Here is a 57,671-nt window from a genome sequence, read left to right on the forward strand (position 1 = left end):
GGTGGTCGTTTCGTCCCTTGATACGCGCCGACAAAGCGGCCGTGCCGGCTTGTGAGGCCAGATGCCGGGCGCGTCAAGCACGTCCTTGACGATGCAAAGCGCCTGAATTTTGGCTAAGGACAGAAAGAATCGACAGGTGCAGCGTCGGTGTCGATCAACTGCAAAGAGGATAGTCCATGCCCAGCCCTGCACTGCCCAGTCCGTCCTTGGCGGCCATCACGGCGCTTCCGCAAGCCGATCTGAAGTCCATCTTCACCACTGATCCCGACCGCCTTGCCAAGCTGGTCCGCAGTCAAGGGGCGATCCGGTTCGATTGGTCCAAGACGCATCTGACCGATGACCTGATGGCCGGTTTCCTGGCACTGGCCGACGAGCAGGGCTTTGCCCGGCGGCGCGACGCGCTGTTTGCGGGCGAGGCCGTCAACAACACCGAAGGCCGAGCCGCCGAACATCCCGCCGAACGGGGTGAGGGCAATGCCGACAGCGTCGCCCATGCCAAGATGCTGCATATGCGGATGCGCGGGCTGGTCGATGCGATCGAGGCAGGCGCGCTGGGCGAGGTGCGCCACATCCTGCACATCGGCATTGGCGGGTCGGCGCTTGGCCCGGACCTGATCGTCGATGCGCTGGACGGTGACGGGGTGCGCTATGACGTGGCGATCGTGTCCAATGTCGATGGCACGGCGCTGGAGCGGGCAATCGAGGGGTTCGACCCCAACGCGACGCTGATCGCCATTGCGTCCAAGACCTTCACCACCAGCGAAACCATGCTGAACGCGGCGAGCGCGATCAACTGGATGATCGAGGGCGGGGTGGACGATCCCTATGGCCGGGTCATCGCGCTGACGGCCGCGCCGGAGCGGGCGATGGAATGGGGTGTGGATGAAACCCGCATCCTGCCGTTCGCCGAATCGGTGGGCGGGCGCTATTCGCTCTGGTCCTCGATCGGCTTTCCCGCCGCGCTGGCGCTGGGCTGGGATGCGTTCGAGAGTTTGCTGGAGGGGGCGGCTGAAATGGACCGGCATTTCCGCCTGTCCGATCCTGCCGACAACATCCCGCTGATCGCGGCGTTCGTGGACCAATATTATGCGCGGGTTCAGGGGTGCCAGACCCGAGCCGTATTCGCCTATGACGAGCGGCTGGCGCTGCTGCCCTCCTACCTTCAGCAGTTGGAGATGGAGAGCAATGGCAAGGCGGTGAAGCTGGACGGATCGCCCGTCGATGGCCCGACCGCGCCGATCACCTGGGGCGGGGTCGGCACCGACGCGCAACATGCGGTGTTCCAGTTGCTGCATCAGGGGACGATCATCACGCCGGTCGAATTCATCGCGTCGATCGAGTCCGGTCACGGGCTGGACCCGGCGCATCACCGGGCGCTGCTGGTCAATTGCTTTGCGCAGGGGGCGGCATTGATGCGGGGCAAGGATAATGATGCCGATCCCGCGCGCGCCTATCCGGGCAATCGTCCGTCCACGACGATCCTGCTGGACGATGTGACGCCCCATGCGCTGGGCGCGCTGATCGCGTTCTACGAGCATCGGACCTTTGCCAATGCAGTGCTGATGGGGATCAATCCGTTCGACCAGTTCGGGGTGGAATTGGGCAAGGAAATCGCCAAGTCGATCGAGACGGAGGGGGCGACCGGGTTCGACCCGTCGACCATGGCGCTGATCGAACTGGCGCTGGGGGAATAGGGATCCAGCCTTTGTGGCGGGCTGTCGTCAGTCCGCCACGAAGGTCACGACCAGCGCGTCGCGCCAGGCGGGGCGGGCGGGATCCTGCGGGTGGATTTCGGTGACGCCGTGCAGGATGCGGTGGTCATCGATCAGCATCGCGTCGCCCGGATGGGTTAGCGTAAATTCGCCGAGCGGGGTGCCGTCGGGCGCGCCGATGCGAGTGACGCCTTCGCGGACATTGACTCGTTCGACCAGCAGCACGAACACGCGGTCCACGCCGTCGCGGTGCAGCCCTTCGGGTGTGGGGCGGCCTGCTGTGCCGGGCTTTGCCTCTATGCGGAACTGGTGCATTTCGACATGCCATCTGGTGGCGGACGCGGTGTCGAACTGGGCCGCGCAAAAGGCGAAGATCGCCTGGCAGGCGGGGTTGGCGATGGTCGCTTCGTCCACCGGGTCGAACCAGCGCTGCACGTCGCCATTCAGGGCATTATAGTCGCGGCTTTGATAATGGGGCTGATGCGGCTTGCGCATGATCTGCCCATGGTCGCAGGCGAAAGCGGCGTGGCGGCGGCGGCGGTAGCGTCCGCCATCGGCCATGTAGAGGTCCGGGCCAAGATCGTTCCAGCTGGCGGCGAAGCGCGTCCAGTCGTCCTGTTCCACGGCCAGAAGGGCGAACGTTTCCGCCCCCGCCAACCGGGCATAGCCGTCCTGTACCAGATGATGGTCCATGCGGGAAAGGCAGGTCGTGTCGCTCATCTTCATCCTTGTAATCAAAGGGTGAGACGAGCGACAGGGCCAGTTTCCGTAAGGCGGCTGGAACGGTGTCAGGCGATACCGACCATCAGGCGATCGTCGGGATCATGCCGCCTTCGACCCGAACCGCTGCGCCATTGGTGGCGGCGGCGAGCGGGCTGGCGAGATAGGCGACCATCGCGCCGACCTCGTCCGCTTCGATCAATCGCTTGATGAGCGAGAGCGGGCGGAGTTTGGTGAAGAATTCCGCTTCGCGGTCCTCTTCGGATGCGTCCTTGTCATCGACCACGGAGCGGATGAAATCCACGATCCCTTCGGAGCGGGTCGGGCCGGGCAGCACGCTGTTCACGGTGACGCCGGTGCCGCGCGTATGTTCGGCAAGACCCCGCGAGATGGAGAGCTGGGCCGATTTGGTCATGCCGTAATGGATCATTTCGGCAGGCGGCAACAGGCCGCTTTCGCTGGCAATGAAGAGGATGCGGCCCCAGTTTTGCGCCAGCATCTGCGGGAAATAATGGCGGGCAAGGCGCGCGCCGCTGACGACGTTGACTTCGAAGATATGGTGCCAGTCGGCGTCGCTTATGTCCGTGAAATCCTTTGCTTCGTAGATGCCGAGATTGTTGACGAGGATGTCGGTGCGGGGGACGGCGGCGATCAGGGTGGCGGCTCCTTCCGCCGTGGCGGGGTCGGCCAGCACGGCGTTGACGGAGCCGCCAATCTCTGCGGCGGCGGCGTCCAGCTTTGCCTGGCTGCGGCCAGTGATGGTGACGGCGACGCCTTCCTGCGACAGGCGGCGCGCGATGGCCAGGCCAATGCCGGCGGTCGATCCGGTGACGATGGCGCTTTTATCGTTGAGTTTCAGGTCCATGGGGGGTGCCTTTCGAAAAGTGAAGTAGACAGCAAGATGGACATAGAGTGGCGATTTATGCGATTGATGATTAGTAGGCACGTCATCATTTCAGAAGTGATTTTGAATCATGGATAACAGGTTCGGCGATATCGAGACGTTTTTGATGGTCGCGGGCGAAGGCAGTTTTGCCGCCGCTGCCAAGGCTTTGCGCCTGACCCCGTCCGCCGTCAGCCGATCCATCGCGCGGCTGGAACAGCGGCTGGGCGTGGCGCTGGTGCGGCGGACGACGCGCGCTCTGGCGCTGACGGGAGAAGGCGTGGCCTATCGCGACCGGATGGCGGTGCTGATCGGCGACATGATGGCAGTCGAGGCGGGGCTGGGGCAGGAGGGGCAGGGACCGCGCGGGGTGTTGCGCATCAATGCGTCACCCTCCTTTGGCTATGAATGTCTGATCCCGCTGCTGCCGCGATTTCGGGCGGCCTATCCGGCGGTGACGGTGGATTTGACGCTGACCGATGCGATCGTCGATCTGGTCGAGGAACGGGCGGACATCGCCATTCGCATCGGCCCGCTGCGCGACACCAGTTTGCGGGCCAAGAAGCTGGGGCATAGCGCGATGGTGGTGGTTGCCAGCCCCGATTATCTGGCGCGGCGGGGGGAGCCGGAGACGCCCGACGATCTGGAGGAGCATGACTGCCTGCGCTTCAGTTTCCGCCGGTCGGTGGATAGCTGGCCGTTTCGGGTCGGCGGGCAGGTGGTGCAGCGAGCGGTGCCGGGCAGCTTCTTTGGCAATTGCGGCGAAGTGGTGCGGCAGATGGCGATCGCGGGTGGCGGCATAGCGCGTCATGGGCGGTTCCATGTCGCGCGTGACCTGCGCGAAGGGCGGCTGGTGGAGGTGCTGGGCGCGTATAATCCGGGCGATGGCGAGGATATTCACGCGCTCTATGCGGCAGAGGACCGGGCGGCGGCGCGGGTGCGGGCGATGCTGGATTTTCTGGAAGGGGCGCTGGTGGTGGCGGGGTGAGGCATTTGCAAACCCGATGCGATAGGATTAAATCCCATTGACGAAAGGATGCGTCATGCGATCGACTCAACAATTCAGTGTGACCTTGCCGAACGAGATGGCGGACGAGGTCCGGGCAAAGGTTGCGTCGGGCGTCTATGCCAGTGAGAGTGAGGTCATTCGCGATGGTCTGCGGGCGCTCAAGGCACGGGACCGCGCCATAGAAGGTTGGTTGAACGGGATCGCCTTGCCTGCTTATGATGCGTATCGGGTCGATCCTTCTCGCGGAATTGCGATCGACGACATTCGAAATGAATTGGCCGATCGCCACGGGCAAATCGCCGATCGCGACTGAATGTGCCGCACAAGATTATCTTTACACCTGAAAGCCGTCATCAGATTACCGCCATTCAGGACTATATAAGCCAGGTTGCGACCCCGGATATCGCGCGGCGATTTACTGACGGCATCCTCGCTCATCTCGAAACGCTGGCCGATTATCCGCTTATCGGCACGGCCAGAGACGATGTGCGGCCAGGATTGCGCACGTTGGCCCATCGGCGTCGCGTGATTATGGCTTTCATGGTCGAAGAGACAGCCGTTGTTATCATCGGTTTCTATTATGGCGGACAGAATTTCGAAACCTTGCTCCGCGAAGATCCCAGCTAGGAACGACTGCCCTCACCCAATCCAGTAAGGCACGATCTGGCGATTGTCCGGGTCCACATGGATGGGGCGGTCGGCGGGCGGGAAGGCGCGCTGGTCGCAGCTTTGGCGGGAGCAGAGGCGGCAGGTGATGCCGATGGGGGTGGCGGCGCCCTCCACTTCCAGTTGCAGGCCGTCGGCATAGACGAAGTTGGCGGCATGGGCGGTTTCGCAGCCCAGGACGACGGCGAAGCGGCGCGGGGTGCGGCTGTAGCTGCCTGACGGTTTCACCAGCCCCTTGGCCATCGACACATAGCGCACGCCGTCCGGCGTTTCGCCCAGTTGCACGTTGATGCGGTCGGGGATGGCGACGGCTTCATGGACGTTCCAAAGGGGGCAGGCACCGCCGAAGCGGGCGAATTGCAGGCGGGTGGCGCTGTGCCGTTTGGTGATGTTGCCCGCCATGTCGACGCGGCAGAAGAAGAAGGGGATGCCGCGCAGGCCGGGGCGTTGCAGGGTGGACAGGCGATGACACGCCTGTTCGAAGCTGACGCCGAAGGTGCGGGCGAGCCGGTCGATATCGTGGCGCATGGTGCGGGCGGCTTCGCGGAACGGGGCGTAGGGCATCAGCAGCGCGCCCGCCGCATAATTGCCAAGGCCGATGGCGAGCAGCCGGTCCGCGCCGGTGACGGGCAGGCCCGCCTTGCTGACCACATCGGCGATCACCGCCTGTCCTTCCAGCATCATGAGTTGATGCGCGAGCATGAATTTGCGGCTTTCGGTGGGCAGCGCGGCGTTGACGAACAGCTTGCGCGTGACGCTGCTATAGGATCGCAGCGCGCTGTCGGGGGTGTCGGCGATGGCGGTTTCTATGCCGTGGCGGCGGGCGAGCGCTTCGACCAGCATCCCTTCGTCCAGCATCTGCCCGGCGGTGAAGCTGGCGGCCATATCTTCGGCCAGGCAATCGAGCGCATGGACATAGTTGCCCGCTTCGTGGAACCAGTCGCGTGCGGCCTCCCACGGCAGACGCGCCTGCACTTCGTGGTCGTTGGCGATCGCTTCCTCGATCATGTTGATGCGTTCGTTGGCGCGCATATGGGCGTTGTAGAGATCGACATAGCGGGCGGCAAATTCGGGGAATTGCAGGTGCAGTTTCTCGATCCGTTCCGGTTCCAGCGCGACGCCGGGCAGTTCGGGATGGCCCAATGCAAAGGCGAAAGCGCCCAGCATCTGTTCATCCTCCCGATCGTCGAAACTGGCCCAGTCGGTGGGGAAGCTGTTGGCGAGCGCGGCCTTCACCTTGGCGGTCAGAGGGCGGTCGTCATTTTCCAGTTGCGAGAGGTAGGAGACGGATATGCCCAGCGCCAGCGCCATCGTCGCCTGATCCATGCGATGGTCCAGGCGCAACTGGCGCAGGCGGGGTCCAGCGAAGATACGATTGCCGCGTGCCATGATCCATCCTTGAAGTGCGCGACGGTCTTAATTTGCAAAGTCGCGTTTTGCAATTTAGCAAATTTGCATTTGCGCAAAAGACAAAAGGCTGAAAAGGCAGCATCCACGAAAGTCCGCACTGCCCGGAGAGATGCCTGTATGTCGAAGCTCGCCATCATCGAACAGCTGGAAGCCAAGCGCGAAGGTGCGCGCATGGGTGGCGGCCAGCGCCGCATCGACGCGATGCATGGCAAGGGCAAGCTGACCGCGCGGGAGCGGGTCGAGGTGCTGCTGGACGAGGGCAGTTTTGAAGAACTCGACATGTATGTCGAACATAATTGCACCGATTTCGGCATGGACGAAGCGCATATCCCCGGCGACGGCGTGGTGACGGGTTCCGGCACCATCAATGGCCGTTTGGTGTTCCTGTTCAGTCAGGATTTCACCGTTTATGGCGGCGCAGTGTCGGAACGGCACGCGATGAAAATCTGCAAGATCATGGATATGGCGCTGAAAGTCGGCGCGCCGGTCATTGGCCTGAACGACAGCGGCGGCGCGCGGATTCAGGAGGGCGTGGCTTCGCTCGCGGGCTATGCGGAGATTTTCCAGCGCAATGTGCTTGCGAGCGGCGTGGTGCCGCAGATCAGCGTCATCATGGGGCCATGCGCGGGCGGGGCGGTCTATTCGCCCGCGATGACCGACTTCATCTTCATGGTGAAGGACAGCAGCTTCATGTTCGTGACCGGGCCGGACGTGGTCAAGACGGTGACCAACGAAGTCGTGACGCAGGAGGAACTGGGCGGCGCGGTGACGCACACGACCAAGTCGGGCGTGGCGGACGTGGCGTTCGAAAATGATATCGAGGCGCTGCTGGCGGTGCGCGATTTCGTGGACTTCCTGCCCGCGTCGAACAAGGAGCCGGTGCCGGAGCGGCCGAGCGCCGACCCGTGGGACCGGATCGAGCCGAGCCTGGACACGCTGATCCCCGCCAACGCGAACCAGCCCTATGACATGCACGAGCTGATCAGGAAGATCGTGGATGAAGGCGATTTCTTCGAAGTGCAGCCGGCGCACGCGGGCAACATCATCTGCGGCTTTGGCCGGGTCGAAGGGCGCACAGTGGGTATCGTCGCCAATCAGCCATTCGTGCTGGCGGGCGTGCTGGACATCAACTCGTCCAAGAAGGCCGGGCGTTTCGTGCGCTTCTGCGATGCGTTCGAAATACCGATCGTGACGCTGGTGGATGTGCCGGGCTTCCTGCCGGGGACGGCGCAGGAACATAATGGCATCATCAAGCATGGCGCGAAGCTGCTGTTCGCCTATGCCGAAGCGACGGTGCCGAAGATCACCATCATCACGCGCAAAGCCTATGGCGGGGCCTATGACGTGATGGCGTCCAAGCATCTGCGCGGCGATTTGAACTATGCCTGGCCGACCGCCGAAATCGCGGTGATGGGGGCCAAGGGCGCGGTCGAGATCATCTTCCGTGGCAAGACGGCGGACGAGATTGCCGAACGCACGGCAGAATATGAAGCGCGCTTCGCCAACCCGTTCGTGGCGGCATCAAAGGGGTTCATCGACGAGGTGATCCAGCCACATTCGACGCGGCGGCGGATTGCGCTGGGCCTGCGGAAACTGCGCAACAAGGCGCTGGAAAATCCGTGGAAGAAGCATGACAATATTCCGCTTTGACTAAGGTCCGTCATCCCCGCGAAGGCGGGGATCCATCTCCGGGCCTCGCGCCTTGGGATGGGGTGGGAGATGGATTCCCGCCTTCGCGGGAATGACGAAGTTTAGGAACGCATGATGAAACTCGGTCGTCTCAATCATATCGGTGTTGCCACGCCGTCGCTCGAAAAGAGCATCGCTTATTATCGCGATGTGATGGGTGCGACGACAATTCACGAACCGTTCGACCTGCCTGCGCAGGGGGTGAAGGTGTGCTTTGTCGATACGCCGGGGGAGAATGGCACAAATGGCACGCAGATCGAGTTGATCGAGCCGTTCGATGCGGCGTCGCCGATCACCGCGTTCATCGCCAAGAACCCGGCCGGGGGGCAGCATCATATGTGCTATGAAGTGGCCGACATTCTGGAAGCCAAAGCGTGGTTCGAGGCGAAGGGTGCGCGGGTGCTGGGCGAGCCGCGCATCGGGGCGCATGGCACGCCGATCTTCTTCGTGCATCCCAAGGATATGAACGGGGTGCTGACCGAGATTATGGAGACGCCCAAGGAGGCGCACTGATACCACCCCTCCCGCAAGCGGGAGGGGCAGCAAGACTGGGGGCTGCGCAGCAGACCCCTAGTCGCAGCGGGGTGGGCATGGGATAGCCCACTCCAACTTCGGCTAGCCAACAAGTTGGCAAGCCTGCGTATCCTCTCCCGCTTGCGGGAGAGGAATAAGGGTAGAGCAAAGATGACCGACAAGCCGACTCTGGATCAATGGGCCGCTGCTGCGACGAAGGAAGTGAAGGGCGCGGACCTGACGTGGCAGACCCCGGAAGGGATCGCTGTCAAGCCGCTCTACACCGCCGACGATGTGACCCCGGATAAGGTTGGCGATCCGGGCCTGCCGGGCTTTGCGCCGTTCACGCGCGGGGTGCGCGCGTCCATGTATGCGGGGCGTCCCTGGACCATTCGCCAATATGCGGGCTTTTCGACGGCGGAGGAATCCAACGCTTTCTATCGGCGCAATCTGGCAGCCGGGCAGAAAGGCTTGTCGGTCGCGTTCGATCTGGCCACCCATCGCGGTTATGACAGCGACCATCCGCGTGTGACCGGCGATGTCGGCAAGGCGGGCGTGGCGATTGACACGATCGACGACATGAAGATTTTGTTCGACGGTATTCCGCTCGACAAGATGAGCGTGTCGATGACGATGAACGGCGCGGTCATTCCGATCCTTGCCTTCTTCATCGTCGCGGGGGAAGAACAGGGCGTCGACCGCAAATTGCTCGACGGGACCATCCAGAACGACATCCTCAAGGAGTTCATGGTCCGCAACACCTATATCTACCCGCCCGAACCATCGATGCGGATCATCAGCGACATTTTCGGTTACACGTCGCGCGAGATGCCCAAGTTCAACAGCATCTCCATTTCCGGCTATCATATGCAGGAAGCGGGCGCGACGCAGGTGCAGGAATTGGCCTTCACCATCGCCGACGGCATGGAATATGTGAAATATGGCGTGGCGTCGGGGCTGGACATCGACAAGTTCGCAGGCCGCCTGAGCTTCTTTTTCGCCATCGGCATGAATTTCTTCATGGAGATCGCCAAGCTGCGGGCCGCGCGGGTGTTGTGGCACCGGGCGATGACGCAGTTGGGCGCGCAGGACGAGCGGTCCAAGATGCTGCGCACCCATTGCCAGACGTCGGGCGTGTCGCTGACCGAGCAAGACCCGTATAATAACGTCATGCGCACCACGATCGAGGCGATGGCCGCGATGCTGGGCGGCACGCAATCGCTGCACACCAATGCGCTGGACGAAGCAATTGCCCTGCCCACCGATTTTTCCGCCCGGATCGCGCGCAACACGCAGATTGTCATTCAGGAAGAAACCGGGATGACCAAAGTGGTCGATCCGCTGGGTGGGTCTTATTATGTCGAGGCGCTGACCCAGCAGCTGGTCGATGAAGCCTGGGCCATCATCGAAAAGGTGCAGGCCGATGGCGGCATGGCCAAGGCCGTGGCGGCAGGATGGCCCAAGGCGATGATCGAGACGGCGGCGGCGGCGCGGCAGGCGCGGGTCGATCGCGGTGACGACGTGATCGTGGGCGTGAACAAATATAAGCTGGCGACCGAGGATTTCCTGGAGACGCTGGACATCGACAATGCAGCGGTGCGCGAAGGGCAGATTGCGCGGATCAACCGGGTGAAGGCACAGCGCGACGATGCGGTATGTCAGGCCGCGTTGCAGGCGTTGCGCGATGGCGCGGCGCAGCCGTCGAGCATCGAGAACAACCTGCTTGCGCTGGCGGTCGAGTGCGCCCGCGCGCGCGCTACGCTGGGCGAGATTTCCGCCGCGATGGAGGAAAGTTTCAATCGTTACGGCACGCAGCCGACGCCGGTGAAGGGCGTCTATGGCGCGCCCTATGCCGGTGACAGCCGCTGGCAACAGGTTCTTGACGGCGTGCAGGCCGTCGAGCGGCGCCTCGGTCGCAAGCCCAAACTGCTCGTCGCCAAGATGGGGCAGGATGGGCATGACCGGGGCGCCAACGTGATTGCGTCCGCGTTCGGGGACATGGGGTTCGACGTCCTGTCGGGTCCGCTGTTCCAGACGCCGGACGAAACGGTGGTGCTGGCGTTGCAGAACGACGTCGATGTGGTCGGCGCTTCGTCGCTGGCGGCGGGCCACAAGACGCTGATCCCCGACCTGATCGCGCAGTTGCGCGCGGCCGGGCGCAGCGACATCAAGGTGATTGCAGGCGGGGTCATTCCGCCCAAGGATTATGACTTCCTTCGTGACGCAGGCGTCCAGGGCATTTATGGACCGGGCACCAACGTCGTGGAAGCGGCAGCCGACGTGCTGCGCCTCCTCGGCCACAACATGCCCCCTGCGGGGATCGAGGACGCTGCATGAATAGCCTGACTGCCCGTAACGACTGGACCCGCGCCGAAATCGCCGCGCTGTTCGACCTGCCCTTCAACGACCTGATGTTCGAAGCGCAGGCGATCCATCGCGCGAATTTTCCGCGCAACGAGGTGCAGCTTTCGACTTTGCTGTCGATCAAGACCGGCGGTTGCCCGGAAGATTGCGGCTATTGCAACCAGTCGGCGTCGGCGGAAAGCGGCTTGAAGGCCGAAAAGCTGATGAGCGTGCAGGCGGTGATGCAGGCAGCGGCGCAGGCGAAGGACGCGGGCAGCTCGCGTTTCTGCATGGGCGCGGCGTGGCGCAACCCCAAGGAACGGGACATGCCCGCCATCGTCCAGATGGTGCAGGGCGTGCGCCAGATGGGCATGGAAACATGCATGACTTTGGGGATGCTGAGCGAGGGGCAGGCCAAGGTGCTGGCCGACGCGGGGCTGGATTATTACAACCATAATATCGACACGTCGCCTGAACATTATGAGAAGGTGATTACGACGCGGACCTTTGGCGACCGGCTGGAAACGCTGGAAAATGTGCGCAATTCGGGGATCAACGTCTGTTCCGGCGGGATCGTGGGCATGGGCGAGACGCGCGAGGATCGCGTCGGCTTTCTGCACGCGCTGGGCGTGTTGCCGACCCATCCGCAGAGCGTGCCGATCAACGCGCTGGTGCCGGTCAAAGGCACGGTGTTGGGGAACATGCTGGCCGACACGCCGCTCGCCAAGATCGACGAGATCGAGTTTGTGCGGACGGTGGCGGTGGCGCGGATCGTGATGCCGGAGAGCATGGTGCGGTTGAGTGCCGGGCGTGAGAGCATGTCGGAGGCGTGTCAGGCTTTGTGCTTCATGGCGGGTGCGAACAGCATCTTTACTGGGGACAAGCTGCTGACCACGGCGAACGCGGGCGACAATGCAGACGCGGCTTTGTTCGCTAAGCTGGGCGTGGTGCCGATGCAGGCCGAGGTTAAGGTTGCGATGGAGGCGGCTGAGTGAGTTTTGCGCGGCGTCCTCTTAAGCCCCTCCCCTTTAGGGGAGGGGTTGGGGTGGGGCCTATCCTCATGACGCGCCGCGTGGGGCAACCCCCCACCCCCAGCCCCTCCCCTGAAGGGGAGGGGAGCCAAGGTCGGCGCAACTTCGTCACCCCGGATTTAATCCGGGGTCCCGCTGTTCTTCTGGCGCTGCGTTGGAAGAAAGCGGGATGCCGGATCAAGTCCGGCATGACGAGTGTGGGTGGGGTTATTGCTGCATGATCCGCGTCTCCACACTTCGTCATGCTGAACTTGTTTCAGCATCCATCGTGCAATCGCGAGCGACGGTGCGTGGGGAGGAATGGACCCTGAAACAAGTTCAGGGTGACGAACGGTTGGGAAATGTTGGCGTGAAGGCTTGGCCGATGGTCATGCTTTTTCTCGCCATCCTGATCGGCTTTGGTTGGATTATGTTGGACGTCGGCATGTTCATGCACGGCGATTGAAAATACCCCGTTCGCCCTGAGCGAAGTCGAAGGGCTGAACTGAACGAAGTGAAGTCCTTTCGCTCCGCTCAAGAGGAGGCTTCGACTTTGCTCAGCCCGAACGGAATTAGAAATTTGGACTGGGACAGGGAATAAAATGGCAATCACCAAGATCCTGATCGCGAACCGTGGCGAAATTGCGTGTCGTGTTATGCGCACGGCCAAGAAGATGGGTATCAAGACCGTGGCGGTCTATTCCGATGCCGACAGCCGCGCGCCGCATGTGTTGATGGCCGACGAAGCCGTGCATATCGGCCCGTCGCCTGCCGCGCAGTCCTATCTGATCGCCGACAAGATCATCGCGGCGTGCAAGGCGACTGGCGCGGATGCGGTCCACCCCGGCTATGGTTTCCTGTCCGAGCGGGAGAGTTTCCGTAAGGCGCTGGACGCCGAGGGGATCATCTTCGTCGGGCCGCCCGCCAATGCGATTGCGGCGATGGGCGACAAGATCGAGTCCAAGAAGCTGGCGCTGGCTGCTGGCGTCAATGTCGTCCCCGGCTTCGTCGGCGTGATCGACGATACCGAACATGCCGTCCGCATCTCCAACGAGATTGGCTATCCGGTGATGATGAAGGCATCGGCTGGCGGCGGCGGCAAGGGGATGCGGCTGGCCTATAGCGAGCAGGATGTCCGCGAAGGGTTCGAGGCGACCAAGCGCGAGGGGCTGAACAGCTTTGGCGATGACCGCGTGTTCATCGAAAAGTTCATCGAAAGCCCGCGCCATATCGAAATTCAGGTGCTGGGCGACCAGCATGGCAATATCGTTTACCTCAACGAACGCGAATGTTCGATCCAGCGCCGCCACCAGAAGGTGGTCGAGGAAGCGCCTTCCCCCTTCGTCACGCCCAAGATGCGCAAGGCGATGGGTGAGCAATGCGTCGCGCTGGCCGCCGCGGTCGGCTATTTCAGTGCGGGGACGGTCGAACTGATCGTGTCGGGCGCGGATACCACGGGGGAGGGCTTCTACTTCCTGGAAATGAACACTCGGCTCCAGGTCGAGCATCCCGTCACCGAGGAAATCACTGGCGTCGACCTGGTCGAACAGATGATCCGCGTGGCCAATGGTGAGAAGCTGGGCTTCACCCAGGACGATGTGAAGATCAACGGCTGGTCGATCGAAAACCGGGTCTATGCCGAAGACCCCTATCGCGGGTTCCTGCCTTCGACGGGTCGTTTGGTGCGTTACAATCCGCCCGAAGCCGTCAATGGCGTGCGCGTGGATGATGGCGTGGAGGAGGGGGGCGAAGTGTCCATCTTCTACGACCCGATGATCGCCAAGCTGATTACATGGGCGCCGACGCGCCTCGAAGCCATCGACAAGCAGATCGCGGCGCTGGACCGTTTCGAGATTGAAGGGCCGGGGCATAATATCGATTTCGTGTCGGCGCTGATGCAGCATGAACGCTTCCGGTCGGGTAACATCACCACGGGTTTCATTGCGGAGGAATATCCCGACGGATTCCAGGGTGCGCCTGCATCGCCCGAACTGCTGGTGCGGCTGGCGGCGATCGGTGCCTTTGCGGCGATGGCGCAGGCCGACCGGGCGCGGCGGATCGACGGGCAGTTGGGCAAGCGCCTCGCCCCGCCGACCGGCTGGCAGGTCAAGATCGGGGACGCGGTACATGACGTGCTGATCGACGGCGATGACGTGACGGTGGATGGCGAAGAACTCGACATGGCGCTGGAATATACGCCGGGCGACCGGCTGATCGAGGCGGAATTTGGTGACGAGGAACTGAGCGTGCGGATCGCGCCGGTGCGGTCGGGCTTTGTGCTGACGGCGCATGGGGCCAGCCACACGCTGCGCATCCTGCCTGCGCACGCGGCCCCCTTTGCCGCGCATATGATCGAAAAAATCCCGCCCGACCTGTCGCGCTATCTGATCTGCCCGATGCCGGGCCTGCTGGTCGCGCTGCATGTGGGTGAGGGCGACAAGGTCGAGGCCGGGCAACCGCTCGCCGTGATCGAGGCGATGAAGATGGAGAATATCCTGCGCGCGCAAAAGGCGGGCGTGGTGAAAACTGTGTCGGCCAAGCAGGGCGAAAGCCTGGCGGTGGACGCGATCATATTGGAAATGGAATAGGCTTTGCGCGACCGGGCCATGCGTGGGATGGACAGTCCATGACAAGGCTGAACACCCATGAATGGACCGGCGCGACAGGCGATGTATGGGCGCAGGAATGGCGCCGGACCGACCGTAGTTTCGGCGATCTGGCCGATCATCTGAACCGCGCTATTCGGGCCGCGATGCCCGATGGCCCGGTCCGGGTGGCGGACGGGGGGTGCGGCGCGGGGGCGACCAGCATTGCAACGGCGTCGATGCGCGATGACGTGCAGGTCGTGGGCATCGACCTGTCGCCCGGATTGCTGGCCATCGCGGCGGATCGGGCGGCGGATTTGCCCAACTGCACCTTCCTTGCCGGAGCGGTCCAACAGGTGATGGGCGATTTGCCGCCGTTCGACCTGATCGTATCGCGCCATGGCGTGATGTTTTTTGACGATCCGGTGGCGGGCATGGCCGCCATTCGCGCGGCGGCCAAGCCGGGCGCAAATATCGTCTTTTCCTGTTTTCGCGATGTCGGGTCGAACCTGTGGGCGAGCGAGATTGCCACGGCGCTGGGCGTGCCGCCGCCGGGCGCGGATGCAGGCTATGCGCCCGGTCCTTTCGGCTTTGCCGACGCGGCGTTCGTGCGCGCGACGCTGCATAAGGCGGGTTGGGGCGATGTGGCGGGCGATCCGGTCGACATTGCCTATCGCGCGGGGGAAGGCGCCGACGCGGTGGCCGATGCGGTGGAGTATTTTGGCAGGATCGGGCCGGCGGCCCGCGCGATCAAGGCAGCATCGGCGGCCGATCGTCCCGCGATGATGGATGCGATGGCGCGGGTGTGCGAACGCCACGCAAGCGAGGGCGCGGTGGATTTTCCTGCCGCTGCGTGGATATGGACGGCGCGCAACCCGGATTGATCCGCCCACGGCTTGCCGTCGCACGCCAAACGCGGCAGTGATGCACGAAACAGGCGGGGGTGGGCGTGAGCGAGGCAGTCGGCGGCGATTATGTGATGGACGCGAAGCGCGACCGGCTGGTCATTACCGCGTCGGCGCTGGGCACTGTGTTCGAATGGTATGATTTCTATATCTATGGCGTGCTGGCGCCCATCATCGGACGGACATTTTTTCCGACCGACAATCCCACGGTAGAATTGTTGTATACGCTGGCGGGGTTTGCGATCGGCTTTGCGTTCCGGCCGATCGGCGCGGCGCTGTTTGGCTATCTGGGCGACAGGCTTGGGCGCAAATATACGTTTCTGGCGACGATCATATTGATGGGCATCGCGACGGCGGGCGTGGGGCTGACGCCAGCGGCGGCCAGCATCGGCGTGGCTGCGCCAATCTTCCTGATCGCGTTGCGGATTGCGCAGGGGCTGGCGCTGGGCGGGGAATATGGCGGCGCGGCCATCTATGTCGCGGAACATGCGCCGCCGGGCAAACGCGGTTTCTATACCAGCTTCATTCAGGCGGGCGTGATCGGCGGGTTCATCCTGTCGCTGGTCGTGGTGGTCGTGACGCAGGCGATCGTCGGGCCGGAAATATGGCAGGCATGGGGATGGCGCATCCCCTTTCTCTTCTCGCTCGCGCTGCTGGCCATTTCATTGTGGATGCGGTTGATGCTGAGCGAAAGCCCGGTGTTTCTGGCGATGAAGAAGGCGGGGGCGCAGGCGAAAAACCCGTTGAAGGAAGCCTTTACCGCGGCGGGTAACAAGAAACGCATGTTCGTGGCGATGATCGGCATTGCGGCGGGCTTTACCGTCATTGCCTACACGGTGATGTTCCAGGCGCTCTATTTCCTGCAAAGCGGGCTGCATGTGTCGGCGGGCATGGCGCAATTGCTGGTCGGGGGCAGCGCGCTGCTGGGCATCGGCAGCTTCATCTTCTTTGGCTGGCTGTCGGACAGAGTGGGGCGGCGGCGACCGATCATCATCGGCTATGCGCTGGTGCTGCTGTTGGCGGTGCCGATCTATCAGTTCATGGGCGCGACCGCGAACCCGGCGCTGGCGCAGGCGGCGCAGCGCGCGCCGGTGGCCGTCAGCGGGCCGGATTGCAGCTTCGATCCCTTCGCGAAGGTGCAGCCGACCGCGTGCGGCAAATTGCTGGACCATTTTTCCAAGCGCGGCATATCCTATGACAAGGGCGTGGGCGCTGTTCCCGCCGTCCATGTCGGGGGCGTCGCGGTGAGGGACCTGAGCGCGGACGGGCTGGACGCGGCGCTGGCACGGGCGGGCTATCCCACTGGCACAGTCACGCCCGACTGGCGCAGCGCGATGCTGTTGTTTCTTGCCATGTTGCTATTGTGGACGCTGTCGGGGGCGACCTATGGGCCGGTGGCGGCGTTGTTGTCGGAATATTTTCCCGCGCGCATCCGCTATTCGTCGCTGTCGATCCCCTATCATATCGGGACCGGATATTTTGGCGGTTTCCTGCCGCTGGTCAGCCAATATATCGTCGCGCGGACGGGCAATCCCTATGCGGGGCTGTGGTATACGCTGGCCGTCGTGGCGATGGCGCTGGTGACATGCCTGATCGCGCTGCCTGAAACGAAGGATCGCCCCCTCGACGCCTGAGCGGGGGCGCGCTATCGGCGGGGGGATGACTGGCTATATCGCTCCGCTGCGCCTTGCCCTTGACGGGGCGGCGCTTGTTTCCAACTGGCGCTGGCTGGCGGGGCAGAGCGGCGATGCGGCGTGCGGCGCGGCGATCAAGGCCGACGGCTATGGGCTGGGCGCGGTTGCAGTGATGCAGCGGTTGATGGCGGCGGGGTGCCGCGACTTCTTCGTATCCAACTGGGGTGAGGCGGCGATCGTGGAGCCGTTGCTGACCGATGGCGTGGGCCTGTCCGTGCTGCATGGCGTGCGCGACGTTGACATGGAACAGGCATTGGCGTCGCGGGCGCGGCCGGTGCTGTGTTCGCCGGTGCAGGTGGCGCGCTGGCTGGCGGCAGGTGGCGGGCCGTGCGATGTCATGGTCGATACCGGCATGAACCGGCTGGGGCTTGACTGGCGCGAGGATGTCAGCGGGCTGATCGATGGGCTGGCGGTCGACACGCTGATGAGCCATCTGGCGTCGGGCGATGAGGATAGCGGGCTGAACGCTGTGCAGCGCGCGCGCTTTGTCGATGTTCGGGCGGGGGCGCAGGCGCGGCGCTACAGCCTGGTGAACAGCGCGGGCATTTGTCTGGGCCGCGATTATGCCTTCGACCTGACCCGGCCCGGCATCGCGCTCTATGGCGGGGTGCCGCGCAGGGAAGCGGCAGGGCATATCGTGCAGGTCGTGCAACCGCAGGCGCAGGTCGTGCAGCGGCGGCGCGTGCGGGCGGGCGACACGATCGGCTATAATGCAACGCATCTGGCCAGCGCCGACATGGACATTGCGGTGTTGAACCTGGGCTATGCCGATGGCTATCTGCGCGGATTTTCGGGTAAGGGCGCGGCGACATGGCGCGGCGCGGGGTTGCCGGTGGTCGGGCGCGTGTCGATGGACCTGATCGCGGTGGATGTCAGCGGGGCGCGCGGCGTTGGGGAGGGCGACTGGCTGGATATGGCCTATGCGTTGCCCGACGCGGCGAACCTGTCGGGCTTGTCGCAATATGAATTGCTGACCGGGCTTGGCGCGCGGTTCGACCGGGTTTGGGGGTAGGCAGCGGATCAATCGTCCCACTATGGGGGATGATTTGAAACAGAAAAGGCCGCCGCTCCGAACCGGAGCGGCGGCCTTTTGTTCGTCAGCTTAGGATCAGCGTTCGATGCACATCGCAACGCCCATGCCGCCGCCGATGCACAGCGTGGCCAGACCCTTTTTCGCGTCGCGCTTGCCCATTTCGTAGAGCAGGGTGGTCAGCACGCGCGCGCCCGATGCGCCGATGGGGTGGCCGATGGCGATCGCGCCGCCATTGACGTTCACCTTTTCCGCGTCCCAGCCCAGTTCCTGGCCGACCGACAGCGCCTGCGCCGCAAAGGCTTCGTTCGCTTCGATCAGGTCGAGGTCGGCGATCGACCAGCCCGCCTTTTCCAGCGCCTTGCGGCTGGCCGGGGCAGGGCCGATGCCCATGATCGAGGGATCGACGCCGCAGGTCGCAAAACCCGCGATCCGGCCCAGGATCGTCGCGCCACGCTTGGCAGCGGCGTCGGCGGTCATCAGCACCAGCGCAGCCGCGCCGTCGTTGATGCCGCTGGCATTACCCGCCGTGACGGTGCCGTCCTTCTTGAAAGCGGCGCGCAACGCCTGCATCGCTTCGATCGTGGCACCGGCGCGGATATATTCGTCGGCGGACACGATGGTGTCGCCCTTGCGCCCCTTGATCGTGATCGGCACGATTTCGTCGGCGAAGCGGCCGCTGGCGCGGGCGGCTTCGGCCTTGTTCTGGCTGGCGACGGCGAAGGCATCCTGCGCATCGCGGCTGATCTGATATTTCTCGGCCAGATTTTCGGCAGTGATACCCATATGATAGCCGCCAAATGCATCGGTCAGGCCGTCATGAATCATCGTGTCAACGAGCGTGACCGGACCCATTTTGCTACCGGCGCGCAGATATTGCGCGTGCGGGGCGAGCGACATGCTTTCCTGCCCACCGGCGACCATGATGCTGGCGTCGCCAGCGCGGATCGCCTGCGCCGCCAGAGCGACGGCGCGCAGGCCCGAACCGCACAACTGGTTCAGGCCAATGGCGGTGCGTTCCACCGGGATACCGGCGTTGACGGCGGCCTGACGCGCGGGGTTCTGGCCCTGTCCGGCGGACAGCACCTGACCCAGAATCACTTCGTCCACTTCTTCGGGGGCGACGCCAGCCTGTGCCAGTGCGGCGATGATCGCCTGACGTCCCAGTTCGTGCGCCGGAGTCGATCCGAACGCCCCCATGAAGCTGCCGACGGCCGTGCGCTTGGCGGCGGTGATGACGATGTCTGACAAAGGCGATATCCTCACATTATTGGGTCATGTTTTCGCAGGCGCACATAGCATCATCCGCCATGGGTGAAAAGCCATCGGGAGAGGGGCGACCACAGGGTTTCGTGCGCTTTTCGGCCAATGACCATTCCGACATGGCCAAGATGCAACTGCCAGTCCTCATCCAGATCGGGCGCGGCGTTCGCAGGCACGATGCGATCGGTGGTGGAGCGGACGGATAGCGACGGGCAGCGCAGGGCGGCAAGGTCCATCATGCGGCCCGCAACGCTCCAGCGGCCTTCCCCGGTGGCATTCCCGGCATAGAGATGGTCGAACAGGTCGCGCCCCGCCGCAAAGCTGAGCGGGGGACCGGCATTGGCCCAATCCTCCACCGCCATGAAGGCGCGGGCCTGATCCGACCCGTCCTCCATATCGGCAAAGGCGGCATATTTGGCGATGGTGCGGGCCGGGTCCATGGCCCAGAAACCCGATTGCAGCACTTCCATCGGCACATAGCCCAACCGTTCGCACAGCGACCGTGCGCCGTTCCACAACGTGGCGATTTCCTGCCGGTCGGCATCGGGGAAGCCGTCGAATGTCCATGGCGACGCAATGGTCGCTATGGCACGCACCGGGTGCAGCATCGCCGCAGCAAGCGCCAGCGTACCGCCCAGGCAATAGCCCACCAGGATCGGCGGACGCGGCAGCGCGGCGATTAGCGGCAGCAGCCGGTCAGTGACATGCCTGTCCAGTCCCATTGCCGCGTCGTGCGCCGATGGCGTTCCCCAATCGACCAGGCAGGCATTATGCCCCGTTGCGGCCATGTGGCGCAGCATGGACGCCCGTTCGGACAGGTCCAGCACTTGCGGCGGATTGATGAGCGAGGGGATGAAGATGACCGGCGCGCGGCCATTATCAACACCATAGCGCACCATACGCGCGGCACCCGCCTGTGCCATCACGGGCGGGGCCGGGGGCGGGGATGGACGGCGGGCGTGCTGATAGCGGCGAAGACCAATGAAGGCGCGTCGTCTCAGTTCGGGATTCCCTTCCGTTTCGCGCCATAAAATATTGAGAAAAAGGGGTAAAGGCCGCGGCCCATGTTGCGGTGCGGCATCGCCATATGCTATTGCGGGATGCACAGGTTTGGGAGAGGAATCCATGGCCAAGTCCAAGACGGCGAGTGATACAGAGCCGGTCATCATCAAGAAGTACGCTAACAGGCGGCTTTATAACACCGAAACTTCCAGTTACATCACGTTGGACCTGCTGTCGCAGATGACGCGCGAAGGACGGATGTTCACGGTGGTCGATGCCAAGAGCGGCGAAGACATCACCCATAATGTGCTGACCCAGATCATCATGGAAGAAGAACAGCGTGGCAAGAACATGCTGCCGGTCAACTTCCTGCGTCAGTTGATCGCCATGTATGGCGATTCGATGCAATCCATGGTGCCGCAATATCTGGAAGCGTCGATGGACAGTTTCCGCAAGAACCAGTTGCAGTTTCAGGAAGCGATGCAGGGTGCGTTCGGTGGCGGCCCGCTGGCCGAAATCGCCAAGCGCAACATGCAGATGTTCGAAGCGGCTACGACTGCGTTCAAGGGCGCAGGCGGGGTCATGCCGGGCGTTCCGGGCATGATGGGCGCTGCTGGTGCCAGTTCCGGGACAGCGCAGCCGGTCGAAACCGCCAAGGATGACGAGATCGCCGATTTGAAGGCGCAACTCGCAGCGCTGAATGCCAAGATCGACAAGCTGGCCTGATGACGGGGCATTTCCATGGCCAAGGCTGACCGGCTGGAGCGGCTGGACGTGCGCAGGATAGAGCTGGAAGCGGACTATCATGACGCGCTGGTCGCTGCGCTGCGCACGGCGGCGGGCGGTGTGTGGGGCTTGTTCGATCATAAGCCCGACAAGGCGGCGCGCAGCCGCACGTCGCCGGTCGTCGCGGCGCTCGACGAACTGGCCAGCGACATAGACGCCGTGCGCGATCAATTGGGGCTGGAGCCTTTTGCCCTGCACCAGTCCTTCCTTGCCGCGCGGGGTCCGGTGGCGTCCGACGCGCCGGGCGAACCGAAGCAGGCGCGGGCGTGGCTCGAAAAACTGGGCGTCGGCGTTAGCTGATAGTCGGGGCTGGACGGGGACGGCGCGCATGGCCTATTGCGCGCCATCCATTCCCTACAGCAGGCAAGCCATTCCCGTGAAACACGCCCTTTCCGTCACCCGCGAACAGGATTTTTCCGCCTGGTATCAGGCCGTCATTTCGGAGGCTGACCTGGCCGAGGAAAGCGGCGTGCGCGGCTGCATGGTCATCCGGCCATGGGGCTATGGCATCTGGGAACGGATCCAGACGCTGCTGGACGCGCGTATCAAGGCGACGGGGCATGAAAATTGCTATTTTCCCCTGTTCATCCCGCTCAGCTATTTCGAGAAGGAAGCCGAGCATGTCGATGGTTTCGCCAAGGAAATGGCGGTCGTCACGCATCACCGGCTGATCCAGAAGGATGGCAAGCTGGTCCCCGATCCCGAAGCCAAGCTGGAGGAGCCGCTGGTCGTGCGCCCTACGTCGGAAACGGTGATCGGCGCGGCGTTCAGCCGCTGGGTCCAGTCGTGGCGCGACTTGCCCGTCCTCATCAACCAGTGGGCCAATGTCGTGCGCTGGGAAATGCGCACCCGCATGTTCCTGCGCACTACCGAGTTCCTCTGGCAGGAAGGCCACACCGCCCACGCCACCGTCGATGAGGCGATGGAAGAAACGCTTAAGATGCTGGAAGTCTATCGCAGCTTTGCGCAAGATTGCGTCGCGATGCCCGTCGTGGCGGGCGAAAAGCCGGAGAATGAACGCTTCCCCGGCGCGGTCGCGACCTATTCGATCGAAGCGATCATGCAGGACGGCAAGGCGTTGCAGGCCGGCACCTCGCACTTCCTTGGCACCACATTTTCCGCCGCGCAGAATATCAAGTTTCAAAATAGCGAAGGCGCACAGGAGCTGGCGCAGACGACCAGTTGGGGCATGTCCACCCGGATGATCGGCGGCCTGATCATGGTCCATGGCGACGATGACGGCCTGCGCGTGCCGCCGCGCGTCGCGCCCTATCAGATCGTCGTCGTGCCGATGCTGCGCGACACGGATGAGGATGCCGCGATCGTCGATTATTGCGCCGATCTGGTGGAGCAGCTCAACGGGCTGGACGTGTTCCGTGAACCCGTGCGTGCGCTGCTCGACCGCCGCCCGGCCAAGGCCGCGACCAAGCGCTGGGGCTGGGTCAAGAAGGGCGCGCCGATCGTCATCGAAGTGGGCGGGCGCGACATGGCGGGCGGCAATGTGTCGGTCATCCGCCGCGACCGGCTCTATCGCGCCGATGGCAAGCTGGACAGTCAGGCGGTGGCGAAAGGCGATTTCGTCGCTGGCGCTGTCGCGATGCTGGAGGAGGTGCAGGCGTCCCTGTTCGCCGATGCCAAGGCGCGGCTGGACGGCAGCATCGATCGGTCGATCACGGACATCGACGCGCTCACGGCCTATTTCAACGCCAGCGCCAAGCCCGGCTGGGCGCTGGTGCAATGGGCCAAGCCGACCGGCGATGCGCTCGACAAGGTGGTGCAGTGGTTGAAGGGCGAGAAGCTGACGCTGCGCAACGTACCGACCGACGCCGAAGCGGCGGACGGGGTGTGCATCTTCACCGGCGGCGCAGCGGTGGAGCGGGTGTTGGTCGGGCGGAGTTACTGAGCGAACATCCCCCCTCCCGTAAACGGGAGGGGCAGCGAGACTTGATGAACCGAAGGCGAATTTAGTCGCAGCGGGGTGGGCCAGCGCTACCTTGCGCAAGCCCACCCCCTAACCCCCTCCCGCAGGCGGGAGGGGGGACTAGAAATTACAACACATATTTGCTCAGATCCGTGTCGTGCGCGATCGCGCTGAGTTGCTTCTCGACATAGGCCGCGTCGATCACCAGCGTTTCGCCGCGCCGGTCCTCCGCTTCGAAGCTGACATCTTCCAGCAGCTTTTCCATCACCGTCTGCAACCGGCGCGCGCCGATATTTTCGATCTCGCCATTCACTTCGGCGGCGATGCGCGCGACCGCGCGGATGCCGTCGGTGGTCAGGTCGATCGTCACTTCCTCGGTCGCCAGCAACGCGCGATATTGCGCCACCAGGCTGGCCTTGGTGTCCGACAGGATCGCGACGAAATCCTCCTCCGTCAGCGCCTGTAGTTCGACGCGGATCGGCAGGCGGCCCTGCAATTCGGGCAGCAGGTCGCTGGGCTTGGCGACGTGGAAAGCGCCGCTGGCTATGAACAATATATGGTCGGTCTTGAGCGGACCATATTTGGTCGAAACCGTGGTCCCTTCGATCAGCGGCAGCAGGTCGCGCTGCACGCCTTCCCGGCTCACCGACCCGCCGCGCACGTCGCTGACCGCGATCTTGTCGATCTCGTCCAGAAACACGATGCCATTCTGCTCCGCGCTGGTGATGGCGACGCGGGCGACATCATCCTGGTCCAGGCGCTTGTCCTGCTCCTCCTCGACCAGCTTGTCCCAGGCATCGGCGACGCGCATCTTGCGCCGCTTCTTCTGCTGCTGGCCGAAAGCCTTGGACATCATGTCGGACAGGTTGATCATGCCGACCTGACCGCCCATGCCGGGGATTTCCATCGGCATGGAGGGGCTGTCGGCGACTTCGACCTCAACCTCCACATCGTTCATCTGATGGGCTTCGATCTTGTGCCGGAACGACAGGCGCGTGGCCTCGCTCGCTTCCTTGCCGGTCAGTGCGTCGAGCAGGCGGTTCATCGCCGCTTCGGACGCGGCTTCGCGCACGGCTTCACGGCGACGGTCCTTTTCCAGCCGCACGGCTTCCTCGACCAGATCGCGGATGATCTGTTCCACGTCGCGGCCGACATAGCCGACCTCGGTGAATTTGGTCGCTTCCACCTTGACGAACGGCGCGTCGGCCAGCTTGGCCAGACGCCGGCTGATCTCCGTCTTGCCGCAGCCGGTCGGGCCGATCATCAGGATATTCTTGGGCGTCACTTCGTCGCGCAGGTCGGCGGGCAGATGCTGCCGCCGCCAGCGATTGCGCAGCGCCACGGCTACGGCGCGTTTGGCGTCCTTCTGGCCGATGATATGCGCGTCCAATGCGGCGACGATGGCTTTGGGGGTCAGGTTGTCGTTCATCTGTGTTCGATCTCTTCTTGCCCTCTTGCGCCTTCGCGGGAGAGGGTACGGAGACTTGGCAGCGTGCTGCCTAGTCGAAGTCGGTGAGGGTCTTTCTTTCTTTTGCGGTCGTGAGGCAAAAGGAAGAAAGACCCTCACCCGGCCTCTCCCGCGAAGGCGGGAGAGGGGAAGATGGGGTCAGGTTACGGAATCGAGCGTTTCGATCGTCAGTTGATCGTTGGTGTAGACGCAAATGTCCGCCGCCACGGCCATTGCCTTGCGCGCCAGCGTTTCGGCGTCCGCCTCATAATCGACCAGCGCGCGCGCGGCGGCCAGCGCGAAGTTGCCGCCCGAACCGATCGCCGCGACCCCGCCGACCGGCTCCAGCACGTCGCCATTGCCGGTCAGGATCAGCGTCACATCCTTGTCCGCGACGATCATCATCGCTTCCAGATTGCGCAGATATTTGTCGGTGCGCCAGTCCTTGGCCAATTCCACGGCGGCGCGCATCAACTGGCCGTTGAACCGCTCCAGCTTGGCCTCCAGCCGTTCGAACAAAGTGAAGGCGTCGGCGGTAGCACCGGCAAAGCCGCCGATGACGCTGCCGTCATGCAGGCGGCGCACCTTGCGCGCGTTGGGCTTCATCACGGTCTGCCCCATGGAAACCTGGCCGTCGCCTGCGACGACGACTTTTCCATTCTTGCGCACGGACATGATGGTGGTGCCGTGCCAGACCGGCATGGCGTTGCGATTTTGGTCGTTCATAGGTCGGCATATGGGACGCAGTGCCGCCCCGTGCAAGTCATCTGAAAGGCAGCGGCAGAGCGTGTCATTTCAGCGACTATATTGTGACAAATCATGTTGGAACAAATGTCGATCAATTGACATTGTGCATCGCAGCATCAATCATCATCGTCTTGCATTCACAGGGGGAGGACGCGCATGACTCTCAAGGCCAAAGCACAAGAAAAGGTCGAGCGCGCGGGAATATCGAATTATTCGTTCGACCAGGACGTGCTGGTTATGTGCGGCGTGCGCTACGCATTGGAAGCGTGCGAGTGCGGAGAGCCCGATTGCGACGGCGTGCGCCTGCGCAAGAATGCGACGGCGATCGGGCGCGTCCTGCAATAGGGTGCAGGCACTTGGTCCGGCACATATTTGCCCGTCCACCGATATCGCAATGCTTGACAGCGCCCGCCGCCAATGCCAATGGCCGCCTCCTCCTTACAGGGGGCGCGTAGCTCAGTGGTAGAGCACACCCTTCACACGGGTGGGGTCGCAGGTTCAATCCCTGCCGCGCCCACCATGATCCGCAGCGATCATGGCAGGACAGATTATTTCCCGGCATTGATCTTTTCTAATCCGTCGCGCTAAACCTGCGCCATGAACCGGCGCGTGCGCGTGCCGACCGGAAAGGATGACCATGCCCCCTTATCTCTTGTGTGGCGCGGCCATTGGCGCGCTGTTGCTCATGCCCTTGGTGCCTGCCCATGCGCAGGAAAAACTGACGCTGGAACGGGTGTTCGCCAGCCCCGACCTGTCCGGGCCACAGCCGCGCGCACTTAAATTGTCGCCCGATGGATCGCTGGTGACGTTGCTCAAACCGCGCGCGGATGAGAAGGAACGGCTCGACCTGTGGGCGATCGACAGCCGCACCGGCGCGGAACGGATGCTGGTCGATTCCAAAAAGACCGGCAGCGGCGCGGCGTTGAGTGAAGCGGAAAAGATGCAGCGCGAACGCGACCGTTCGGTTGCGGGCAACACTGGCATCACCAGCTACGACTGGTCGCCCGACGGCAAATCCATCCTCGTTCCCGTGGACGGTGACCTCTACCTCGCGGCGCTGGACGGTAAGGTGGCGCGATTGACCGACACCCCGGACGGCGAACTTAACGGCGTGGTCAGCCCCAGGGGCGGTTTCGTGTCCTTCGTGCGCGGCGGCAACCTGTTCGTGCAGGCCATCGGCGGCAAGGAAGCGCAACTGACGCAGGGGGCCTGCGACACGATCAGCTGGGGCGTGGCCGAATTTGTCGCGCAGGAGGAAATGGACCGGCGTACCGGATATTGGTGGTCGCCCGACGACGCGCGGATCGCGGTGGCGCGGGTGGACGAAAGCCCGGTCGGCATCGTCACGCGCACCGCGATCGGCGGGGAAGGGACCAAAACCTATCAGCAGCGTTATCCCGCCGCCGGCACGCCCAATGCCATTATCGACCTGTTCGTCATGAAGCCCGACGGATCGGGACAGGTTCAGGTCGATCTGGGCAAGGACAAGGACGTCTACCTCGCCCGCGTGGATTGGGCGAAGGACGGCCGGACGCTCTATGTCCAGCGCGAAAGCCGCGACCAGAAACGGCTCGATCTGCTCAGCGTCGATCCTGTGACTGGCAAGGCGCGCGTGATCCTGACCGAAACGGCCAAAAGCTGGGTCAACCTGTCCAACAACTTCCACCCGCTAAAGGATGGCAGTTTCCTGTGGTGGTCGGAAAAGACCGGCCATGGCCATCTCTATCATGTGCGTGGGGGCAAATGGACCGCGTTGACCAGCGGCGACTGGGAAGTGCGCGACGTGGTGGGCGTGGATGAGGGGAAGGGGCTGGTCTACTTCACCGGCAACCGCGAAACGCCGCTGGAGCAGCAGCTATATGTCGCGCCGCTGGGGAAACCGGGCGCGGCCCGCGCGCTCACGACCGCAGGTTGGTGGAATGACGCCGTGATGGACGGCGCGGCCAGCCGCATCGTTATCAGCCGCCAGAACAGCGATCAGCCCAAGCAGGTCTATCTGGCCGACAGCGCGGGCAAGCAGGTGCAATGGCTCTCGCAAAATGCGCTGACCGGCGCGCACCCCTATGCGCCCTATGTCGCCAGCCATGTCAAAACGACGTTCGGCACGATCAGGGCGGCGGATGGCACCACGCTGCACACGAAAATCATGACCCCGCCGATCGAACCGGGCAAGCGTTACCCCGTATTCATGATCCATTATGGCGGGCCGGGCGGCGGGCGGCAGGTGACCAACACATGGTCCGGCGCGCTCAACCAATATCTGGTGGACCGGGGCTGGATCGTCTTTGCCATCGACAATCGCGGCACGCCCGATCGCGGCAAGGCGTTCGAGGATCATCTCTACCGCGCGATGGGCGGGGTGGAAGTGGATGACCAGTTGCAGGGCGTCGCATGGCTGAAAAGCCAGCCCTTCGTCGATCCCAAGCGCATCGCCACCTATGGCTGGTCCTATGGCGGCTATATGTCGCTGAAGCTGCTGGAAAAGGCGCCGGGCGTCTTTGCCGCTGCCATTGCGGGCGCGCCGGTGACGAAGTGGGAACTGTACGACACCCATTATACCGAACGCTATCTGGGCCAGCCGCAGGACAAGCCCAGCGCCTATCCCGCGTCGGACGCCGTGGACGAAGCGGTCAAGATCGCCGATCCGCTGCTGCTGATCCATGGCATGTCGGACGACAATGTCGTGTTCGACAATGCCACCGCGCTGATGGCGAAGATGCAGCGGAACGCCGTGCCATTCGAAATGATGGCCTATCCGGGCCAGACCCACCGCGTCGGCGGGCCGGGCATCGGCGTCCATCTGTGGCGCACGATCGAGGATTTCCTCGCCCGGCGGGTGTGTCGCCGGATACGGCGGGGCAATAATATCCTTCGTCATTGCAAGCGTAGCGAAGCAATCCAGCGTAGCTCACAGGGATGGCTTCGCTACGCTCGCAATGATGATATAATCCATGCCGTCTCCCCCACGAACGGGCAACGTCCAGGGCCAAAAGCTGACCTTTCACGCAACAAAGGGCTTGCCTCTGGACAAATCACGCAACGCCGTTATGGCGCGCACTCCGTAATATCTGCATCGGAGTGGAGTGTTTAGTCATGGGTTACAGGGTCGTCGTCGTAGGTGCCACCGGGAATGTGGGCCGCGAAATGCTGACCATTCTCGCCGAGCGAGAGTTCCCGATTGACGAAATCGCGGCGGTTGCTTCGTCGCGCTCGCAGGGGCTGACGATCGATTTCGGCGACAGTGGCAAGACGATGAAATGCCAGAATATCGAACATTTCGATTTCACTGGCTGGGACATCGCCCTGTTCGCCGCAGGATCCGGCCCCACGGCCATCTACGCGCCCAAGGCAGCGGCAGCGGGCTGCGTCGTGATCGACAACAGCTCGCTCTATCGCATGGACCCGGACGTGCCATTGATCGTGCCGGAAGTGAACCCGGACGCGATCGACGGCTACAAGAAGAAGAACATCATCGCCAACCCCAACTGCTCGACCGCGCAGATGGTCGTGGCGTTGAAGCCGCTGCATGACGTCGCCGTCATCAAGCGCGTCGTCGTCGCCACCTATCAGTCGGTGTCCGGCGCGGGCAAGGCGGGGATGGACGAGCTGTTCGAACAGTCGCGCAACATCTTCGTGGGCGATCCGGCCGAGCCGAAGAAGTTCACCAAGCAGATCGCCTTCAACGTGATCCCGCATATCGACAGCTTCCTGGACGATGGTTCGACCAAGGAAGAATGGAAGATGGTCGCGGAAACCAAGAAGATCCTCGATCCCAAGATCAAGCTGACCGCCACCTGCGTGCGCGTGCCAGTGTTCGTGGGCCATAGCGAAGCGATCAACATCGAGTTCGAGAAGGAAATTTCCGCCAAGGAAGCGCAGGACATCCTGCGGGAAGCGCCCGGCATCATGCTGGTCGATAAGCGTGAAGATGGCGGCTACATCACCCCCATCGAATGCGTCGGCGATTTCGCGACTTTCATCAGCCGCGTGCGTGAGGACCCGACCGTCGACAGCGGCATTTCGCTGTGGTGCGTCAGCGACAATCTGCGCAAGGGCGCAGCGCTGAACGCGGTGCAGATCGCCGAACTGCTGGGCCGCCGCCACCTCAAGAAGGGCTGATCCGGCTTTCTTGCGGTCATGCTATCACCATGATAGCATGACCGCATGGGTCAGGTTCTCATCCGTAATCTCGACGACAGCCTCATCGCGGCCTATCGCGAACTGGCGGCGCGCAACCAGCGTTCATTGGAAGCGGAATTGCGCGAGGCGCTGGCACGCGGTCGGCCGATGACGGGCGAGCGCCTGCACGCCACGCTCGCGCGCCTTGAGGCTATTCGTGCAATGACGCCAAAATATGTGCGGCAGACACCAGCCGAAGATTTGCTACAGGGTGACGATCGCCCCTGATGCTGGTGGTGGATACAAGCGTTGCGGCCCGCTGGGTCGTTGGCAGCGACGATCCTGTCCTGTCGAACGAAACAACCGTCGCGCTCACGCTATTGCCGCACAGGCTCATCGCGCCAGACCTGCTGACCGCCGAATTCGCCAATGTGATGTGGAAGAAGGTGCGCGCGCAGGAAATTGACGCGGCGCTGGCGCGCGAAGCCGTGGCGATCCTGCCCGACCTCATCGACCTGATCCCGACCGCACAACTTGCCGATCGCGCGATGGCGATCAGTCTGGCGCTGGACCATCCTGCCTATGACTGCTTCTTCATTGCTACCGCAGAAATGCTGGAAACCGTCATGATAACGGCCGACCGCAAGCTGGTCCGTCGCTGCGCTGCTACGCCCTTTGCGGCGCTGGTTTCCGGTTTGATGGACCGTGCATCTTGGGCTGAGTGACGGCACGCTCTTGCGCCGCCGCGCCTGACGCCATATCGGCAACCCGCCCGCTGCGTAAGGATTTGCCCCGATGACCGACCTGCCCATCGAACGCCATGAGATCAAGGGCTTCGATGGCCTGCCGATTGCCGTGCATATGGTGGGAGAGGGCAGGGATCTGGTGCTGATCCATGGCTATTTTTCCAACGCGCACACCAACTGGATTCGCTACGGCCATGCCGCAAAGCTGGTGGAGGCGGGCTTTCGCCTCATCATGCCGGACCTGCGCGGCCATGGGGAAAGCGCCAAGCCGCATGACCCCGCCGCCTATCCGCCCGACGCGCTGACGAACGATAATCTTGGGCTGATCGAACAGCTTGGCCTGACCGACTATGATCTGGGCGGCTATTCGCTGGGCGCGCGGACGAGCGTGCGGATGCTGGCGCGGGGGGCAACGCCGCGCCGCGTCATCCTGGCCGGCATGGGGCTGCGCGGGCTGGTCCAGTCGCTCGACAATGGCGGCTATTACAAAAATGTCCTGACCAACCTCGGCACGTTCGAACGCGGCACGTCGCAATGGATGACCGAGGCTTTCCTCAAGACGACCAAGGGTGATCCGGTCGCGCTGCTGCACATCCTCAACAGCTTCGTAGATACCGACGAAGCGACGATCGCGGGTTTTCAGCAGCCAACCCAAGTCATCTGCGGCGCGGACGACCGGGACAATGGCTTGGCGCAGGAACTGGCCGACATTCTGCCTCACGGGCGTTACGTCGAAATTCCCGGCAATCATATGAACGCCGTCACGCGCAAGGAACTGGGGCAGGCGATGGTCGATTTCCTGACCGCTTGACTGGATCGTCGCCCCAAGTCACCTTCTCCTCATAAGCTTATGAGGGGGAACACCCGTGAAGATCGCTATCTCTTTGGCCGCGCTTGCGGCCGCACTCGTCATATCGCCTGTTATGGCACAGCAAGCCGCAGCGCCGACGGCAACGGAAGCCGAAGCCTTCCTGGCCAAGGCGGAAAAGGCGATGTTCGATCATTCGCTCATTTCCAGCCGCGCCGATTGGGTCAATGCCAGCTATCTCAATGACGATAGCGACGCCGTGGCTGCCTATTTCGGGTCGATCAACACGGCGATGAAAGTCGATTATGCGCTGGAAGCGGCGAAATATGCGACCGCGCCGGGCCTGTCGGTAGAAACGAAGCGCCGCCTCGACCTGCTGCGCACCGCGCTGACGCTGCCTGCACCCACGACGCCGGGCGCGGCGCAGCAGCTTAACGATCTGGCGACCCGGCTCCAGTCCACTTATGGCAAGGGCATGGGGACGCTGAACGGTAAGCCGATCAACGGCAGCGACATCGAAGAAAAAATGGGATCCAGCCGCAATCCGCAGGAATTGCAGGAAATGTGGGTCAGCTGGCACGATAATGTCGGCGCGCCGATGCGGGGCGATTACACCAAATTGGTCGACATCGCCAATGCGGGGGCCAAGGAACTGGGCTTTGCCGATACCGGCGCGATGTGGCGGTCCAAATATGACATGCCTGCCGATGATTTCGCGAAGCTCACGGACAAAATCTGGGCCGACGTCAAGCCGCTCTACGACCAGTTGCACTGTTACACCCGCACCAAGCTGAACGAGAAATATGGCGATACGGTGCAGCCTGCGACCGGGCCGATCCGCGCCGACCTGCTGGGCAATATGTGGGCGCAGCAATGGGGCAATATCTATGACGTGGTGGCCCCGGCGGGGGCAGGCGACCTTGGCTATGATGTCGGCGATCTGCTCAAAGCCAAGGGCTTTATCGAAACCCGGCCCGATCAGATGGACGGTCCCGACACGCCCGAAAAGCAGCGGCGCGGCTATTGGGAAAAGCAGATGTTCAAGATCGGCGAGGGCTTCTATTCCTCGCTTGGTCTGGCCCCTTTGCCCGCGACCTTCTGGGACCGCACGCAATTCATCAAGCCGCGCGACCGCGACGTGGTGTGCCACGCATCGGCATGGGATCTGGATAACAAGGACGATATTCGGGTCAAAATGTGTACGAAGGTCAACAGCACCGATTTCGTCACCATTCACCACGAACTTGGCCATAATTATTATCAGCGCGCCTATAACAAGCAGCCTCAGCTTTATCTGGACGGCGCGAATGACGGCTTCCATGAAGCGATCGGCGATTTCGTCGCCTTGTCGATCACGCCCGATTATCTGGTGAAGATCGGCCTGCTAGACCCGGCCAAGGTGCCGGGACCGGACAAGGATATCGGCCTGCTGCTGCGGCAGGCGCTGGACAAGGTGGCGTTCCTGCCCTTTGGCCTGCTGATCGACAAATGGCGCTGGGGCGTGTTCAACGGCACGATTCCCGCCGACGGTTATGAAAAGGGCTGGACCGACCTGCGCCGCCAATATCAGGGCATCGTGCCGCCCGTGTCCCGTGATGAAACGAAGTTCGACGCAGGCGGCAAATTCCACATCCCCGGCAACACCCCCTATACCCGCTATTTCCTAGCCGCGATCCTGCAACAGCAATTTTATCAGGCGGCGTGCAAACAGTCCGGCTGGAAAGGCCCGCTGCACCGCTGTTCTTTCTATGGAAACAAGGATGTAGGCGCGAAATTGAACGCGATGATGGAAATGGGCGCGTCAAAGCCATGGCCAGACGCCTTGCAGGCCTTCACAGGCACCCGCGACATTTCGGGCAAGGCCATGACCGCCTATTTCGCGCCATTGCAGAAGTGGCTGGTAAATCAGAATAAAGGCAAGTCGTGCGGCTGGTAAACAAACAGTAAGCACAGTAAAGGCGGGGCCGTGAATCCAGCGATCATCATCATTGCCCTGCTGTTCTTTTCCAGCACGATCATGGCTGGTGCCATGGGCGTTGCCTGGCTGCATTTCGGTCGTCAGCGCCATGTGCGCAGCTGGGCATTGTCCTATTGCGCTTCCATGGCGCAATGGGTCGCCAATGCAGGCGGCATTGCGCTGGACAATGGTGTGCTGATGGCGATTGCTGCCTGCTGTATCGTGGTCAGCGGCACGCTGGTGCTGGTCGGGGTTCGGCAACGGTCGGGGCAGGCTGTGCCTTGGGGTCTGCTGGCCATAACTGGCGGAATGGCGGCGATTGGCGGCACCTATGCGTCGCTGATCCACGATCGCGCGTTGCAGGGCATGATCGTGCCGGGCTATGTCGGGTTGTTGATGGTCTGCTGCGCTGCATCGCTTTGGCCGCGGACCCGGCGGTTCAGCGCGCCCGAAATGGGCTTCTTCATCATGTTCGTCCTGTTCGCGCTGTTTCAATCTGCGCTGGTCGGTAGCGCGGCGATGGATTTGGGCGGCGCTCCGGCGCAAGGTCTGGCCATTTATCGCGCGATATTGGGCCTTGGCCTGCCGTCCATCTATGTCGGCACCGGCGTGGCCGCCGTGCTGGTGGTGGCGGGCGATCTGGCGCACCAGTTGCGGCGGCAAATTCGCCATGATCCGCTGACCGATGTGCTGAACCGGCGCGGTCTGGATGAAGCGGCCGTCCGCGCCATGGCCAGCGCCCGCCGCCATGGCCGCCCGCTGGCGCTGGTGGTGTGCGACCTGGACGGGTTCAAGGAATTGAACGATGGCCATGGCCATATCGCCGGCGATATGGCGCTGCGCGGCTTTGCCCAGTTGCTGACCAGCGCGGTGCGGCGCGGTGACATCGTCGCGCGATTGGGCGGCGATGAATTTGGCCTGCTGCTGGTCGAAACGGATGCCGCCGCCGCTGCCGCCGTGATGGAGCGGGTGCGCGCGGAAATCACCTGCCTTGCCCTGCCCGATGCGCCCGATGCCAGTTTGCGCGCCAGTTTCGGCGTAGCGGAACTGCGCGAAGGCGATGCGCAACTGGACGATCTGGTCGCGCGCGCCGACGCCGCGCTTTACGACGCCAAGCGGAAGGGCAAGGACCGTGTCGCCATCTGGCGCACGGCCGCCTGACCCGAAAGCCGCTTTACCGGAACGGCGGCTCGTTGAACGCGCGCAGCTTGCGGCTGTGCAGCTTGGCCCCTTCCTCGCGCAACAATTCGCACGTCATCAATCCCACCCGCAAATGGCTGGCAATCGCTTCCTCATAGAAACGGTTGGCCTGCCCCGGCAGCTTCAATTCGCCATGAATCGGCTTGTCCGACACGCATAGCAACGTGCCGTATGGCACACGGAAGCGATAGCCCTGCGCCGCGATGGTCGCGGATTCCATGTCGATGCCCACCGCGCGCGACAGGCTGAAACGCAGCGCCGATTTGGAATAGCGCAATTCCCAGTTGCGGTCGTCGGTCGTCACCACGGTGCCGGTCCGCAGGCGGCGCTTGAACTCCTCCGGGTCGTCATGGCCCAGCACCGCTTCGGCGGCCTGTGCCATGGCGACCTGAACCTCCGCGATGGCAGGCACCGGAATTTCGGGCGGCAACATTTCGTCCAGCACATGGTCGTCGCGCAGATAGGCGTGGGCCAGCACATAATCGCCGATCCGCTGGCTGGGCCGCAACCCGCCGCAATGGCCGATCATCAGCCAGGCTTCCGGGCGCACCACGGCCAGATGGTCGCAGATCGTCTTGGCGTTGGACGGGCCGACGCCGATATTGACCAGCGTGATCCCGCTGCGATCCGGCGCGATCAGGTGATAGGCGGGCATCTGATGCTTGCGCCACGCACTGTCGGCGATCATCCGCGCAGGATCGGCGGTTTCGGGCGTCACATAGACGCCGCCCGCGCCCGACAGCGCGGTGAAGCGGCTGCCCTCCTGCTGCAATTGCTCGCACGCCCAGGCCACGAATTCATCGACATAGCGGTGATAGTTGGTGAACAAAATGTAGCGCTGCACATGGTCGGCGGGCGTGCCGGTATAATGTTTCAGCCGCGCGAGCGAGAAATCGGTGCGCAGCCCGTCGAACAGCGCCAGCGGACGATCCCCCGCCGCGTCGGGCATGAACAGCCCGTCGGCAATCTCATCGCCGATTTCGGCCAGTTCGGTCGTCGGGAAATAGCGGGCAAGCTCGGTCGGCGGCGTGCCGTCCAGCGCGCTCATGTCCAGCCCGTCCAGCACATAGGGGAAGGGGATTTGCTGGTCGGACAGCCCGGTTTCCACGTCCACGCCATAATCGCGCACCAACAGGTCGATCTGTTCGGCCAGATAGTCGGCGAACATTTCCGGGCGAGTGACGGTCGTGACATAGCGCCCCGGCTTTGACAGCCGCGCGAACGAACGGCCCGGCGGCGGCGTGTCGCTGTCGCCATGATAGGTGATGCGCAATTCGGGGTAGCAGAACAGCCGTTCTGCCTGTGCGTCCCTGGCCGGTACGCTGCCTTCGCGGGCATAGGCGCGCATCGCGCTGCGCAGATTTTCGATGGATGTCCGATAGAGGTGGTCGAGTTGCGCGACCGTCGCCTTGCCGATGCTTTGTGTCATCGCCCCCTGTTACCGCAACTGAATGACGGATGAAAGACGGGTACGAAACATTCTTGCGCGCCGACAGTCTTTCCGTCGGCGCGCAAGGATAGCATCAGAGCTGTTCGATCATATGTTCGGCCGACGAAACCTTGAAATCGCCGGGTGCTTCGACGTTTAGTTCCTCGACCACGCCATCGCGCACGATCATCGAAAAACGCTGGCCGCGCTGGCCGAGGCCAAATTTGCTGCCATCCATGGTCAGGCCGACCGCCTGCGCGAAATCGCCATTGCCATCGGCCAGCATCGTCACCTTGCCATCGGCACCGGCCGACTTGCCCCATGCGCCCATGACGAAGGCGTCGTTGACGGCGGTACAGGCGATTTCATCGACGCCCTTGCCCTTCAGCGCTTCGGCCTTGTCGATATAGCCGGGCAGATGCTTGGCCGAGCAGGTCGGGGTGAACGCGCCGGGGACGGAGAAGATCGCCACGGTCTTGCCCGCGAAATAGGCGTCGGACGTCACGGCTTCGGGGCCGTTTTCGGTCATCTTGGTAAAGGTCGTGCTGGGAAGGCGGTCGCCCTTGGCTATCGTCATGCTCATTCTCCTTGGCCGTATTCGGGCGGGGAGGTCGGGGTTGCCACGCCTCCTGTCAAGGGGTGGGGCGGGAATATGGCATAGCGACATAATGACGCGGCGACCTGTCCTTGGCATTGGCCGTCGCATGGCTATATTTACCGGATGGATCAGTCACGCTTCTTCGGTGGGCATTTCCTGCTCGCTCTGCCCGGTATGATGGACAGCCGGTTCGACCATAGCGTCATCGCGCTGTGCGCCCATGACGGCGACGGCGCGCTGGGCATTGCGGTGGGGGAGGAAATGGACGGCGTCAGCCTCCACGATCTGCTGCGCAGTTTCGACATCGACCCCGGCGACATTGCCGATGCGCCCGTCCTGCGCGGTGGCCCGGTGGAACCGCGCCGGGGCTTCGTCCTCCATTCGCTCGACTGGGGCGGGCAGGATATGCTGACCGTGGGCGACCAATGGGGGCTGTCCGGCTCGCTCGACATATTGAAGGCCATCGCGCGCGGGCAGGGGCCAAGCCGCTATCTCGTCGCGCTGGGCTATGCCGGGTGGGGCGCGGGGCAACTGGAACGCGAACTGACCAGCGACAGCTGGTTTCTGGCAGAAGGGGAAGCGGACTTGCTGTTCGACACGCCTGCTTCGGGCAAATGGGCGGCCGCCTATGCCGCTGCGGGAGTCGATTCCACCCATCTGGTCGGCGGCGCCGGTTCCGCTTGATCCCGACATAAAGAAATCTTTATATTGAGTTGCAAGGGCGCACGCCGGTTGGTAAAGCGCCCCATCATTGCCGCCCGGAATCCATCCGGCGGCGCAGGCACATTCTAGTCATACGGAGATACGCTCGTGGCCACTGCACCCGCCACCCTGGCGCAGGATTATGTGATCGCCGACATCGCGCTTGCCGGTTTCGGCCGCAAGGAAATCGAGATCGCCGAAACCGAAATGCCCGGCCTGATGGCCCTGCGCGCCGAATTTGGTGCGTCGCAGCCTTTGAAGGGTGCGCGCATCACCGGATCGCTGCACATGACGATCCAGACCGCCGTGCTGATCGAAACGCTGACCGCGCTGGGCGCGGAAGTGCGCTGGGCCACCTGCAACATCTATTCGACGCAGGATCATGCCGCCGCCGCCATCGCCGCGTCGGGCGTGCCGGTGTTCGCGATCAAGGGTGAAAGCCTTCAGGAATATTGGGACTATGTCGAACGCATCTTCGACTGGCACAACCATGAATCGGGCGTCTGCAACCTGATTCTGGACGATGGCGGCGACGCCACCATGTTCGCGCTGTGGGGCGCGCGCGTCGAAGCGGGCGAGGAACTGTTCACGCCCGGCAACGAAGAAGAAGAAATCTTCGTTTCGGTGCTGAAGCGCGTATTGGCCGAACGTCCCGGCTTCCTGACCAAGACGGTCGAAGCGATCAAGGGCGTGTCGGAAGAAACCACCACGGGCGTCCATCGCCTGTATGAACTGGCCAAGAAGGGCAAGCTGCCTTTCCCCGCCATCAACGTGAACGACAGCGTCACCAAGTCGAAATTCGACAATCTCTACGGCTGCAAGGAAAGCCTCGTCGACGCGATCCGTCGCGCGACGGACGTGATGCTGGCGGGCAAGGTCGCCTGCGTCGCCGGTTTCGGTGACGTCGGCAAGGGCAGCGCCGCTTCGCTGCGCAACGGCGGAGCGCGCGTGATCGTGACCGAAGTCGATCCGATCTGCGCGTTGCAGGCCGCGATGGAAGGCTATGAAGTCGTGACGATGGAAGACGCCGCCCCGCGCGCCGACATCTTCGTCACCGCGACCGGCAATGAAGGCGTCCTGACCGTCGATCATATGCGCGCGATGAAGAATATGGCGATCGTGTCCAACATCGGCCATTTCGACAGCGAGATCGAGATTGCCGGTCTCAACAACATGAAATGGACCGAAATCAAGCCGCAGGTCGATGAAGTCGAATTCCCCGACGGCAAGAAGATCATCGTCCTGGCCAAGGGTCGCCTGGTCAATCTGGGCTGCGCCACCGGCCACCCCAGCTTCGTGATGTCGGCCAGCTTCACCAATCAGGTGCTGGCCCAGATCGAACTGTGGACCAAGAGCGAACAGTATAAGAACGACGTCTATGTGCTGCCCAAGCATCTGGACGAAAAGGTCGCCGCGCTCCACCTGGAAAAGCTGGGCGTAAAACTCACCAAGCTGAGCCAGCGCCAGGCCGACTATATCGGCGTCCCGGTCGAAGGCCCGTTCAAGCAGGACCATTACCGCTACTGATGCGGGGAAGGGGGAAGGGCCGACGCCTTTCCCCCGCCCTTTTTCATCCTCGCCTCGCTGGGCAGGGTTATCGCATATGACTTCTCGTTATCTCTACAACGTCATCCTGAATTTATTTCAGGATCCATCGTGCCGGAAAAGCCACTTTTCGTGACGAGAAATGGATGCTGAAACGAGTTCAGCATGACGATTAAACGTAAGATTTTTTCATATGCGACAACCCTGCCCACAAGGGGATGGATGAAGCCACGCCCCACTATTCTTTGCCTCCCCCGCTTCCCGCCGCCGCCGACTTGCGATAGTCCGGTCGCGATTATGAATAACGACAGGCAGGTTCGGCCCAAAGGGGAGCAGGCGTCATGGCCACATTGACTCCCTTCGCCGCCATCATTTGCGGGATCATGCTTGCGCTCTGGCTGGGCGCGGCCGTGTGGGCGCTGTTCAGCGGGCAGCGGATGCGCCGCGAAGGCACGCAGGCGCAGGGTAAATTCGACCGGCTCTCCGTCCTGCTCGCCTCCGCCCCCGCCGCGCCGATCATCATCCACCCCGATGGCCGGATGGAGGCGGCGGACCGCCTTGCCAAATGGCTGGGCAAACCGCGCGTGCCATCCTTCGCGTCGGAACTTACCTCCCCCGACAGCGGGCTGGAACCGGACGATGGCGCCGCCCTGGCGCGCGAAATCGCCGCCGCCCAACGCGCGGGCAAGAGCTTTTCCCTGCCGGTGCGCGGCGTCGGTTCCTCCCGCCTGCTGCTGGTGCGCGGCGCGCCTGCTCCGCCGGGCCTTGCGGGCAATGGCGGCGTCGTGCTGTGGATATTCGACGCGACCGACAGCCAGTCGGAAATTCAGTCGCTCAAAGGCAATGTCGATCAACTGCGCGACGCGCTCGAAGCGCTGGCCGGTCTGGTGGAGGCCGCGCCCTTCCCGATGTGGCACCGCACCCCCGACCTGCGCCTCAGCCTCGTCAACACGGCCTATGTCCGCGCGGTCGATGGCACCGACGCGCATGGAGTCATCACCGACGGCATCGAACTGGTCGAGGCGGTCAATGGCCTGACGCCACAGGCCGCCGCAGCGCAGGCCGTGGCCGACGACCAGCCGGTCGAACGCATGGTCCCCGCCACTATCGACGGCGAACGGCGCACGATGCGCGTGGTCGACGTGCCGCTGGGCGAAGCCGGAGTCGCGGGCTATGCCGTCGACCAGAATGAACTGGAACAGGCGCGGGTCGAACATCGCCGCCTTGAAGCGGCGCAGCGCGACCTGCTCGACCGCCTGTCCGCCGGTGTCGCCCGCTTCGGTCCCGACCGCGCGCTGCGCTTCTGGAACCAGCCCTTCATCAGCCTGTTCGGCCTGCGGCAGGAGGAACTGACCGACGCGCCCCTGTTCGAACGGGTGCTGGACCAGATGCGCGACGCCCGCCGCATCCCCGAACATCGCGATTTCCCCGCATGGCGCGCGGAACGGCGCAACTGGTTCCTCTCGCCCGACCCGCGTGAGGAAAACTGGCTGATGCAGGATGGCACCCATCTGCGCGTCTATGCCCAGCCGCTGCCCGATGGCGGCCTGCTGCTGATTTTCGAGGATCGCACCGAACAGGTCCAGCTATCCAGCGCGCGCGACACGCTGCTGCGGGTCCGCACCGCGACCTTCGACAATCTGTTCGAATCGATCGGCGTCTTTTCCTCCGACGGACGGCTCCAGATGTGGAACAGCCGTTTCCGCACCATCTGGGGCGCGGACGAAGACATGCTGGCCACCCATCCGCGCATCGACGACCTGATGGCCGCCGTCCAGTCGCGCCTCGCCAAGCCGCAGCAATCCAATCTCGTGCGCGAACTGGTCCGCGCCGCCACGGTGGAGCGTAAGCAGCGCGTCGGCCATGTCGGTTTCGCCGATGGCCGCACCTTTGAATTTGCCGCGATTCCCCTGCCCGACGGCAATGCCCTTTTCACCATGCTGGACGTGACCGACAGCCGCCGCGTCGAACAGGTGCTGCGCGACCGCAACGAAGCGCTGGAACAGGCGGACGCCGTCAAGACCGCCTTCGTCACCAATATGAGTTACGAACTGCGCACCCCGCTGACCACCATATCGGGCTTTGCCGAGATGATGAGCGCGGGCTATGCCGGGGAACTCACCGCATCGGCAAAGGACTATGTCGACGGCATCCTGCAAAGCACCACGCGCCTGTCGATGCTGATCGACAATGTGCTGGACCTGACGCAGGGGGAGGCCGGCACCCTGCCGATCGACCGCGCGCCGGTGGACCTGGCCGCACTCGCCCATACCAGCATCGACCGCGCCCGCGCCGATGCCCGCGCCAAGGGTATCGACCTTGCCATCACCATCGAACCGACGCTGGGGCAGGTGCAGGGTGACGCCCGCCGCATCGGGCAGGCGATCGACCAGCTCCTTGAAAACGCAATCCGCTATTGCGGCAAGGGCGCGCGCGTCCTGCTCCATGGCGATGGCGGATCGGACCGGGCGCGGCTGGTCATATCCGACAACGGCCCCGGCATCCCCGCCGCGCAACAGGCCGCCCTGTTCGATCCCGCCGCCCGCGCCGGACAAGTGCGCAACGGGGGCAAGGCAGGCATCGGCCTGCCGCTTGCCCGCCAACTGGCGCAGGCGCATGGCGGTACGCTGCAACTTGTGTCCGAACGCGGGCAGGGGACCATGGCCGTGATCGAACTGCCCCGTGGCTGAGGGCGCGATTTACCTGCCGGGCGAAGCCGCCATGCTCGACCTTGGCCGCCGCATCGCCGCCCATGCCCGCATCGGCGACGTCATCGCGCTGGAAGGTGGCCTTGGCGCAGGCAAGACGACACTGGCGCGCGGCATATTGTCGGCGCTGGGTCTGGAGGAGGAAGCGCCAAGCCCCAGCTTCGCCATCGTCCAGCCCTATGACATTCCCGACGTGACCCTGCCGGTCGCCCATGTCGATCTCTACCGGCTCGACACGGCGGAGGAGACGGACGAACTGGCGCTGGACGATTATCTGATGGACAGCATGTTGATCATCGAATGGCCCGACCGGCTGGGCGCGCGGCTGTGGTCCCACGCGCTGCGTTTGACCATAGCCTTTGCCAAATCTGTCAATGGCGACGACGCCAGGCTCTTGACAGCGGACGTGCCGGACGCTTGGACGGATCGATGGTCACAGATATGATCCCCCCCGCCGCCGCGCCCGATTTCCTTGGTCAGGCGGGGTGGGGCAATGCCGCCATCGTGCCGCTGGCAGGCGACGCCTCCTTCCGCCGCTATTTCCGCGTCATCGACGGCGCGCGCCGTGCCGTGCTGATGGATGCGCCACCCCCGCACGAAGACCCGCGCCCCTTCATCGCCATTGCCGAACATCTGCTGGATCAGGGCTTTGCCGCGCCGCGCATATTGGCCCGCGACCTCCAACAGGGGCTGGTCCTGATCGAGGATTTCGGCGACCTGCGGGTCAAGGAACATATGGACGATGCGCCGGGCGAGGAACTGGCCGTCTACGCCCGCGCCATTGACCTGCTGGCCGACCTTCACGCGCTGCCCGCCGCGCCCGTGCCGCCCTATGACCGCGCCGTCTATCAGCGCGAAGTCGGGCTGCTCACGGAATGGTATTGCCCGGCCATCGGGCTGGACGTGGATGTGGACGCCTATGTCCGCGCCTGGGACGCGGTGCTGCCGATCGTCGAACAATCCGCCAGTCCCACCGTCACAGTGCTGCGCGACTATCATGCCGAAAATATCATGCTGGTCGATACGCCCGCCGCCCACGGCCTTGGCCTGCTCGATTTTCAGGACGCGCTGGCTGGCCACCCCGCCTATGATCTCGTCTCCCTGTTGCAGGATGCGCGCCGCGACGTGCCGCCCGAAACCGAAGCAGCCATGCTCGCGCACTACAAGGCGATCGCCAGTCCCTCCGCCGATTTCGACGCCGCCTATGCCGTGCTGGGCGCGCAGCGTAACGCCAAGATCATCGGCATCTTCACGCGCCTGTGGCAGCGCGACGGCAAGCCGCGCTATCTCTCCTTCCTGCCGCGCATGTGGGGGCTGCTGGAACGCGACCTTGCCCATCCTGCGCTCGCTCCGGTGGCGGACTGGTTCGCTGCCAACATCCCCGCCGACAAGCGCCATGATGCGCTGAGAGAGTTTGCTGCCTGATGATCGACACCGCGATGCTGATGGCGGCGGGCCTTGGCAAACGGATGCGTCCGCTCACCGCGACCCGGCCCAAGCCGCTGGTCAAGGTGGCGGGCAAGCCGCTGATGGACCATGCGCTTGACCGGCTGGAGGCAGGCGGCATCCGCAAGGTCGTCGTCAACGTCCATTATCTGGCCGACACGGTCGAGGCGCATCTCAAAACCCGTAAAGGCGGCCTCGACTTCGCCATTTCCAACGAGCGCGCGAAGCTGCTGGAAACCGGCGGCGGGCTGATCCATGCCAGGGCGCTGCTGGGCGACAAACCCTTTTTCTGCGCCAACAGCGACAATCTGTGGATCGACGGGCCGCAGGAAACGCTGGCCATGATGCAGCGCATCTGGAACCCGGAACGGATGGACGCGCTGCTGCTGCTCGTGCCGCTCGCCCGCGCCTATTGCCATAGCGGGCCGGGCGATTTCCACATGGACGCCAATGGTCGGCTCTCGCGGCGCAAGACCGCCTATGTCGCGCCCTTCGTCTTTACCGGGGTGCAGATCCTCTCGCCATCGCTGCTGGTCGATCCGCCCGGCGACACTTTCTCCACCAACATCTTCTGGAACCGCGCGATCGAAGCCGGTCGGCTCTACGGCGTATCGCATCAGGGGCTGTGGTTCGACGTCGGCACGCCCCGCGCCATTCCCGTCGTGGAATCCATGCTGGCCCATGGCTGATCCGGCCCATGGCTAATCCCGTGCGCCCAGCGCTCCATTCCATCCCCGCCCACCGGGCTTTTGCCGACGCGCTCGTCGCCGGGCTGATCGCGCGGCACGGGGCCGATCCGATGGCGCTGGCGCAGGGCATGATCCTGCTGCCCAGCAACCGCGCGGTCCGGGCCGTCAGCGACGCTTTCGTGCGCGCGTCGGGCGGCGGCCTGCTGCTCCCCCGCCTCGTCGCCATCGGCGATCCCGACCTTGGCGAACAGGTCCGCGGCGCGCTCGATCCGCTGGGGGAGGGAGACGCCATCCCGCCCGCCATCACGCCGATGCGCCGCCAGATGATCCTTGGCCGCATGGTGCAGGATGTGAAGGCAGGCGTGGACGCGGGGCAGGCGCTGCAACTGGGGCAGGCGCTGGGCGCAGTGCTGGACCAGATGCAGGTGGAGCGCGTCCCCGTCACCGCGCTGCGCGATCTGTCCCTGACCGATGACCTGTCCCGCCACTGGCAAACGTCGCTGACGATGTTCGAAATCATCATCGCCCGCTGGCCCGGTGAACTGGCGCGGCTGGGCTGCATGGATCTGGCGCAGCGGCGCAACATGCTGTTCGACCGGCTGGCGCGGCGCTGGGCCGATCATCCGCCCACTGGCTTCATCGTCGCGGCGGGCATTTCCAGCACCGCGCCCGCTGTCGCCAACCTGCTCCGCCGCATCGCCCTGTTGCCCACTGGCATGGTCGTGTTCGCCGGACTGGACCAGCATATGGACGACCCGGCATGGGACGCGATCGGCCCGTTCGACGCTGATCCGGTGACGGGCCGCGCCCCCATGGCGCATGAAAGCCACCCGCAATATGCCCTCAAACGCCTGCTCGACGGCATGAGCGCCACCCGCGACGACGTGGCGCAATGGCGCTGGGGCAGCGAACATGACGCGCGCGCCGTGCGCGGCCGCAACATCTCCAACGCCATGCTGCCGCCGCGCCTCACCAGCCGCTGGCGCGACCTCAAGACTCCCGACCGCGCGCTCGCCGGGCTGGAGGCACTCGAAGTCGCCACGCCGGGCGAGGAAGCACAGGCCATCGCCATCGCCCTGCGTAAAGCGCTGGAAACCGAAAGGCGCACCGCCGCGCTGGTGACGCCCGACCGCCAACTGGCCACCCGCGTCTCCGCGCACCTCAAACGCTGGGGCATCGACGCGGATGATTCGGCGGGCCAGCCCCTCTCGCGCCTGCCCCCCGGCACGCTGCTCATCGCCATGGCGCAGGCGGTGGCCGAACGCTTTGCCCCCGTCGCGCTGCTCACCCTGCTCAAACATCCGCTGGTGATGAAGGGGGCAGGGCGGCTCCCCTGGCTGGAGGGCGTCCGCGCGCTCGACCTGCTGCTGCGCGGTCCGCGCCCGCAGGCGGGGCTGGTCGGCATCGACATGTTGCTCGTGCCGCGCGACGATGATCGCCAGCGTGTGATCCGCCAGCAAGTGCGCGACTGGTGGCCCACCGCCCGCGCGCTGCTCGCACCACTCGAAACTGCCTTTGCCTCTGCGCCCGACCTCGCTGCCCAACTTGCCGCCCTGCGCGAAGGGGCGGGCATCCTCTCCAACGATGCCGTCTGGTCCGGGCATCAGGGCCACGCCGCCGCCGACCTGTTCACCGAAATGGAGGGTGCCGCCGCTGAAGGCCCGCGTCAGGCGGACCTGCGCGCGCTCCCCGTGCTGATCGACCATATGCTGGGCGGCCTGTCCGTCCGCCCGCCGCAGGGCGGTCATCCCCGCATCGCGATATTGGGCCTGATCGAAGCGCAATTGGTGCAGGCGGACCTGATGATCCTGGGCGGCCTCAACGAAGGCACATGGCCCGGCCTGCCCGCGCCTGACCCATGGCTTGCCCCGCGCATCCGCCGCGAGCTGGGTCTGCCCGGCCTTGAAACCCGCATCGGCCTGGCCGCCCACGACTTCGCCAGCGCATTGGGCGCACCCCATGTCCTCATCACCCGCGCCCGTCGCGGCAGCAGCGGCCCGGCCGTCGCCTCGCGGCTTTGGCTGCGCCTCAAGGCCATGGCCGGGCCACAATGGACCGTCGCGGATCGCTACGCCGCGCTCGCCCGCGCCATCGACACGCCCGCCGCGCACAATCCCGCCCTGCGCCCGGCACCCGTGCCACCTTTGTCCGCCCGCCCGACCGTCATCCCCGTCACCGATGTCGATCGCTTGAAGGCCGACCCCTATGCCTTCTACGCCCGCCGCGTGCTGCGCCTCGCCCGGCTCGATCCGGTCGATGCCGACGCTGGCCCGGCCTGGCGCGGCACCGCCGTCCACGACATTCTGCAACATTGGGCGGAAGCTGGCACCTACGATCCCGCAGACCTCGAATCCCGCGCCCGCGCCATGTTCGACCAGCCGCAGGTCCACCCGCTGCTGCGCGCGCTCTGGCAACCCCGCCTGATCGAAGCCATCCGCTGGATCGCCGCCGAAGTCGCGCGCGACAAGTCCGAAGGCCGCAATATTCTGGCCGTCGAACGCGAAGGACGCGCCGACATTGCCGACGTGACCCTGATGGGCAAGGCTGACCGCATCGACCGCCTGCCCGACGGCACGCTCGGCATCATCGATTACAAGACCGGCAAGCCCCCCAGCGCCAAGCAGGTCAGCGCCGGTTTCGCCCTGCAACTTGGCCTGCTGGGCGTCATCGCCGAATGTGGCGGTTTCGACGGCATTGGCGGCACGCGCACCGCAGGCGGTTTCGAATATTGGTCCCTCGCCAAGAAAGCCGACCAGTTCGGCTATCGCGAAAGCCCGGTCGATCCGATGGGCAAGCGCGACAAGATCGTCACGACCAGCTTCACTGCCCACGCCCATGAACAATTCAGCGAACTGGCCGAAAATTTCCTGCGCGGCACCGCCCCTTTCCGCGCCGAAATCAACCCCGAAGTCGCCAATTATGGCGATTATGACCAGCTGATGCGGCTGGAGGAATGGTATGGCCGCGACGATGGCTGATCCCGCGCCCCCCTTGCAGAAACTGCTGGGTAATCAGGCCCGCGCCGCCGCGCCCGACGCCCATGTCTGGCTGTCCGCCTCGGCTGGCACCGGCAAGACCCATGTGCTGACCGCGCGCGTTTTCCGCCTGCTGCTGCAAGGTGTCCGCCCGGAAAATATCCTCTGCCTGACGTTCACGAAGGCGGGCGCGGCGGAAATGGCTGACCGCATCCATGACCGGCTCGCCGCCTGGGTGCAGATGGACGACAAGCGCCTGTTCGCCGATCTGGAGGCGCTGGGCGAAGAATCCGGCCCGGACCAGCGCGACTTCGCCCGCCGCCTGTTCGCCGAAGTCCTCGAATCCACCGGCGGCGGCCTGCGCATCCAGACGATCCACGGCTTCTGCCAGCAACTCCTGACCGCCTTCCCGCTGGAAGCGGACCTGACCCCTGGCTTCCGCCCCCTCGACCAGCGCGAACAGGGCAATCTCGCCCGTCAGACGCTGGCCGACATGGTGGTCCGCGCCCATGAACAGGGCGACGCGGCCCTGATGGAATCGCTCCAGTCGCTCAGCCTGCGGCTGGGGGAGGGCGGGGCGGAACAATTCCTCATGCGCTGCGCCGGGCGCGTGGAAAAACTCGACAGTCTGCCGCCCGCCATCACCCCCTGGCTGATGCACCAACTCGGCCTGCCCGACGGTGACATAGACGCATGGATCGCCGACCAGTGCAGCGACGTCGCCTTCGACATGCGCAGCCTCGACTGGATCGTGCAGGCCAATGTCCAGTGGGGGACAGGCCGCGCGCTCGAACGCTGCGACCGCATCGCCGCATGGCGCGCGCGCGATCCACAGGCCCGCGCGGCAACGCTGCCCGACCTGCACCGCGCATGGGCGAAGGCGGACGGCGACATCGTCAATGCCAAGGGCTGGGTGCCGCCGGTCGATGGCTATGGCGAAGCATCCGCGCGCCTCTACCACCGCTGCGCCGAAATGATCGCCATGAAGCAGCGCGCCGATTATGCCGCCGCGCTGGGACAGGCGCTCCACGCCGGACGCGCCTATGCCCGCGACTATGCATTGGCCAAGCGGCTGGCAGGCGCCGTCGATTTCGACGACCTTATCGCCCGCGCCGCCGCCCTGCTGGAACAGGACGGCATCGCCGAATGGATCCGCTACAAGCTGGACCAGCGCATCGACCATATATTGGTCGATGAGGCGCAGGACACCAACGCCGCCCAATGGCGCATCGTCCGCACGCTGGCGGAGGAATTTTTCGCCACCCAATGGGAACCGGGTGACAAGGCCCGCACCATCTTCACCGTGGGCGATTTCAAACAGGCGATCTTCGGCTTTCAGGGGACGAGTCCGGCCAATTTCGCCGCCGCCAAAATCCTGTTCCAACGCGACGCGGACCAGAGCGGCCACGACTTCTTCAACCTCTCGCTCGACCGCAGCTTCCGCTCCACCCCCGCCGTCCTCGACGTGGTGGATCGCACCATCGCCACGCTGCAAGCCGAACGGCTGGGGCTGGAACCGGGCGACGTCCATCATCTCAGCGCCAACCGGCATCCGGGCGAAGTGCTGCTGTGGAAACCCGTCGTCGCAGGGCTGTCGGAAGATGCGGAGGGGGAGGAGGATTGGGCCGCCGATCAGGAACGGGTGCTGGCCTCCAAAATCGCGCGCCAGATAAAGGAGTGGATCGACAGCGGCCTGATGCTCGAAAGCCGGGGCCGCCCGGTGCGCGCGGGCGACATCATGATATTGGTCCGCCGCCGCAGCGAACTCGCCCGTCTCATCGTCGCGCGCCTCTATGAGGAGAAAGTCGCCGTCGCGGGCATCGACCGGCTCCGCCTCAACGCGCCGCTCGCGGTGCGCGACCTGCTCGCCGCGCTGCGTTTTGCGGTGCAGCCCGACGACGAACTCAATCTTGCCGCGCTGCTCGTATCCCCGCTCATCGGTTGGACGCAGGACGAACTGATGCACCGGCTGATCGGGCGGAAGGCCGGCCTGTGGCGGCACCTCAATCACACGCTGGATGACGCGACCCTGCGCCCCTTGCGCGACCTGCTCGGCGTGGCGGACCTCACCACGCCTTATCGCTATCTGGAATCCATCCTCTCCGGCGCGATGGACGGCCGCCGCCGCCTGATCGAACGGCTCGGCACCGAAGCGGCCGACCCGATCGAGGAATTATTGAACGCCGCGCTGGCCTTTGAAAGCGACGACCACCCCTCGCTGCAACGCTTCATCGACTGGTTCGACCGGGGCGAAGTGGAAATCGTGCGCGATGCTGCGGCCCAGGGCGACAACCTCCGCCTGCTCACCGTCCATGGCGCGAAGGGTTTGCAGGCGCCCATCGTCATTCTGGCCGACGCCTGCCAGGATCCCGACGCGGGCAACCGCGCCGATTCGCTGCTGTGGGACGGCCTGCCCATCCTCGCCCCACGCAAGCCCGAACGGCAGGGACCGATCGGCGACGTAGCGGAAGAAGCAGCGGCGGACGAGCGGCGCGAACATTGGCGTCTGCTCTATGTCGCCCTGACCCGCGCCGAAGAACGCCTCGTCGTCGCTGGATCGCTCGGCCCCCGCGCAAAAGGCGAGGTAAAGCCCGAAAGCTGGTTCGCCGCCGTCGAAACCGCAATGACATCGCTCGGCGCGGACTGGGAAGCGGATTCGCTCTGGGGCGCTGTCCGCCGCTGGCGCGGGACCGAAGATCTGCCGTCCAAGGCCGCCGACCCGGAAAACGCGCAACACCGCGCCGTCACCGCCGAACCGGCATGGCTGCGCGCGCCCGCGCCGGTCGAAGCCCGCCCGCCACGCCCGCTCGCCCCGTCCGCGCCGGTGGAAGATGACGTGCCTTACCCGCCGCCGACCCCCGCCATGCGCGCAGCGGCGGAGCGGGGGCGCTGGCTCCACGCCTTGTTCGAACGGCTGCCCGACGTGCCATCGGCCCAGCGCCGTGACGCTGCCGACCGCTGGTTGACGCAGCAGGGCGCTACCGACGCCGCCATCCGCCATGACGTCATTACGCAGGCGCTGCGCGTTATCGACGCTCCCGAATATGCCGCTTTGTTCGGCCCCGGCGCGCTCGCCGAAGCGCCCATCGCGGCGGTCGTGGGCGAAGCGGTGATCGCCGGGACCGTGGACCGCCTCTGCGTCGGCCCCGACCGCATCCAGCTAGTGGATTTCAAGACGGGCCGGATCGCGCCGCTCAACCCTGCCGACGTTCCCGTCGCCCATGTGCGGCAAATGGCCGCCTATGCCGCTGCGCTCGCCATCATCTTCCCCGGTCGCCCGATCGAGGCGGGCCTGCTCTACACCAGCGCCCCGCGCCTGATCATCCTGCCGCCCGCCCTGCTCGCCGCGCACAAGCCCGGCTTTGTGCCTGCGCAGGAGAATTTGCCGCTCTCACCCGTTGAGCCAAACGGCACCGCACCCTAGATAGTCCGCAACGCAAGGAGACACCACATGGCCACCAAGGCAGTTACCGACCAGAGCTTCAAGACCGACGTCATCGATTCCGACCTGCCCGTGCTGGTCGATTTCTGGGCCGAATGGTGCGGCCCGTGCAAGATGATCGGCCCGGCGCTGGAAGAAATCTCGGCCGAACTGGCTGACAAGGTGACGATCGCCAAGATCAACATCGACGAAAATCCCGACGCCCCCGGCCAATATGGCGTGCGCGGCATCCCGACGATGATCCTGTTCAAAAATGGCGAACCCGCCGCCACCAAAGTCGGTGCCGCGCCCAAGAGCGCACTGAAAAGCTGGATCGAAAGCGTCCTGTAAAAAATCCTCCCCTGCAAGGGGAGGGGCAACCAATATAGAAGCCTGCCCACCTTACTCGTCACCCTGAACTTGTTTCAGGGTCCATTTCTCCGGCTCAAGCCCTTGCTTGTAACCAGAAATGGATGCTGAAATAAATTCAGCATGACGCTGGTGGAATAGCGCAAAATCATGGGCGGCAGCCCTGCCTTAAAGGAAGGCCTGTCTCACATCGCTATCTTACCCGATTGCCCCTGTAACAAACGTTAGTGTGGTTCATCAAAACCGCGACTCTATGTCCATCTTGCTGTCTACTTTACGCGAACAGAACCGTCGCCGCCCGCTCCCACAATCGGGGCGATGATGCCCCCAGCAGGCCGGGCCGATGGTCGCCAACCCGATAGGCCGTTCCGTCGATCCGCTGGCAACATCCGCCCCCCTCGTTGACGAACAGCGTCCCTGCCGCATGGTCCCATGGCAACGCCCGCGCAAACACCGACACGTCATTCTGCCCCAGCACCAGCCGGGGATATTGCTCGGCGGCGCAGCGCGGAATATCGACCAGCGCAAAGCGATCGCGCGACCGCCGCTGTATGTCGGTCCGCTCCGCATCGCTCATGAAATAAACCGCCAGCGCCGCGATCGGCAGCTCGCCGCCGCTTTCCCGCGCCTTCACCTGTTCCCCGTTGATATGGCTGCCCCCGCCCAGCATCGCATGGCACAGCCGCCCGCTGATCGGGTCGAATATCCACCCGGCCAGCGTCACGCCGCCGTCGGCCAGCGCGATCATGATGCCGAACGGGGGTTTCCCCGCCGCGAAATTGCCGGTGCCGTCGATCGGGTCGATGATCCAGTTCAGCCCGTCGCCCGCCCGGTCGAGTATCGCGGGGTCAGCGGCGCACGCTTCCTCGCCAATGATCCCGGCGTCCGGCAATATCGCCGCCAGCCCCTCGGCCAGCCGGATCTCGCTTTCCCTGTCGGCGATGGTGACGAAATCGTTGGCCGCCTTCTCGCTAATCTCGTCCGCCGCCAGATTCCGGTAGCGCGGCATCACGACGTCCCGCGCCACGTCCCGCATCAGCGCGACGACCGGCTCATGCAGTTCCAGCATCAGCTACGATAATCCGCGTTGATCGAAATATAGCCATGCGTCAGGTCGCACGTCCAAACCGTCGCCCGGCCCTCGCCCAGCCCCAGGTCGACGCCGATCTCTATGTCCTGCCCCATCAGATGCGCGGCCACCGGCGCTTCGTCATACCCCTCGACCGCCAGTCCCCCGCTCGCCACCTGCGTCGCGCCGAAACGGATGGACAGCAGGTCGCGCTCGGCCGGTTCGCCTGCCTTGCCGATGGCCATCACGACCCGGCCCCAATTGGCGTCCTCCCCCGCGATCGCGGTCTTGACCAGCGGCGAATTGGCGATCGACAGGGCGATGCGGTGCGCGCTCTCGTCGCTCTTTGCGCCTTCGACATGGATCGCCACGAACTTGGTCGCGCCTTCGCCATCGCGCACCACCAGATGCGCCAGTTGGCGGCACAGATCGTCCAGCGCAGCGGCAAAGGCATCCGCCCCGGCATCGTCCATCGACGCGATCGGTACATTGCCCGCCTTGCCCGTGGCGAATGCCAGCACCGTGTCGCTGGTCGACGTATCGCTATCCACCGTGATGCAGGAGAAAGTCCGCTTGTTCGCCGCCGACAACATCGCCTGCAACAGGGCAGGGGCCACTGCCGCATCGGTAAAGATATAGCCCAGCATCGTCGCCATGTCCGGCGCGATCATGCCCGATCCCTTGATGATGCCGACCAGATTGACCCGCGTCTCGCCGATCATCGCGGACACCTGCGCGCCCTTGGCATAGGTGTCGGTCGTGCCGATCGTATTGGCCGCATCCTCCCACCCGCAAGGCGCAGCGGCAAAGGCAGCCTCCAGCCCCGCTTCGGCCTTGTCGATCGGCAACGGCACACCAATCACCCCGGTGGAGGACACGAAGATGTCGGACGGCAGGCAGGACAGATGATTGGCGACCTTGGCCGCAATCGCCTCCACCGCCGCGCGCCCGCGACGGCCGGTAAAGGCGTTCGCATTGCCCGCATTGACCACCACTGCCCGCGCCGCCCCCAGCGGCAACGCGTCGCGGCACCATTCCACTTCGGGCGACGGACACAGGCTCTGCGTCGTCACCCCCGCCACCGCCGTCCCCGCGTCCAGCTCCACATAAGTCAGGTCGCACCGCTCCCACGCCTTATACCCCGCCCGCGCCACGCGCAGCGTCACGCCGTCGATAGGGGAAAGGGTCGGAAAGGCCGCAGGGGCGAGGGGGGAGCGATCGGTCATGGCGAAGCGAAATGCTGGAAATGCGATGGCGCGTCAATGCAGATAGAAAGCATGATGGACAAACGAATCAGGGAAGTGATCCTCGCGGTCGGTGCGTTCGGTTTGCTGGCGGCGGCGGTCATGCTGTGGCAGCGGCAATCGGCCATCGACCTGCCCCAGCCGGAACCGGCGCGCCCGCTCACGCCAATGCCGCCGACGCCCCAGCCTCTACTGCCCTCGCTCCCCCCGCCCGATGCCCGCGCGACCCCGGCGACCAGCCCCGGCACATGGTTCAGCGACGCCGACTATCCGGCAGAGGCGGCCCGCAACGGCTGGCACGGCACAGCCGCCTTCCGGCTGACGATCGACGGCATGGGGCAAGTCGCACAGTGCGCCATTACCGCCTCAACGGACCATGCCGTGCTGGACGAAGCGACCTGCCGCCTCCTTACCCCCCGCGCCCGCTTCACCCCCGCCCGCACCGCGTCGGGCGTTGCCGCAGCCGACAGCTATAATGGCCGCATCACCTGGCGTTTGCCGGAATAGCCCGCACGAACAACATGCCCACCCCGTCGCGCATCGGCACCGCGCGATAGCCACGCGACCGGGCATAGCCGACCAGTCCGTCGTCGGGCCGCAGCGGCAGCTTGCGCGTGCCGCGTTCATAGCCGGTCAGGATCGCGGCGGGCGGCGCGCGGTCCAGATCGCCCAGCGTCGCTGGCGTCATGACATGCAGGCTGCGTGCCTCAACCGGGGATAGCAACGCCCCGGTGCGATAGACGAACGGGCCGGGGGCAAAGCGCGGGTCGATCGCCAGCCCGCTGTCGATCATCAGGTGCGGCGACAGGGTGGCGATCATCCCGTCCCCGGCCACAGCCCGCACCAGCGCACCGCTCTCCCGCGCATCCCGCGCCGCTGCCAGCACAGGCGACCCGCCACGCAACATCGCCATCATGTCCCGCGCCGGCTCGACCATGCCGGGAACCGAGGCGATGACCAGCAGCCCCAGCATGATCCGGCGCGACCGCTCCGAAACCCGGCGCACATCATCCAGGCAAAAGCCCAGCGCCAGCGCCAGCGGCGGCAATAGGGGCAGCAGATACTGCACCTGCGTCGGCGTCGGCAACGCCGCCCCGATCATGGCACCGCCGATCATCCACAGCGCCAGCCTGCGCCCCGGCGCATCGAAAATCCGCCTGCAACGGGCGATAATCAGCATCAACGCCACCAGCGCCGGACCCTTGGCCAGATATTTGATCAGGTCCGCGCCCTTTTCCGCCAGCGACAAATCCTGCGCCGCGCCATTGGCCGCGTACCAGGCATGGGGCGCGCTGATGCCGAATGTCAGCACGCCATGCACGAACCCGTCGGGCGCACCCCACCATGCCAGCAGCATCGGCACCATTCCCACGACCGCGCCCGTGCCAAGCCACCCCGCCGCCCGGACGCTCCCCTGCCGCCGCGACGCGACAAGGAACAGGCCCGCCGCTATCCCGACCGGCGCGAAATTCAGCTTGGTCGCGATCGCCAGCCCAAGGCACAGCCCCGCCGCCAGCCAAAGCCGCCCGCGCCCATCGCGCAGTGCCATCAGCGCCGCCACCATTGCCATGGCCGTCAGCATCGTGGGCAGCATGTCGTTGCGCACCACGCTGGCGCTGAACTGAAATGCGGCCGTCGCGCTCACCAGCATCACCGCCATCATCGCACTGGCCCGCGATACCCCGGCGATCCGCTGCCCCCGCCACAGCAGCCAGAGCGTCGCCAGCGCGGTCATGGCCGTCGCCATCCGCATCGCCATCACGGCATGGCCGGGAAAGCCCCAGGCAATGGGCGCATAGGCCCAGGCATGGATCGGCGGCTGAAGATACAGGAAGTCGCGAAAGATCGTCAGCCGCGCGGCGAAATGCGCGCCTGCCACATATTGGCTTTCGTCATGGTCGAACGGCGTGGCCATCGCCAGCGCCGCGAACCAGAGCGCCGCAAGGACAGCGATCCAGATCGCGACTGGCACCGCGCGCCACCGCGCCACCCTCAGCGCCCGAAACTCAACCATGATGCGCTGCCCCTTTCCCCCGTCATCGTCGGCAAGCCCGCTCCGGGCAAATGCCCCGCGACCACCCGAACGGGCCATGCGATGGCATGATGCCGCCCCGACGGCACCCCGCCTCCATACCCGTAACCCCGGACCATTTGCCCGGTCGTTGCCCGGTCGTTGATTGACTAAAGGCTGAGCGCTCCCTAAATCGCCGCGCATGTCTGTGTGCGTCCCCTCGTTCGGGGCAACGCCTCCCTATTGTGTCAGGAAATTGCATGTTCGGCGCCCTTGCCAAGTCCATCTTCGGATCGTCCAACGACCGTTACGTCAAGTCGCTGGGCAAGCTGGTCGATCGTATCGCGTCTTTCGAACCGGCGATGCAGGCGCTGAGCGACGCGGAACTGACGGCGCAAACGGCGAAATTCCGCGAACGGCTGGCCGCTGGCGAAACGCTGGACGACCTGCTGCCCGAAGCGTTCGCTACGGTGCGCGAAGCGTCGGTCCGCATATTGGGGATGCGCCATTTCGACGTGCAGATGGTCGGCGGCATCGTCCTGCATCGCGGCGAAATCGCCGAAATGCGCACGGGTGAGGGCAAGACGCTGGTCGCCACCGTCGCCACCTACCTCAACGCGCTGGAGGGGAAGGGCGTTCACGTCGTCACCGTCAACGATTATCTGGCCAGCCGCGATTGCGAATGGATGGGCCAGGTCTATCGCTTCCTCGGCCTCACCACCGGCGTCATCGTCCCCAACATCAGCGAGGACCAGCGCCGCGCCGCCTATGCCGCTGACGTCACCTATGCGACGAACAATGAACTGGGCTTCGACTACCTGCGCGACAATATGAAATATGACCGCGCCTCGATGGTCCAGCGGCCTTTCAACTACGCCATCGTCGATGAAGTGGACTCGATCCTCATCGACGAAGCGCGCACCCCGCTGATCATTTCCGGGCCGACCGACGACAAGTCCGAACTCTATGTATCGGTCGACGCGATCGTGAAGCAGGTGACCGAAGCGGATTATGAGAAGGACGAAAAGCAGCGCACCGTCACGCTGACCGAAGATGGCACCGAACGTCTGGAACGGTTGCTGGAGGAAGCGGGCCTGCTTCAGGGCGACAATCTCTATGATTTCGAAAATACCCAGGTCGTCCACCACCTGAACCAGGCGCTGCGCGCGAACGTCATGTTCCGCCGCGACATCGATTATATCGTCAAGGACGGCAAGGTCGTCATCATCGACGAATTTACCGGCCGCATGATGGATGGCCGCCGCTGGTCCGATGGCCTGCATCAGGCGGTGGAGGCCAAGGAAGGCGTCCAGATCGAACCGGAAAACCAGACGCTGGCATCGGTCACTTTCCAGAACTACTTCCGCATGTATCCCAAGATTTCGGGCATGACCGGCACCGCTTCGACCGAAGCGACCGAATTCTACGAAATCTACAAGATGAACGTCGTCACCATTCCGACCAACAAGCCGGTGCAGCGGGTGGACGAGGAAGATAGTTTCTACAAGAATCTCGAAGACAAGTTTCGCGGCATTGCCAGGACGATCAAGGTTCATGCCGAACAGGGCCAGCCAGTGCTGGTCGGTACGGTGTCGATCGAAAAATCCGAAATGCTGTCCGAATTTCTCAATCAGGAAGGCGTCCCTCACGCTGTCCTCAACGCCCGCTTCCATGAACGCGAAGCGCATATCGTCGCGCAGGCCGGTCGCAAGGGCGTGGTGACGATCGCCACCAACATGGCCGGTCGCGGCACCGATATTCAGCTGGGCGGCAACCTGGAATTGCGGGTCGAGGACGAACTGCGCGACATGCCCGAAGGCCCGGAACGCGACGCCGCCATCGAAAATATCCGCGCCGAAATCGCCATCGAAAAGGCCGAAGTGCTGGCGGCGGGCGGCCTGTTCGTGCTGGCGACGGAGCGGCACGAAAGCCGCCGCATCGACAACCAGCTGCGCGGCCGTTCGGGCCGTCAGGGCGACCCCGGCCTCTCGCGCTTCTACCTCAGCCTTGACGATGACCTGATGCGCATCTTCGGCCCGGACACGATGTTCGCCAAGATGATCCGCTCGAACCTGGAAGATGGTGAGGCGCTGCCCCCGTCCAAATGGCTGAGCAAGGCAATCGAAACCGCGCAGAAAAAGGTCGAGGCGCGCAATTACGACATCCGCAAGCAGGTGGTCGAATATGACGATGTCATGAACGACCAGCGCAAGGTGATCTACGAACAGCGCGCCGACATCATGGACGCCGATACCGTCGATGACGTCGTTGTCGACATGCGCCACGAAACGGTCAACGACATCGTGGGTAGCTGCTGCCCCCCCGGCACCTATCCCGAACAGTGGAATGTCGAAAAGCTCAAGAGCCGGACCAGTGAAATATTGGGCCTCGAACCCGATTTCGACGCATGGCTGGCCGAGGACGCAGTCGATCCCGAACTGATCGAACAACGGCTGGTCACACTGGCCGACGAAGCGGTCGCGGACAAGGTTTCGACCGTCACGTCGGACGACTGGCACATGATCGAAAAATCGATCCTGCTCCAGAGCCTGGACCATCACTGGAAAGAACATCTTTCCACGCTCGATGCCCTGCGTCAGGTCGTTCACCTGCGCGCCTATGCGCAAAAGACGCCGATTAACGAGTATAAGCAGGAATCCTTCGCCCTGTTCGAACGGATGCTGGAAAATATTCGCGAAGACGTGACCGGCTCCATTGCCCGCGTCCAGTTCCGCATGGACGAAGCGCCGATGCCCGACTTCGACCTGCCGGTCCTGCCCGATTTCATCACTACCCATCTCGACCCGTTTTCGGGCGAGGATAACAGCGCGGACATCGACGCGGGCAGCTTTGGCGGCATCACCACCACCATCCCGCGCGCGCCGGTCGCAGATGGCGAATTTGCCAATCTGGACATCAGCCGCAACGCGATGTGTCCTTGCGGATCGGGCCAGAAATACAAGCATTGCCACGGCGCGCTCGCCTGACGTAACAAAACGCCATGCGGTGAATGGGCAGACCCGTTCACCGCATGGTGTCTAAATCTGCGTCTGCCGGAATGGCTATCCTTGCACGCAGATCAGCGCGCAAATCCATATTGTCTGGCCAACTCGGCTCTGGTGGCAAAGCGCCGTTCATCTTGCGGCATCCGCCTTCCCGTCATCCGTTCGAAACGGTCGGGACCGACTTTACGCCACCAGGGCAAATCGACGGGGGCGGCGACCTGCTGCAAATGCAGCAGATAGGCGTCGAGGTTCGCGAACGTCCGTCCAAAGGCATAGGGTAGGCCGGAACGTCCCT

48 protein-coding genes and 1 tRNA gene (1 of these 49 running past the window's edge) are annotated in these 57,671 nt (G+C 64.1%); 36 read left to right on the forward strand and 13 right to left on the reverse strand.

Translation table 11 applies throughout. The features are described from left to right. The first annotated feature begins 191 nt into the window (after positions 1-191). Positions 192-1,694, forward strand: a complete 1,503-nt coding sequence (pgi, locus tag SPBM01_RS04310) for a glucose-6-phosphate isomerase (protein WP_188065545.1) — start codon at positions 192-194, stop codon at positions 1,692-1,694. A gap of 27 nt (positions 1,695-1,721) precedes the next feature. Here pgi and SPBM01_RS04315 read toward each other — a convergent pair whose 3' ends face one another. Next, positions 1,722-2,432: a 2OG-Fe dioxygenase family protein gene (locus tag SPBM01_RS04315; protein WP_188064167.1), complete on the reverse strand. Its 711-nt coding sequence runs from the start codon at positions 2,430-2,432 to the stop codon at positions 1,722-1,724. Between the two features lie 85 nt (positions 2,433-2,517). Beyond that, positions 2,518-3,297, reverse strand: a complete 780-nt coding sequence (locus SPBM01_RS04320) for an SDR family NAD(P)-dependent oxidoreductase (protein ID WP_188064168.1) — start codon at positions 3,295-3,297, stop codon at positions 2,518-2,520. A gap of 109 nt (positions 3,298-3,406) precedes the next feature. Here SPBM01_RS04320 and SPBM01_RS04325 point away from each other — a divergent pair, with 109 nt between their 5' ends. From SPBM01_RS04325 to SPBM01_RS04335, 3 genes are read left to right on the forward strand one after another with little or no spacing between them, the layout of a single operon-like run. Further along, entirely contained in the window at positions 3,407-4,303 is an 897-nt protein-coding gene (locus SPBM01_RS04325; RefSeq protein WP_188064169.1) for a LysR family transcriptional regulator, read from the forward strand. 55 nt (positions 4,304-4,358) lie between these two features. Continuing rightward, positions 4,359-4,637, forward strand: a complete 279-nt coding sequence (locus tag SPBM01_RS04330) for a type II toxin-antitoxin system ParD family antitoxin (protein WP_188064170.1) — start codon at positions 4,359-4,361, stop codon at positions 4,635-4,637. A gap of 2 nt (positions 4,638-4,639) precedes the next feature. Beyond that, complete coding sequence (locus tag SPBM01_RS04335; RefSeq protein ID WP_188064171.1) at positions 4,640-4,951, forward strand: type II toxin-antitoxin system RelE/ParE family toxin; 312 nt, start codon at positions 4,640-4,642, stop codon at positions 4,949-4,951. 12 nt (positions 4,952-4,963) lie between these two features. On the opposite strand, the gene SPBM01_RS04340 is transcribed toward SPBM01_RS04335, so the two are convergent. Then, positions 4,964-6,379, reverse strand: coding sequence for a short-chain fatty acyl-CoA regulator family protein (locus SPBM01_RS04340; protein WP_188064172.1), 1,416 nt, complete (start codon positions 6,377-6,379; stop codon positions 4,964-4,966). Positions 6,380-6,517: 138 nt separating this feature from the next. Between SPBM01_RS04340 and SPBM01_RS04345 the strand changes: the two genes are divergently transcribed. The 9 genes from SPBM01_RS04345 (at position 6,518) to SPBM01_RS04385 (ending at position 18,151) form a co-directional block, all read left to right on the forward strand. Beyond that, complete coding sequence (locus tag SPBM01_RS04345; RefSeq protein ID WP_188064173.1) at positions 6,518-8,050, forward strand: acyl-CoA carboxylase subunit beta; 1,533 nt, start codon at positions 6,518-6,520, stop codon at positions 8,048-8,050. Between the two features lie 114 nt (positions 8,051-8,164). Beyond that, positions 8,165-8,602: a methylmalonyl-CoA epimerase gene (gene mce / locus SPBM01_RS04350; RefSeq protein WP_188065546.1), complete on the forward strand. Its 438-nt coding sequence runs from the start codon at positions 8,165-8,167 to the stop codon at positions 8,600-8,602. Between the two features lie 171 nt (positions 8,603-8,773). Continuing rightward, the gene (scpA, locus tag SPBM01_RS04355; protein ID WP_188064174.1) at positions 8,774-10,939 is read left to right on the forward strand and encodes a methylmalonyl-CoA mutase; all 2,166 of its coding nucleotides are present in this window, start codon (positions 8,774-8,776) and stop codon (positions 10,937-10,939) included. Then, complete coding sequence (bioB, locus tag SPBM01_RS04360; protein ID WP_188064175.1) at positions 10,936-11,940, forward strand: biotin synthase BioB; 1,005 nt, start codon at positions 10,936-10,938, stop codon at positions 11,938-11,940. The genes scpA and bioB overlap by 4 nt, the downstream gene beginning before the upstream one ends. Before the next feature lie 253 nt (positions 11,941-12,193). Further along, positions 12,194-12,421, forward strand: a complete 228-nt coding sequence (locus tag SPBM01_RS04365; protein ID WP_188064176.1) for a hypothetical protein — start codon at positions 12,194-12,196, stop codon at positions 12,419-12,421. Between the two features lie 136 nt (positions 12,422-12,557). Next, entirely contained in the window at positions 12,558-14,543 is a 1,986-nt protein-coding gene (locus SPBM01_RS04370; protein WP_188064177.1) for an acetyl/propionyl/methylcrotonyl-CoA carboxylase subunit alpha, read from the forward strand. A gap of 38 nt (positions 14,544-14,581) precedes the next feature. Further along, on the forward strand, positions 14,582-15,424 hold the full coding sequence (locus tag SPBM01_RS04375; protein WP_188064178.1) for a class I SAM-dependent methyltransferase: 843 nt from the start codon (positions 14,582-14,584) through the stop codon (positions 15,422-15,424). Positions 15,425-15,489: 65 nt separating this feature from the next. After that, entirely contained in the window at positions 15,490-17,079 is a 1,590-nt protein-coding gene (locus SPBM01_RS04380) for an MFS transporter (protein WP_188064179.1), read from the forward strand. A gap of 25 nt (positions 17,080-17,104) precedes the next feature. Then, the gene (locus SPBM01_RS04385) at positions 17,105-18,151 is read left to right on the forward strand and encodes an alanine racemase (RefSeq protein WP_188064180.1); all 1,047 of its coding nucleotides are present in this window, start codon (positions 17,105-17,107) and stop codon (positions 18,149-18,151) included. Positions 18,152-18,247: 96 nt separating this feature from the next. Here the strand turns inward: SPBM01_RS04385 and SPBM01_RS04390 are convergent, their stop codons facing one another. Both SPBM01_RS04390 and SPBM01_RS04395 read right to left on the reverse strand, forming a co-directional pair. After that, complete coding sequence (locus SPBM01_RS04390) at positions 18,248-19,420, reverse strand: acetyl-CoA C-acetyltransferase (RefSeq protein ID WP_188064181.1); 1,173 nt, start codon at positions 19,418-19,420, stop codon at positions 18,248-18,250. A 50-nt stretch (positions 19,421-19,470) separates the two neighbouring features. Then, positions 19,471-20,559, reverse strand: coding sequence for an alpha/beta fold hydrolase (locus SPBM01_RS04395; RefSeq protein WP_188064182.1), 1,089 nt, complete (start codon positions 20,557-20,559; stop codon positions 19,471-19,473). Here SPBM01_RS04395 and phaR point away from each other — a divergent pair. From phaR to proS, 3 genes are all read left to right on the forward strand, one after another. Then, entirely contained in the window at positions 20,558-21,160 is a 603-nt protein-coding gene (phaR, locus tag SPBM01_RS04400; RefSeq protein ID WP_188064183.1) for a polyhydroxyalkanoate synthesis repressor PhaR, read from the forward strand. The two genes, SPBM01_RS04395 and phaR, sit on opposite strands and share 2 nt — an antisense overlap. Before the next feature lie 15 nt (positions 21,161-21,175). Next, the gene (locus SPBM01_RS04405; protein ID WP_188064184.1) at positions 21,176-21,520 is read left to right on the forward strand and encodes a hypothetical protein; all 345 of its coding nucleotides are present in this window, start codon (positions 21,176-21,178) and stop codon (positions 21,518-21,520) included. 76 nt (positions 21,521-21,596) lie between these two features. Continuing rightward, a complete protein-coding gene (gene proS, locus SPBM01_RS04410; RefSeq protein WP_188064185.1) occupies positions 21,597-23,123 on the forward strand; it encodes a proline--tRNA ligase in 1,527 nt (508 codons plus the stop codon). A 145-nt stretch (positions 23,124-23,268) separates the two neighbouring features. On the opposite strand, the gene hslU is transcribed toward proS, so the two are convergent. Together hslU and hslV are read right to left on the reverse strand one after the other, a co-directional pair. Next, entirely contained in the window at positions 23,269-24,570 is a 1,302-nt protein-coding gene (gene hslU / locus SPBM01_RS04415) for an ATP-dependent protease ATPase subunit HslU (RefSeq protein ID WP_188064186.1), read from the reverse strand. Positions 24,571-24,747: 177 nt separating this feature from the next. Continuing rightward, the gene (gene hslV / locus SPBM01_RS04420; RefSeq protein ID WP_316725349.1) at positions 24,748-25,314 is read right to left on the reverse strand and encodes an ATP-dependent protease subunit HslV; all 567 of its coding nucleotides are present in this window, start codon (positions 25,312-25,314) and stop codon (positions 24,748-24,750) included. Between the two features lie 177 nt (positions 25,315-25,491). Here hslV and SPBM01_RS04425 point away from each other — a divergent pair, with 177 nt between their 5' ends. The 9 genes from SPBM01_RS04425 to SPBM01_RS04465 all read left to right on the forward strand — a co-directional run bounded on the left by SPBM01_RS04425 (position 25,492) and on the right by SPBM01_RS04465 (position 34,126). Next, positions 25,492-25,680, forward strand: a complete 189-nt coding sequence (locus SPBM01_RS04425) for a hypothetical protein (protein WP_188064187.1) — start codon at positions 25,492-25,494, stop codon at positions 25,678-25,680. 100 nt (positions 25,681-25,780) lie between these two features. Continuing rightward, positions 25,781-25,855 (forward strand) — tRNA-Val (locus tag SPBM01_RS04430). Between the two features lie 117 nt (positions 25,856-25,972). Further along, positions 25,973-28,426: a S9 family peptidase gene (locus SPBM01_RS04435; RefSeq protein WP_262504321.1), complete on the forward strand. Its 2,454-nt coding sequence runs from the start codon at positions 25,973-25,975 to the stop codon at positions 28,424-28,426. 2 nt (positions 28,427-28,428) lie between these two features. Then, positions 28,429-29,454, forward strand: a complete 1,026-nt coding sequence (locus SPBM01_RS04440; protein ID WP_188064188.1) for an aspartate-semialdehyde dehydrogenase — start codon at positions 28,429-28,431, stop codon at positions 29,452-29,454. 45 nt (positions 29,455-29,499) lie between these two features. Continuing rightward, on the forward strand, positions 29,500-29,742 hold the full coding sequence (locus SPBM01_RS04445) for a FitA-like ribbon-helix-helix domain-containing protein (RefSeq protein WP_188065890.1): 243 nt from the start codon (positions 29,500-29,502) through the stop codon (positions 29,740-29,742). Beyond that, positions 29,742-30,179, forward strand: coding sequence for a type II toxin-antitoxin system VapC family toxin (locus tag SPBM01_RS04450; RefSeq protein WP_188064189.1), 438 nt, complete (start codon positions 29,742-29,744; stop codon positions 30,177-30,179). Before SPBM01_RS04445 ends, SPBM01_RS04450 begins: the two co-directional genes overlap by 1 nt. 70 nt (positions 30,180-30,249) lie before the next feature. Further along, positions 30,250-31,011, forward strand: a complete 762-nt coding sequence (locus tag SPBM01_RS04455; protein ID WP_188064190.1) for an alpha/beta fold hydrolase — start codon at positions 30,250-30,252, stop codon at positions 31,009-31,011. 55 nt (positions 31,012-31,066) lie between these two features. After that, positions 31,067-32,944, forward strand: coding sequence for a M2 family metallopeptidase (locus tag SPBM01_RS04460; RefSeq protein WP_188064191.1), 1,878 nt, complete (start codon positions 31,067-31,069; stop codon positions 32,942-32,944). 30 nt (positions 32,945-32,974) lie between these two features. Continuing rightward, positions 32,975-34,126, forward strand: coding sequence for a sensor domain-containing diguanylate cyclase (locus SPBM01_RS04465; protein WP_188064192.1), 1,152 nt, complete (start codon positions 32,975-32,977; stop codon positions 34,124-34,126). Positions 34,127-34,139: 13 nt separating this feature from the next. Here the strand turns inward: SPBM01_RS04465 and SPBM01_RS04470 are convergent, their stop codons facing one another. Beyond that, a complete protein-coding gene (locus SPBM01_RS04470; RefSeq protein WP_188064193.1) occupies positions 34,140-35,594 on the reverse strand; it encodes an AMP nucleosidase in 1,455 nt (484 codons plus the stop codon). A 94-nt stretch (positions 35,595-35,688) separates the two neighbouring features. Next, entirely contained in the window at positions 35,689-36,171 is a 483-nt protein-coding gene (locus SPBM01_RS04475) for a peroxiredoxin (protein WP_188064194.1), read from the reverse strand. Between the two features lie 144 nt (positions 36,172-36,315). Here SPBM01_RS04475 and SPBM01_RS04480 point away from each other — a divergent pair, with 144 nt between their 5' ends. From SPBM01_RS04480 to trxA, 9 genes are all read left to right on the forward strand, one after another. Continuing rightward, complete coding sequence (locus tag SPBM01_RS04480; RefSeq protein ID WP_188064195.1) at positions 36,316-36,876, forward strand: YqgE/AlgH family protein; 561 nt, start codon at positions 36,316-36,318, stop codon at positions 36,874-36,876. Positions 36,877-37,002: 126 nt separating this feature from the next. Continuing rightward, entirely contained in the window at positions 37,003-38,421 is a 1,419-nt protein-coding gene (ahcY, locus tag SPBM01_RS04485; RefSeq protein WP_188064196.1) for an adenosylhomocysteinase, read from the forward strand. A gap of 359 nt (positions 38,422-38,780) precedes the next feature. Beyond that, complete coding sequence (locus tag SPBM01_RS04490) at positions 38,781-41,129, forward strand: sensor histidine kinase (RefSeq protein WP_188064197.1); 2,349 nt, start codon at positions 38,781-38,783, stop codon at positions 41,127-41,129. Further along, on the forward strand, positions 41,122-41,592 hold the full coding sequence (gene tsaE, locus SPBM01_RS04495; protein WP_188064198.1) for a tRNA (adenosine(37)-N6)-threonylcarbamoyltransferase complex ATPase subunit type 1 TsaE: 471 nt from the start codon (positions 41,122-41,124) through the stop codon (positions 41,590-41,592). Before SPBM01_RS04490 ends, tsaE begins: the two co-directional genes overlap by 8 nt. Then, the gene (locus SPBM01_RS04500) at positions 41,589-42,572 is read left to right on the forward strand and encodes an aminoglycoside phosphotransferase family protein (protein ID WP_188064199.1); all 984 of its coding nucleotides are present in this window, start codon (positions 41,589-41,591) and stop codon (positions 42,570-42,572) included. Before tsaE ends, SPBM01_RS04500 begins: the two co-directional genes overlap by 4 nt. Next, the gene (locus SPBM01_RS04505) at positions 42,572-43,282 is read left to right on the forward strand and encodes a nucleotidyltransferase family protein (protein WP_188064200.1); all 711 of its coding nucleotides are present in this window, start codon (positions 42,572-42,574) and stop codon (positions 43,280-43,282) included. Before SPBM01_RS04500 ends, SPBM01_RS04505 begins: the two co-directional genes overlap by 1 nt. Positions 43,283-43,290: 8 nt before the next feature. Continuing rightward, positions 43,291-46,260: a double-strand break repair protein AddB gene (addB, locus tag SPBM01_RS04510; RefSeq protein WP_188064201.1), complete on the forward strand. Its 2,970-nt coding sequence runs from the start codon at positions 43,291-43,293 to the stop codon at positions 46,258-46,260. Then, positions 46,241-49,681, forward strand: a complete 3,441-nt coding sequence (gene addA, locus SPBM01_RS04515) for a double-strand break repair helicase AddA (RefSeq protein ID WP_188064202.1) — start codon at positions 46,241-46,243, stop codon at positions 49,679-49,681. The genes addB and addA overlap by 20 nt, the downstream gene beginning before the upstream one ends. A gap of 27 nt (positions 49,682-49,708) precedes the next feature. Next, positions 49,709-50,029 (forward strand): thioredoxin TrxA, encoded by a 321-nt coding sequence (trxA, locus tag SPBM01_RS04520; protein ID WP_188064203.1) that lies wholly within the window; start codon positions 49,709-49,711, stop codon positions 50,027-50,029. Between the two features lie 292 nt (positions 50,030-50,321). On the opposite strand, the gene SPBM01_RS04525 is transcribed toward trxA, so the two are convergent. Together SPBM01_RS04525 and argJ are read right to left on the reverse strand one after the other, a co-directional pair. Continuing rightward, a complete protein-coding gene (locus SPBM01_RS04525) occupies positions 50,322-51,119 on the reverse strand; it encodes an inositol monophosphatase family protein (protein ID WP_188065548.1) in 798 nt (265 codons plus the stop codon). Beyond that, positions 51,116-52,342: a bifunctional glutamate N-acetyltransferase/amino-acid acetyltransferase ArgJ gene (gene argJ / locus SPBM01_RS04530; protein WP_188064204.1), complete on the reverse strand. Its 1,227-nt coding sequence runs from the start codon at positions 52,340-52,342 to the stop codon at positions 51,116-51,118. Before argJ ends, SPBM01_RS04525 begins: the two co-directional genes overlap by 4 nt. Before the next feature lie 51 nt (positions 52,343-52,393). On the opposite strand from argJ, the gene SPBM01_RS04535 reads away from it, so the two are divergent. Continuing rightward, a complete protein-coding gene (locus SPBM01_RS04535) occupies positions 52,394-52,867 on the forward strand; it encodes an energy transducer TonB (protein WP_262504322.1) in 474 nt (157 codons plus the stop codon). Here the strand turns inward: SPBM01_RS04535 and SPBM01_RS04540 are convergent. Further along, positions 52,845-54,374, reverse strand: coding sequence for an ArnT family glycosyltransferase (locus SPBM01_RS04540; protein ID WP_188065549.1), 1,530 nt, complete (start codon positions 54,372-54,374; stop codon positions 52,845-52,847). The genes SPBM01_RS04535 and SPBM01_RS04540 overlap by 23 nt on opposite strands. Positions 54,375-54,631: 257 nt before the next feature. Between SPBM01_RS04540 and secA the strand changes: the two genes are divergently transcribed. After that, positions 54,632-57,358, forward strand: a complete 2,727-nt coding sequence (secA, locus tag SPBM01_RS04545; RefSeq protein WP_188064206.1) for a preprotein translocase subunit SecA — start codon at positions 54,632-54,634, stop codon at positions 57,356-57,358. A gap of 92 nt (positions 57,359-57,450) precedes the next feature. Here secA and SPBM01_RS21740 read toward each other — a convergent pair whose 3' ends face one another. Continuing rightward, positions 57,451-57,671: the 3' portion of a hypothetical protein gene (locus SPBM01_RS21740; protein ID WP_223177781.1), read on the reverse strand. The gene runs 142 nt beyond the window's last position; only the last 221 of its 363 coding nucleotides appear in the window; the start codon falls outside the window, past its right edge; the stop codon is at positions 57,451-57,453.

This window comes from Sphingobium sp. KCTC 72723, assembly GCF_014280435.1.
GTDB lineage: Bacteria > Pseudomonadota > Alphaproteobacteria > Sphingomonadales > Sphingomonadaceae > Sphingobium.

Bases quoted from the DNA above. Each gene is read 5' to 3' on its own strand.
- SPBM01_RS04315 (WP_188064167.1), bottom strand. From the start codon at position 2,432: ATGAGCGACACGACCTGCCTTTCCCGCATGGACCATCATCTGGTACAG.
- SPBM01_RS04320 (WP_188064168.1), bottom strand. From the start codon at position 3,297: ATGGACCTGAAACTCAACGATAAAAGCGCCATCGTCACCGGATCGACC.
- SPBM01_RS04325 (WP_188064169.1), top strand. From the start codon at position 3,407: ATGGATAACAGGTTCGGCGATATCGAGACGTTTTTGATGGTCGCGGGC.
- SPBM01_RS04330 (WP_188064170.1), top strand. From the start codon at position 4,359: ATGCGATCGACTCAACAATTCAGTGTGACCTTGCCGAACGAGATGGCG.
- SPBM01_RS04340 (WP_188064172.1), bottom strand. From the start codon at position 6,379: ATGGCACGCGGCAATCGTATCTTCGCTGGACCCCGCCTGCGCCAGTTG.
- SPBM01_RS04345 (WP_188064173.1), top strand. From the start codon at position 6,518: ATGTCGAAGCTCGCCATCATCGAACAGCTGGAAGCCAAGCGCGAAGGT.
- mce (WP_188065546.1), top strand. From the start codon at position 8,165: ATGAAACTCGGTCGTCTCAATCATATCGGTGTTGCCACGCCGTCGCTC.
- scpA (WP_188064174.1), top strand. From the start codon at position 8,774: ATGACCGACAAGCCGACTCTGGATCAATGGGCCGCTGCTGCGACGAAG.
- bioB (WP_188064175.1), top strand. From the start codon at position 10,936: ATGAATAGCCTGACTGCCCGTAACGACTGGACCCGCGCCGAAATCGCC.
- SPBM01_RS04365 (WP_188064176.1), top strand. From the start codon at position 12,194: ATGATCCGCGTCTCCACACTTCGTCATGCTGAACTTGTTTCAGCATCC.
- SPBM01_RS04370 (WP_188064177.1), top strand. From the start codon at position 12,558: ATGGCAATCACCAAGATCCTGATCGCGAACCGTGGCGAAATTGCGTGT.
- SPBM01_RS04375 (WP_188064178.1), top strand. From the start codon at position 14,582: ATGACAAGGCTGAACACCCATGAATGGACCGGCGCGACAGGCGATGTA.
- SPBM01_RS04385 (WP_188064180.1), top strand. From the start codon at position 17,105: ATGACTGGCTATATCGCTCCGCTGCGCCTTGCCCTTGACGGGGCGGCG.
- phaR (WP_188064183.1), top strand. From the start codon at position 20,558: ATGGCCAAGTCCAAGACGGCGAGTGATACAGAGCCGGTCATCATCAAG.
- SPBM01_RS04395 (WP_188064182.1), bottom strand. From the start codon at position 20,559: ATGGATTCCTCTCCCAAACCTGTGCATCCCGCAATAGCATATGGCGAT.
- SPBM01_RS04405 (WP_188064184.1), top strand. From the start codon at position 21,176: ATGGCCAAGGCTGACCGGCTGGAGCGGCTGGACGTGCGCAGGATAGAG.
- hslU (WP_188064186.1), bottom strand. From the start codon at position 24,570: ATGAACGACAACCTGACCCCCAAAGCCATCGTCGCCGCATTGGACGCG.
- hslV (WP_316725349.1), bottom strand. From the start codon at position 25,314: ATGAACGACCAAAATCGCAACGCCATGCCGGTCTGGCACGGCACCACC.
- SPBM01_RS04425 (WP_188064187.1), top strand. From the start codon at position 25,492: ATGACTCTCAAGGCCAAAGCACAAGAAAAGGTCGAGCGCGCGGGAATA.
- SPBM01_RS04435 (WP_262504321.1), top strand. From the start codon at position 25,973: ATGCCCCCTTATCTCTTGTGTGGCGCGGCCATTGGCGCGCTGTTGCTC.
- SPBM01_RS04440 (WP_188064188.1), top strand. From the start codon at position 28,429: ATGGGTTACAGGGTCGTCGTCGTAGGTGCCACCGGGAATGTGGGCCGC.
- SPBM01_RS04445 (WP_188065890.1), top strand. From the start codon at position 29,500: ATGGGTCAGGTTCTCATCCGTAATCTCGACGACAGCCTCATCGCGGCC.
- SPBM01_RS04450 (WP_188064189.1), top strand. From the start codon at position 29,742: ATGCTGGTGGTGGATACAAGCGTTGCGGCCCGCTGGGTCGTTGGCAGC.
- SPBM01_RS04455 (WP_188064190.1), top strand. From the start codon at position 30,250: ATGACCGACCTGCCCATCGAACGCCATGAGATCAAGGGCTTCGATGGC.
- SPBM01_RS04470 (WP_188064193.1), bottom strand. From the start codon at position 35,594: ATGACACAAAGCATCGGCAAGGCGACGGTCGCGCAACTCGACCACCTC.
- SPBM01_RS04475 (WP_188064194.1), bottom strand. From the start codon at position 36,171: ATGACGATAGCCAAGGGCGACCGCCTTCCCAGCACGACCTTTACCAAG.
- SPBM01_RS04480 (WP_188064195.1), top strand. From the start codon at position 36,316: ATGGATCAGTCACGCTTCTTCGGTGGGCATTTCCTGCTCGCTCTGCCC.
- SPBM01_RS04490 (WP_188064197.1), top strand. From the start codon at position 38,781: ATGGCCACATTGACTCCCTTCGCCGCCATCATTTGCGGGATCATGCTT.
- SPBM01_RS04500 (WP_188064199.1), top strand. From the start codon at position 41,589: ATGATCCCCCCCGCCGCCGCGCCCGATTTCCTTGGTCAGGCGGGGTGG.
- SPBM01_RS04505 (WP_188064200.1), top strand. From the start codon at position 42,572: ATGATCGACACCGCGATGCTGATGGCGGCGGGCCTTGGCAAACGGATG.
- addB (WP_188064201.1), top strand. From the start codon at position 43,291: ATGGCTAATCCCGTGCGCCCAGCGCTCCATTCCATCCCCGCCCACCGG.
- addA (WP_188064202.1), top strand. From the start codon at position 46,241: ATGGCCGCGACGATGGCTGATCCCGCGCCCCCCTTGCAGAAACTGCTG.
- trxA (WP_188064203.1), top strand. From the start codon at position 49,709: ATGGCCACCAAGGCAGTTACCGACCAGAGCTTCAAGACCGACGTCATC.
- argJ (WP_188064204.1), bottom strand. From the start codon at position 52,342: ATGACCGATCGCTCCCCCCTCGCCCCTGCGGCCTTTCCGACCCTTTCC.
- SPBM01_RS04535 (WP_262504322.1), top strand. From the start codon at position 52,394: ATGATGGACAAACGAATCAGGGAAGTGATCCTCGCGGTCGGTGCGTTC.
- SPBM01_RS04540 (WP_188065549.1), bottom strand. From the start codon at position 54,374: ATGGTTGAGTTTCGGGCGCTGAGGGTGGCGCGGTGGCGCGCGGTGCCA.
- secA (WP_188064206.1), top strand. From the start codon at position 54,632: ATGTTCGGCGCCCTTGCCAAGTCCATCTTCGGATCGTCCAACGACCGT.